The organism is Acetobacter tropicalis, from assembly GCF_001580915.1.
GTDB lineage: Bacteria > Pseudomonadota > Alphaproteobacteria > Acetobacterales > Acetobacteraceae > Acetobacter > Acetobacter tropicalis.
This window is the reverse complement of record NZ_LHZQ01000222.1, coordinates 1-57,671: the sequence shown is the minus strand read 5'-3', so window position 1 is coordinate 57,671 and position 57,671 is coordinate 1. Positions and strand designations below refer to the sequence as shown.

General features: G+C 55.4%; 44 protein-coding genes, 1 tRNA gene and 2 pseudogenes (1 of these 47 running past the window's edge). 32 read left to right on the top strand and 15 right to left on the bottom strand.

Features of this window, described 5'->3' with window-relative positions:
• Positions 1 to 616: the 3' portion of an MBL fold metallo-hydrolase gene (locus tag AD944_RS15100; RefSeq protein WP_201785455.1), read on the top strand. Its footprint begins 275 nt before the window's first position; only the last 616 of its 891 coding nucleotides appear in the window; the start codon falls outside the window, past its left edge; its stop codon occupies positions 614 to 616.
• A gap of 70 nt (positions 617 to 686) precedes the next feature.
• On the opposite strand, the gene AD944_RS15095 is transcribed toward AD944_RS15100, so the two are convergent.
• The gene (locus AD944_RS15095) at positions 687 to 2,087 is read right to left on the bottom strand and encodes a lytic transglycosylase domain-containing protein (RefSeq protein WP_236709260.1); all 1,401 of its coding nucleotides are present in this window, start codon (positions 2,085 to 2,087) and stop codon (positions 687 to 689) included.
• A gap of 212 nt (positions 2,088 to 2,299) precedes the next feature.
• Between AD944_RS15095 and AD944_RS15090 the strand changes: the two genes are divergently transcribed.
• On the top strand, positions 2,300 to 3,898 hold the full coding sequence (locus AD944_RS15090) for an L-lactate permease (RefSeq protein WP_045542950.1): 1,599 nt from the start codon (positions 2,300 to 2,302) through the stop codon (positions 3,896 to 3,898).
• Positions 3,899 to 4,055: 157 nt separating this feature from the next.
• Here the strand turns inward: AD944_RS15090 and AD944_RS15085 are convergent, their stop codons facing one another.
• From AD944_RS15085 to AD944_RS15075, 3 genes are all read right to left on the bottom strand, one after another.
• Positions 4,056 to 4,358 carry a putative quinol monooxygenase gene (locus AD944_RS15085; RefSeq protein WP_035377882.1) on the bottom strand — a complete coding sequence of 101 codons (303 nt, stop codon included), beginning with the start codon at positions 4,356 to 4,358 and terminating at the stop codon, positions 4,056 to 4,058.
• A 135-nt stretch (positions 4,359 to 4,493) separates the two neighbouring features.
• Positions 4,494 to 5,420 (bottom strand): TPM domain-containing protein, encoded by a 927-nt coding sequence (locus AD944_RS15080; RefSeq protein ID WP_145912870.1) that lies wholly within the window; start codon positions 5,418 to 5,420, stop codon positions 4,494 to 4,496.
• A gap of 3 nt (positions 5,421 to 5,423) precedes the next feature.
• Positions 5,424 to 6,017, bottom strand: coding sequence for a LemA family protein (locus AD944_RS15075; RefSeq protein ID WP_035378161.1), 594 nt, complete (start codon positions 6,015 to 6,017; stop codon positions 5,424 to 5,426).
• A 240-nt stretch (positions 6,018 to 6,257) separates the two neighbouring features.
• Here AD944_RS15075 and rfaD point away from each other — a divergent pair, with 240 nt between their 5' ends.
• Genes rfaD through AD944_RS15050 form a run of 5 tightly spaced genes read left to right on the top strand, consistent with a single transcriptional unit; the run spans position 6,258 to position 10,924 of the window.
• Complete coding sequence (rfaD, locus tag AD944_RS15070) at positions 6,258 to 7,238, top strand: ADP-glyceromanno-heptose 6-epimerase (protein WP_061474882.1); 981 nt, start codon at positions 6,258 to 6,260, stop codon at positions 7,236 to 7,238.
• A 41-nt stretch (positions 7,239 to 7,279) separates the two neighbouring features.
• On the top strand, positions 7,280 to 8,125 hold the full coding sequence (lgt, locus tag AD944_RS15065) for a prolipoprotein diacylglyceryl transferase (RefSeq protein WP_035377878.1): 846 nt from the start codon (positions 7,280 to 7,282) through the stop codon (positions 8,123 to 8,125).
• A gap of 11 nt (positions 8,126 to 8,136) precedes the next feature.
• Entirely contained in the window at positions 8,137 to 9,165 is a 1,029-nt protein-coding gene (locus AD944_RS15060) for a class I SAM-dependent methyltransferase (protein ID WP_045542942.1), read from the top strand.
• Positions 9,162 to 9,983 carry a peptidoglycan editing factor PgeF gene (gene pgeF / locus AD944_RS15055; protein WP_045542941.1) on the top strand — a complete coding sequence of 274 codons (822 nt, stop codon included), beginning with the start codon at positions 9,162 to 9,164 and terminating at the stop codon, positions 9,981 to 9,983. Before AD944_RS15060 ends, pgeF begins: the two co-directional genes overlap by 4 nt.
• Positions 9,980 to 10,924, top strand: coding sequence for a hypothetical protein (locus tag AD944_RS15050; RefSeq protein ID WP_045542940.1), 945 nt, complete (start codon positions 9,980 to 9,982; stop codon positions 10,922 to 10,924). The genes pgeF and AD944_RS15050 overlap by 4 nt, the downstream gene beginning before the upstream one ends.
• A gap of 103 nt (positions 10,925 to 11,027) precedes the next feature.
• Here the strand turns inward: AD944_RS15050 and AD944_RS15045 are convergent, their stop codons facing one another.
• On the bottom strand, positions 11,028 to 12,389 hold the full coding sequence (locus AD944_RS15045) for a transglycosylase SLT domain-containing protein (protein WP_052427224.1): 1,362 nt from the start codon (positions 12,387 to 12,389) through the stop codon (positions 11,028 to 11,030).
• Positions 12,390 to 12,638: 249 nt separating this feature from the next.
• On the opposite strand from AD944_RS15045, the gene AD944_RS15035 reads away from it, so the two are divergent.
• Genes AD944_RS15035 through AD944_RS15025 form a run of 3 tightly spaced genes read left to right on the top strand, consistent with a single transcriptional unit; the run spans position 12,639 to position 14,712 of the window.
• The gene (locus AD944_RS15035; protein WP_045542937.1) at positions 12,639 to 13,529 is read left to right on the top strand and encodes an ABC transporter permease; all 891 of its coding nucleotides are present in this window, start codon (positions 12,639 to 12,641) and stop codon (positions 13,527 to 13,529) included.
• Complete coding sequence (locus AD944_RS15030) at positions 13,526 to 14,365, top strand: ABC transporter ATP-binding protein (RefSeq protein ID WP_045542936.1); 840 nt, start codon at positions 13,526 to 13,528, stop codon at positions 14,363 to 14,365. The genes AD944_RS15035 and AD944_RS15030 overlap by 4 nt, the downstream gene beginning before the upstream one ends.
• Before the next feature lie 11 nt (positions 14,366 to 14,376).
• Entirely contained in the window at positions 14,377 to 14,712 is a 336-nt protein-coding gene (locus AD944_RS15025) for a YnfA family protein (RefSeq protein ID WP_045542935.1), read from the top strand.
• A 268-nt stretch (positions 14,713 to 14,980) separates the two neighbouring features.
• Here the strand turns inward: AD944_RS15025 and AD944_RS15020 are convergent, their stop codons facing one another.
• From AD944_RS15020 to AD944_RS15000, 5 genes are all read right to left on the bottom strand, one after another.
• The gene (locus tag AD944_RS15020; protein WP_045542934.1) at positions 14,981 to 16,336 is read right to left on the bottom strand and encodes an inorganic phosphate transporter; all 1,356 of its coding nucleotides are present in this window, start codon (positions 16,334 to 16,336) and stop codon (positions 14,981 to 14,983) included.
• A 325-nt stretch (positions 16,337 to 16,661) separates the two neighbouring features.
• Complete coding sequence (locus tag AD944_RS15015) at positions 16,662 to 17,720, bottom strand: transporter (protein ID WP_045542933.1); 1,059 nt, start codon at positions 17,718 to 17,720, stop codon at positions 16,662 to 16,664.
• A 152-nt stretch (positions 17,721 to 17,872) separates the two neighbouring features.
• Positions 17,873 to 18,142 carry a hypothetical protein gene (locus AD944_RS15010; protein WP_045542932.1) on the bottom strand — a complete coding sequence of 90 codons (270 nt, stop codon included), beginning with the start codon at positions 18,140 to 18,142 and terminating at the stop codon, positions 17,873 to 17,875.
• A gap of 180 nt (positions 18,143 to 18,322) precedes the next feature.
• Positions 18,323 to 19,390, bottom strand: a complete 1,068-nt coding sequence (gene hisC / locus AD944_RS15005; RefSeq protein WP_045542931.1) for a histidinol-phosphate transaminase — start codon at positions 19,388 to 19,390, stop codon at positions 18,323 to 18,325.
• Between the two features lie 362 nt (positions 19,391 to 19,752).
• Entirely contained in the window at positions 19,753 to 20,325 is a 573-nt protein-coding gene (locus tag AD944_RS15000) for an ankyrin repeat domain-containing protein (protein WP_082741277.1), read from the bottom strand.
• Positions 20,326 to 20,904: 579 nt separating this feature from the next.
• On the opposite strand from AD944_RS15000, the gene tkt reads away from it, so the two are divergent.
• From tkt to AD944_RS17520, 8 genes and pseudogenes are all read left to right on the top strand, one after another.
• Complete coding sequence (gene tkt / locus AD944_RS14995) at positions 20,905 to 23,007, top strand: transketolase (protein ID WP_045542930.1); 2,103 nt, start codon at positions 20,905 to 20,907, stop codon at positions 23,005 to 23,007.
• 96 nt (positions 23,008 to 23,103) lie between these two features.
• The gene (locus AD944_RS14990) at positions 23,104 to 25,959 is read left to right on the top strand and encodes a bifunctional transaldolase/phosoglucose isomerase (RefSeq protein WP_045542929.1); all 2,856 of its coding nucleotides are present in this window, start codon (positions 23,104 to 23,106) and stop codon (positions 25,957 to 25,959) included.
• A 23-nt stretch (positions 25,960 to 25,982) separates the two neighbouring features.
• Positions 25,983 to 26,984: a phosphogluconate dehydrogenase (NAD(+)-dependent, decarboxylating) gene (gnd, locus tag AD944_RS14985; protein WP_045542928.1), complete on the top strand. Its 1,002-nt coding sequence runs from the start codon at positions 25,983 to 25,985 to the stop codon at positions 26,982 to 26,984.
• Between the two features lie 100 nt (positions 26,985 to 27,084).
• A complete protein-coding gene (locus AD944_RS14980; protein ID WP_035377851.1) occupies positions 27,085 to 27,990 on the top strand; it encodes a Cof-type HAD-IIB family hydrolase in 906 nt (301 codons plus the stop codon).
• A 4-nt stretch (positions 27,991 to 27,994) separates the two neighbouring features.
• Entirely contained in the window at positions 27,995 to 28,813 is an 819-nt protein-coding gene (locus AD944_RS14975) for a Cof-type HAD-IIB family hydrolase (RefSeq protein ID WP_045542927.1), read from the top strand.
• A 4-nt stretch (positions 28,814 to 28,817) separates the two neighbouring features.
• Positions 28,818 to 29,558 (top strand): 6-phosphogluconolactonase, encoded by a 741-nt coding sequence (pgl, locus tag AD944_RS14970; RefSeq protein WP_045542926.1) that lies wholly within the window; start codon positions 28,818 to 28,820, stop codon positions 29,556 to 29,558.
• Positions 29,559 to 29,590: 32 nt separating this feature from the next.
• Positions 29,591 to 30,292, top strand: a pseudogene (rpiA, locus tag AD944_RS14965) (ribose-5-phosphate isomerase RpiA); the annotation flags it as partial.
• A gap of 105 nt (positions 30,293 to 30,397) precedes the next feature.
• Positions 30,398 to 30,880, top strand: a complete 483-nt coding sequence (locus tag AD944_RS17520) for a gluconokinase (protein ID WP_231873728.1) — start codon at positions 30,398 to 30,400, stop codon at positions 30,878 to 30,880.
• 32 nt (positions 30,881 to 30,912) lie between these two features.
• Here the strand turns inward: AD944_RS17520 and AD944_RS14960 are convergent, their stop codons facing one another.
• Positions 30,913 to 31,194, bottom strand: coding sequence for a hypothetical protein (locus AD944_RS14960; protein WP_236709259.1), 282 nt, complete (start codon positions 31,192 to 31,194; stop codon positions 30,913 to 30,915).
• Between the two features lie 444 nt (positions 31,195 to 31,638).
• On the opposite strand from AD944_RS14960, the gene AD944_RS14950 reads away from it, so the two are divergent.
• The 8 genes from AD944_RS14950 to AD944_RS14915 all read left to right on the top strand — a co-directional run bounded on the left by AD944_RS14950 (position 31,639) and on the right by AD944_RS14915 (position 41,960).
• Positions 31,639 to 32,703, top strand: a complete 1,065-nt coding sequence (locus AD944_RS14950; protein ID WP_052427223.1) for an ABC transporter substrate-binding protein — start codon at positions 31,639 to 31,641, stop codon at positions 32,701 to 32,703.
• Between the two features lie 211 nt (positions 32,704 to 32,914).
• Positions 32,915 to 34,684, top strand: coding sequence for a chloride channel protein (locus tag AD944_RS14945; RefSeq protein ID WP_035377843.1), 1,770 nt, complete (start codon positions 32,915 to 32,917; stop codon positions 34,682 to 34,684).
• 223 nt (positions 34,685 to 34,907) lie between these two features.
• Positions 34,908 to 35,951 (top strand): NAD(P)H-quinone oxidoreductase, encoded by a 1,044-nt coding sequence (locus AD944_RS14940; protein ID WP_236709258.1) that lies wholly within the window; start codon positions 34,908 to 34,910, stop codon positions 35,949 to 35,951.
• 162 nt (positions 35,952 to 36,113) lie between these two features.
• On the top strand, positions 36,114 to 36,797 hold the full coding sequence (locus AD944_RS14935; protein ID WP_045542922.1) for a YggS family pyridoxal phosphate-dependent enzyme: 684 nt from the start codon (positions 36,114 to 36,116) through the stop codon (positions 36,795 to 36,797).
• A gap of 95 nt (positions 36,798 to 36,892) precedes the next feature.
• Positions 36,893 to 38,878 (top strand): potassium transporter Kup, encoded by a 1,986-nt coding sequence (locus AD944_RS14930; RefSeq protein ID WP_045542921.1) that lies wholly within the window; start codon positions 36,893 to 36,895, stop codon positions 38,876 to 38,878.
• Positions 38,875 to 40,035: a radical SAM family heme chaperone HemW gene (hemW, locus tag AD944_RS14925; RefSeq protein ID WP_045542920.1), complete on the top strand. Its 1,161-nt coding sequence runs from the start codon at positions 38,875 to 38,877 to the stop codon at positions 40,033 to 40,035. The genes AD944_RS14930 and hemW overlap by 4 nt, the downstream gene beginning before the upstream one ends.
• Before the next feature lie 282 nt (positions 40,036 to 40,317).
• A complete protein-coding gene (locus AD944_RS14920; protein ID WP_145912869.1) occupies positions 40,318 to 41,430 on the top strand; it encodes a nucleoside hydrolase in 1,113 nt (370 codons plus the stop codon).
• A 104-nt stretch (positions 41,431 to 41,534) separates the two neighbouring features.
• On the top strand, positions 41,535 to 41,960 hold the full coding sequence (locus tag AD944_RS14915; protein ID WP_035377833.1) for a DUF1489 family protein: 426 nt from the start codon (positions 41,535 to 41,537) through the stop codon (positions 41,958 to 41,960).
• Positions 41,961 to 42,050: 90 nt separating this feature from the next.
• Here AD944_RS14915 and AD944_RS14910 read toward each other — a convergent pair whose 3' ends face one another.
• Positions 42,051 to 45,038, bottom strand: coding sequence for a TonB-dependent receptor (locus AD944_RS14910; RefSeq protein ID WP_169794927.1), 2,988 nt, complete (start codon positions 45,036 to 45,038; stop codon positions 42,051 to 42,053).
• A 737-nt stretch (positions 45,039 to 45,775) separates the two neighbouring features.
• Here AD944_RS14910 and AD944_RS14905 point away from each other — a divergent pair.
• The 3 genes from AD944_RS14905 to AD944_RS14890 all read left to right on the top strand — a co-directional run bounded on the left by AD944_RS14905 (position 45,776) and on the right by AD944_RS14890 (position 49,736).
• Positions 45,776 to 47,926, top strand: a complete 2,151-nt coding sequence (locus AD944_RS14905) for a M3 family metallopeptidase (protein WP_045542918.1) — start codon at positions 45,776 to 45,778, stop codon at positions 47,924 to 47,926.
• A gap of 768 nt (positions 47,927 to 48,694) precedes the next feature.
• On the top strand, positions 48,695 to 49,096 hold the full coding sequence (locus AD944_RS14895) for a hypothetical protein (protein WP_086641331.1): 402 nt from the start codon (positions 48,695 to 48,697) through the stop codon (positions 49,094 to 49,096).
• A gap of 34 nt (positions 49,097 to 49,130) precedes the next feature.
• Positions 49,131 to 49,736, top strand: coding sequence for a superoxide dismutase (locus AD944_RS14890; RefSeq protein WP_045542915.1), 606 nt, complete (start codon positions 49,131 to 49,133; stop codon positions 49,734 to 49,736).
• Positions 49,737 to 49,897: 161 nt separating this feature from the next.
• On the opposite strand, the gene AD944_RS14885 is transcribed toward AD944_RS14890, so the two are convergent.
• Both AD944_RS14885 and AD944_RS14880 read right to left on the bottom strand, forming a co-directional pair.
• On the bottom strand, positions 49,898 to 52,261 hold the full coding sequence (locus AD944_RS14885; protein WP_236709257.1) for a TonB-dependent receptor: 2,364 nt from the start codon (positions 52,259 to 52,261) through the stop codon (positions 49,898 to 49,900).
• 45 nt (positions 52,262 to 52,306) lie between these two features.
• Positions 52,307 to 53,680, bottom strand: a complete 1,374-nt coding sequence (locus AD944_RS14880; RefSeq protein ID WP_045542914.1) for an Nramp family divalent metal transporter — start codon at positions 53,678 to 53,680, stop codon at positions 52,307 to 52,309.
• A 213-nt stretch (positions 53,681 to 53,893) separates the two neighbouring features.
• Here AD944_RS14880 and mntR point away from each other — a divergent pair, with 213 nt between their 5' ends.
• Entirely contained in the window at positions 53,894 to 54,367 is a 474-nt protein-coding gene (gene mntR / locus AD944_RS14875) for a manganese-binding transcriptional regulator MntR (protein ID WP_035381226.1), read from the top strand.
• A 73-nt stretch (positions 54,368 to 54,440) separates the two neighbouring features.
• On the opposite strand, the gene AD944_RS14870 is transcribed toward mntR, so the two are convergent.
• Positions 54,441 to 56,726, bottom strand: a complete 2,286-nt coding sequence (locus tag AD944_RS14870) for a TonB-dependent receptor (protein ID WP_045542913.1) — start codon at positions 56,724 to 56,726, stop codon at positions 54,441 to 54,443.
• A 484-nt stretch (positions 56,727 to 57,210) separates the two neighbouring features.
• Between AD944_RS14870 and AD944_RS14865 the strand changes: the two genes are divergently transcribed.
• Positions 57,211 to 57,286: transfer RNA gene (locus tag AD944_RS14865), tRNA-Glu, on the top strand.
• A gap of 102 nt (positions 57,287 to 57,388) precedes the next feature.
• Positions 57,389 to 57,671 (top strand): annotated as a pseudogene (locus AD944_RS14860) (site-specific integrase); the annotation flags it as partial.

Below are 57,671 nucleotides of genomic sequence, written 5' to 3'. Positions count from 1 at the left end.
GCTTCAATCCACTGTGGATGATCTAAGCCACTCAGTATTCAACTGGCGCATATGGCCTAATTTTGCAGATCAAGGTAGCGCCCCGTTTCTGAAAACCTATACCTATCACCCATTGATGCCCGCCCAGCCCCTCCCCCTGCAAAATACCGCCATGGAAGTCACAGCATGGCCACTTAGCCATGGGCCGGTAATCTCCACAGCATTCCTGATAAAATCAGGATCAAACGCGCTCCTATATTTGGGTGATACAGGGCCGGACTCCGTAGAAAACACACATCGGCTCAAAACACTCTGGCATGCTGTGGCGCCGGATATTCAGAACCATCAGTTAAAAGCCATCATTATAGAATCCTCTTATGATAACAGCCGGCCAGACAAGACTCTTTTTGGACATATGACACCCAGATGGGTGTTAAAAAGCCTGCATGATCTGGCTCAGGAAACGGGTAAGGCCACCAGCCTTCAGGGGCTTACGGTGTTGATCAGCCATATCAAATACACCTTGACCACAGGCAAGAAGATACAGGACACTACCAGACGGGAACTGGATGCAGAGAACGATCTGGGGGTGAAGTTCGTGATTGCAGAACAGGGGTTACGCCTGCACGTACAGTAAAAACAGCGGAATTTTCCAACTCTGTATGCAATTTTCTATTTCAAAAATGGTGTTCAGCAGGCGGAATTATTCAGCTTTTTCTAACCGGAATACACGGAACAGACTGGGCTTGCAGGATCTGGCACACTCCAGAGGCTCCCTGCGTATTTTCAGCAACCAATTGTGCCCGGTAAAAGGATTTTCCTGAAACCGAGACAGAGGCTACCTTGGGTGTCGCCCTTAAGGCCCGTGCAGCGAGCACCCGCGTGCCGTGATCTGCAACCCGCCGGGCCTCCGCATAGGAGGAAAATGCTCCCACCTGCACCATTGCCCCGGTTCCCGTTCCTGGCATGCTGGCAACAGAAAAATCAGTTTTCTGTCTTGCAGAAGGCAAAGTCAGCGTATGCACAGGCCGGCCCGCTGCATCCAAGCTGGTTTTTAGGGCAGCCCCGTAAGGTGCTATCGCAACAGCAGGCTGAAGGCGCGCTGCGGCTTCATGCTTTTCAAGAGCCAGAGTAGCAGGCTGCCTACCTGTACCTATATTGCGCGAGGAGGATGTAAGCGATGCCATCTGAACCTGCGCCCTTTCAGCCTGCGTGGGAAAAACAGCCGGATCTGTCACAGTCTCTGAAGCAACCTGCACGGGTGAAACCTCGGGAGTACTCGTATCGGGCACAGGATCAGGATGAGGGATATCCCTGTCCATCAGGCATGGGCCTGTTGGATCATACGCAGCATTAGGATCACGCAGGCATCCGTCGGCAGTGCGTGTCAGGTCAGCGCGGGCATAAAAGGCATCAGGCTCGGTGCTCGTCGCACCTGTTTCAGTTGCCGGTACCGGAGCCCACCGGCCTCTTACTGCCACACCTCCGCCAAGATTAGGCGTAATGGCCGCAACATAGTTCACTGTTTCATCTGGCAACGGACGGCCAGAATTCAGATAAGCATCCACTCTGTCCGGCCCGGCATTATAGGCTGCCAGAAAACCCGGTGCCCCGTATCGGTCATACATCTGGCGGATATAAGCCGCCCCGGCCCGAATATTGTCTCTCGGATCATACGGGTCTGAGCCCAGACCATACTGGCTTTGCAAATCTGCGTAGGTGGCGGGCATGAGCTGCATCAACCCCATAGCCCCCGCACCCGATGTTGTCAGTCCGCCGTTAAGATACTGTTTACCACCCGATTCCTGATGCATGACGGCCCTGATCCATGTCTCTGGAATGGAAAAACGCCGAGCCGACTCCTGAATATACGGCCCCCACGGATCACTGGCCGGACCGGGTGCGCGATATGTTGGGGAGGATGGACGCGCCACAAAGCCTCTGGACGCCCACGCTTGCGAAACCGACTGATACAAACTGTAAGACGCAGCATGTCCGGAAGCAGGTAATATAGAGGCTCCTACGCTCATCAGGGCGAGCAGCGCACACGCACGCCGTCCATCGCTCTGTAGGCGAGCCTGCCGTCTTTGCTTGTTACCCCTGCGCATTGCCGTACACCATTGTCTGCCTCCGCCCCGTGCGGGCCATACACTGTTGCCGCATATCTTTCCGGCAAATTTTCGGCAGCCTGCACAGTTGGCGCACCCCTAAGCTGCAAGCCTCATCACACATAAACGTGACGTTACCTTTAGCGCATACCAGCCATTATACTGTGCGACCTTCCTCTTGCAGGAAGCAACAATGACTTGAAGAGCCGCTCATGTTCACCCAGCCTCTTGCGCCTGTTGGGAACAATCTTGTTCTCTCTTTTCTTCTTGCCGCCTCACCTATTATCATCACCCTTATTCTGATGGGCGTTCTACGCCGTCCGGCATGGCAGGCCACGTTGGGAGGGCTGATTGTTGGCCTCATCATGGCCATTGCTGTGTGGGGAATTCCCTCCTCGCTGGCTTTTGCAAGCGTCAGCAACGGTATGGTATTTTCCATTCTCCCTGTCATGTGGATCGCGCTCAGCGCCCTGTTCCTGTTCAACATCGCTATCCAGACAGGCCGTTTTGACGCCTTCCGAATGTGGATCATCACCCACCTTCCTAATGACAGACGCATCATGCTGGTGGTTCTGGGCTTCTGTTTCAGCGCCGCGCTGGAAGGGGTTGCCGGGTTTGGCACACCGGTTGCCATTACCAGCGCCCTGCTGATCATGCTGGGATTTCCTGCGCTGGAAGCGCTGACCTATGTGCTGATTTTCAATTCCGCGCCGGTCGCTTTTGGCGGATTGGGCATCCCCATTACCGTTCTGGCGTCCATTACCGGTCTGCCCGCCACAACGCTCGGCAGCACAATCGGCCTGCAACTTGCTCCTTTTGCCTGCCTGATTCCGTTCTACGTGATGGTGCTTTACGCAGGCTGGCGCTCCGTCAAGCAGTTGTGGCCTGTTCTGCTGATTGCCGGCAGCAGTTTTGCCATCACCATGGTCGTGGTTTCCACATGGATCACCTACAGCCTCAGCAACGTGCTTTCTTCCAGCATTTCTCTGGTTGTCACCATTCTTTTCCTCAAAGTCTGGCAACCTGCACCGGACCCCGCCTATGCCATTGATGAAACCTTTCTGACGCAGGCTCCTGTTCAGAAGGGAAACTGGAACGGCCCGCACTGGCAGGGCTGGATTCCGTGGATTATCGTTATTCTGGTCGTAATTGTATGGGATTCCCTGCACATCGCCAAAATTGGTGCAACGCCGGTCCATTGGCCGGGGCTGGATCAGCAGGTCTTCATTTCGCTCTACCAGAAGCCTTACGCTGCCGTATGGAATTTTGAACCTCTGGGCACCGGCACCGCAATTCTGGTTTCCGCGTTGCTGACAGCTCTGGTGACCGGCATTTCCCCGCAAAAATTCTGGGCTGCGCTCAAAACAACGGCCAGGCAGGGCTGGCTTGCCGTCATTACCGTAGCGCTCACTATCGGGCTAGCCTTCCTGATGAACTACTCAGGCATGACGTACACACTCGGCTATGCCGTTGCCTCTACAGGTGTGCTGTTCCCGTTTGTGTCTGTTTTTCTGGGATGGATTGCCGTTTTCCTCACGGGCAGCGATACGTCAGGCAATGCTCTGTTCGGCAATTTGCAGGTTGCCGCCGCCCACCAGCTTTCTCTGGACCCCGTGCTGTTTGCATCCGCCAACTCTTCCGGCGGGGTGATGGGCAAAATGATTTCACCCCAGAACATCACCACTGGCGTAGCTGTCACCTCCCTTAAAGGACAGGAAGGGGTGGTGCTGGCCCGCACCTTCAAGCACAGTATTTTCCTTACCCTGCTGATGGGCCTTGTGGTGGTGTTCCAGCAATACGTCCTACGCTAACACTGCCTTGAGCCTTACGGTACGGCGATAAAAACGCACAAAAAAACCGGGTGGGGCCATATGCCCCGCCCGGTTTTTTTCTTATTAGCCTTCAGTCTGCAACCCCATGGCCGGAGGCTCTTGCCTGTCCTGTGGGGCTACCTCCCTTATTTTGTTTTTATTCAGCTACCAAAGGCTGGAGAATACGCACTGAAAGCGGCTCTGCCACCTTGTCCTTCAGGCTTTCAGCCAGCACCTTGAAATGGGGCGTTTCCATATGCGCCTGCAAGGCAGCACGGCTGGCCCATTTTTCAATAAAAATAAAGGTCTGCGGGTCATCCAGATCACGGTTGGGAACGTACTGGATGTTGGTTGCTTCTGCGCGTGACTCTGGAACACAGGCCGCCATGGCATCCGCCACACTTTTTTCCTGCCCCTTCTTGGCCTTTACAACAGCCACCACAGTAATTTCCTCAGACATCCTTTTCCCCTGTTTAGAGAGACTGCGTGAACCATCGTGCAGCAGCCTATTCTGCTGGCTTTTCACACAGCCTCATAGTCAGTTAGCAAGCGCATCCTACGGAAAGGCGGAGCGGATCACCACCGCACTGTGCTCTCACCAGCTATCCCGTGCGCCGCCCCCGCCGGAATCCCCTCCGCCGGGCCGGAATGGATCAGATGGCCCACTGCCTCCTCCACCGCCGCCACGGCGGCCCCCACCGCTTTGCAAAAACGCAGAGAGAAGATTGAGGCCTATATTCAACGCCAGAGACCAACCCGGGCTGGGTTGACGGTTTTCCGGCGGCACATATCCACCCGGATACCGCATGGCCCGCTTTCTGGCGCGGCGCATCATGATGAAGGGCAGCACAACAAACAGGCCAATCACCACAACCAGCCCCACAAGGGCTTCCACCGCATCTGTTGACGGATCAACCTGCGATGCCGCACTCACACTGGCAGGATTGGACGGTTCGGCATGAACCAGAATATCTGCCAGCGCATCCACTATTCCGTTCAGCGCCTGCGCATACTGGCCTGCTTGAAGCGCTGGCCGTGCGGCGCGAAGAATGTCAGAACTCTGAAGATCCGTCAGAACGCCTTCCAGTCCGTATCCCACTTCTATGCGGGACTGACGGTCCGGAATATCCAGAACAATCAGAACACCATTATCTTCCCCCTTGCGGCCCAACCCCGTGGCGTGGAAGGCCTCATTCGCATAGCTGTCAATGTCATCCACATGCCCCGGCAGAGATACGGCAATCTGCGGATGACCGGGAAGTGTCTGGGAGAGAGAAAACAGCTTGTGGGTCAACGCCTCCGCATCCTGCGCGGAGAGCACCTGCTGCGGATCATTCACCCATTGGCTTAATGGAGCGGCGTCCTGCGCCTGTGCTGGCAGCAAGGATAAAACCCCCGCTACCGAGAGAACGCACAGCGCCAGAGCAACGCGGAACACGCCGCATAGAATACGCACAGGCCGGAGCACGACATCACGGGATATGGAAACCTGCAACATGGCCTGCGCCCTACTGAACAGCACGGATCAGTGCTTGGAGAAATCAACCACCGGCGGTGTCTGCGCTGCCGGAGAAGCTTCATAATAAACGCGGGTATGGTAGCCCAGAATGCCAGCCAGCAGATTACCGGGGAAACGCGCTACTGTCTGGTTATAGGCCAGAATGGCCTGCTGCAGCCGCTGGCGTGCAACGGTAATGCGGTTCTGTGAGCCTTCAAGCTGCACCATCAGGCGGGTAAAATCCTGATTGGCCTGCAACTGGGGGGACTGTTCCACCACAGCGTTGATGGCCTTGATTTCCTGTGCGTTCCGGGTCTGTGCCTCCAGAATTTTTTCCTGCAGGGTTTTGTCATCCACAGTGCGCGGATCAATCTTGTTCAGCGCAGTCTCACCCGTGCGGGCCCCCGCATAATCTGTCAGCGTGTCATGCTCATGCGTGGCATAGCCCTTTACCGTATTCACCAGATTGGGAATCAGGTCAGACTGGCGCTGCACTTCGTTCTGCAACTGCCCCATCTGTTCCTGCACGCGCTGATCCGCGCTCATGAACCGGTTATAACTTGTTCCAAATATAAAAATCAGACCGACGATGAGAATCGCGGGAACAAGAAGCTTCTTCATCAAGAAATCCTTTAGAAACGGATGGAGTGCCCCAGATACCAGAGCCATTCAAAACCCTGTGGAGGCCCCATTACGCCCTTCATTAAGACAAACCCGGCTCAAAAGCCCCCAAATTCTGCATTTCCCGCCCTATTGGCGCGTTTTGATGCAGCCACACCACAGAAGCCATAGATAGCAAAAAGCCCTCTATGGCCCTTGTCGGGTTGGAGGCTGAGGCTGAGGCCTTTATACTCTGCTTCCATGATTATCATTACCGGTGGCGCCGGTTTCATTGGCTCCTGTCTTCAAGCTGCCCTTACCAAACGCGGGCTGGATACTCTTGTGGTGGATTGGCTGGGGTCCGACCTGAAATGGCGGAATCTGGCGCGGCATGCTCCTGCCCGACTCATCCCGCCGGAAGAACTTGACGCTTTTCTGGAGACCAACCCCAAAGTGGACGCGGTCTTCCATATGGGAGCGATCAGTGAAACCACCGCGCGGGATGCGGATCTGGTGTGGCGCACCAACATCGCCCTTTCCCGCCGCCTCTGGCACTGGTGTGCGCGCAATAACACCCGCTTCATCTATGCCTCCTCCGCTGCCACCTATGGCGCGGCAGACAGACCGGAACTGTTTTCGGATGACCCCGCCAAGCTGAACACGCTTGAACCGCTGAACCTGTACGGGTGGTCCAAGCATGTCTTTGACCAACACGTCATGAAAGCACTGAAGCAGCGCGCTCCACGGCCTCCGCAATGGGCGGGGCTGAAGTTCTTCAACGTTTATGGCCCTAACGAATACCACAAAGGCAAGATGATCTCTGTGGTGAAGGTAAAGTATGATGAAGTGATGGCCGGAAACCCGGCCCGCCTGTTCCGCTCTGATCGCCCGGACATTGCCAATGGTGCGCAGGCGCGTGATTTCATCTGGGTGGAAGATGTGGTGAAGGTCATGCTCTGGCTGTATGACAACCCCGCCGTTTGCGGCCTGTTCAACTGTGGCAGCGGCACGGCGCGCACCTATCTGGATCTGGCCCACGCTGTGTGTGATGCGGCAGGCGTTGCCCGCAAAGTGGAGTTCATAGACATGCCGGAAAGTTTGCGCGGACAGTATCAGTCCTACACACAGGCGGACCTTACGCGCCTGCGCGCGGCAGGCTATACGGAGGCGTTTACACCCCTTGAAGAGGGAATCCGCCGGTACGTGCAGGACTATCTGGCCACCGGCAATCCGTACCTGTAACGCCTGCCCTTCCTCCTCAGCCCTACTGGATCATCCTCTGCATGCTGCCTGTTCTTCTCTTTCCCCAGTTTGACCCTGTACTGGTGCATCTGGGGCCGCTTACCATCCGCTGGTATGCTCTCTCCTATATTGCAGGCATCGTGCTGGGCATCGCCCTGCTTCGGCGGCTCGTCAGGCTGGCGCCCCGAGCCGGCACAGCAGAACAGGCTGATGATTTTCTAGGGTGGGTCACCCTTGGCGTGCTGTTGGGCGGACGGCTGGGCTATATCCTTTTCTACCAGCCGGGCTATTACCTCACGCATCCTCTCGCCATTCTCAAAGTCTGGCAGGGTGGCATGTCTTTCCATGGTGGGGCGCTTGGCGTGATTATCGCCATGGCGCTGTTTACCTGGTACAATCGCATTAATTTTCTTGCCTTTGCTGACCGCGTTACGGTGGCCGTACCAATTGGGCTGGGGCTGGGCCGGATTGCCAACTTCATCAATGGCGAACTCTGGGGGCGGGAAGCGCCAGCCAGCTTGCCTTGGGCCATGATTTTTCCGGATGCTGGGGGCATTCCCCGCCATCCCTCCGAACTGTATGAAGCGCTGACAGAAGGGCTGCTGCTGTTTCTGGTCATGTTCGCAGCTTCTCGCAAACAGAGCCTGCGTGAACGCCCCGGCTTTCTGGCCGGGCTGTTTCTTGTGGGTTACGGCTGTGCCCGCAGTTTCTGCGAATTTTTCCGTGAGCCAGATTCCTTTCTCGGCTTCCTGCCGGGCGGGCTGACCATGGGGCAATTACTGTGCATTCCCATGATTATCGCTGGTGGTGCGCTGATCCTGCATGCCCGCCGCAGCCCCGTTTATGCAGGTTTGCCGCTTACGGATGCTGAAACCGCTGAATCCTGAGACTGCGAACCATGCCTCCCCTCCCCCCCGAAGCCGAACGGCTGGATGTGTTCATGGCGCGCGCCAATGCCCGCTATTACGCAACGCACCCCTTGCTATCGGACTTCATCACTGCGCCTGAAATCTCGCAGGTCTTCGGGGAACTTCTGGGGGCATGGGCCGCCATGGTCTGGGTTAGCATGGGCCGCCCGAACCGCATCATTCTTGCAGAAGCAGGACCCGGGCGCGGCACCTTGATGGCGGATGCCCTACGGTTGATTTCCAAGCAGGTGCCAGCTTTTGCCCAGTCCCTTGAGGTGCATCTGATTGAAACCTCCCCGCTGATGCGGAAAGCTCAGCAGGCCGCCCTGGCACGCTACACGCACCCCACCTGGCATGACACGCTGGAAAGCCTGCCTGACGGACCGATGATCCTACTAGCCAATGAATTTCTCGATGCCCTCCCCATCCGCCAGTTTGAACACAACCCCAAGAACGGCTGGCAGGAACGCTATGTCCAAGGTGCATTGTTCTGCCTGGCTCCCTGCCCCCCACCAGTTCTGCCAGATGGCCGAACATTGGAAGACAACAGCGTGGTGGAGGTTTGTGAACCTGCCCTCGCTGTGGCCCAGATGCTCGGCCAGCGCTTCTGCCACACACCGGGAGCAGCTCTGTTTCTTGATTACGGCCATTCTTCCAGCCTGACCGGAGACTCCCTGCAGGCATTGCGGCATGCTCGCCCGGCCCACCCTCTTGAAGCCGCGGGGGAAGCCGACCTGACCGCCCATGTTGATTTCACAGCTTTTGCTGCGCAAGCGCAGCAAGCGGGTGCTCAAACTTATGGGGCGGTCACACAAGGGACGTTTTTACGTGCTCTAGGACTGATGGAACGGACCGAACAGCTTGCAACCCATGCCAGCAAGGAAGACGCTGCCATGCTCCACAGTGGTGCACAACGCTTGGCGGCACCGGAAAAAATGGGGCACCTTTTCCGCGTTCTGGCGCTCACCAGCCCCACCCTGCCTGCGCCTCCCGGCTTTATGAAAGGACCGGCTGCATGACCTCCGGCATCCGCCCCAGCACCTCTCAGCCTTCTGGCACTAAGCCTTCCCCTTTAACCAGCCCCTTGCTGTCCGGTACGCGGCACGGGTTTTTTACGCGTGAAGGCGGGGTCTCCACTGGCCCCTATGCCAGCCTCAACTGCTCAACCCGCGCGGGGGATGATCCGGCCAATCTGGCGGAAAACCGCCGCCGTGTTGCGCAGTGGATCGGCGTATCCGCAGACAATCTGCTCGGCGTTACGCAGGTTCACGGCAAGCGCGTTATCACGGTAACTGAGCCCTGGCCGTTTGGAGCGGGAGAAGAAGCTGATGCCATGGTCACCACACGTCCGGATGTCGCGCTAGGCACCATAACCGCAGATTGCGCTCCCGTGCTGTTTGCCTCGGCCGATGGCCGTGTGGTGGGGGCAGCCCATGCCGGATGGCGTGGTGCATTGGCCGGAGTTCTTGAAGCAACCCTGAACGCCATGCAGGATTTGGGCGCAACCCCGGCAGACATACGGGCCGTAGTTGGCCCCTGCATTGCACAGGAAAGCTATGAAACAGGCGAGGACATGCACCACGCCATTGTTTCCGCTGACCCACAGGCAGCCCGTTTTTTTGCGCCGGGCCAACGCCCCAACCATTACCAGTTTGATCTGGCCGGATGGTGTGTGTTCCGGTTGGAACGGGCCGGCGTTGGCCACGCCGTGGCGCTGGGCGTAGATACCATGCGGGATGAGAAACGCTTTTTCAGCCACCGGAGGCGCACTCTGGCAGGAGGAGGCCCCATCGGACACCAGATTTCTGTCATTGCGCCCGGAGCCCAGAACGGATGATGTCTTTCTTCCGCCAGACTGCCCTTCCCCTTTCCGCTCTTCTTCTGCTTGGCGGCTGTCTGGATGTGCCTCATCCTTTTTCCAATCCGGGGAAAGAAGCCCAACAGCTTGCAGCCAACGCGCCCCCCTCCCGGTTGGATATTCCCCCCCCCACGGACTCTCTACTCCCCAATGATGGTGCGCAGGTCTGGGCCAAGGATTTGGCGGCAGAACTCTTGCAGCAGACCATTCCAGCCATGGCCCAGCCTGTACGCAAGGGAGACTGGTGGCTGAAAGTGCGCGCAGAAATGCGGGGCGGTCAGGTTGTGCCTCTCTATGTTGTCATGACCCCCAAGAACGAGATCCGGGCCACACAGGAAGGTGCCCCCGTACCCGCACAGCAATGGTCAACGGCCGATGCGCAGATGCTCAACCTTGTAGCGGCTGATGCTGCCCCGCGCATTGCCTCTGTCCTGACGGGTATTCAGGCGGATGATATGGAAAAGGACCCGCACAGCCTGAAACATCGGGCCGCGCGTGTCTACTTCACGGGTGTAACCGGTGCCCCGGGCGATGGCGACATCTCTCTTTCCCGCGCATTTGCCGCCTCCTTCCGCAATACGCCGGACACCTTGCAGAACTCGCCTGAAAATGCCGATTTCACGGTCAAAAGTCACGTCAAGCTGACACCGGGCCCTGCAGGCACTACCGGCCATCCTCAGGAACACATCGAGATTGTCTGGCAAGTGCTGGATAAAGCGGGGAAGGAAGCAGGAGCCGCCACCCAGCTTCACGATATCGAAGCCCATTCTCTGGACCAGTATTGGGGGGATGTGGCCGTTGTTGCTGCACAGGAAGCTGCGGCGGCAGTGGACCAGATTATTGACCGCTATTCGGGCCGGGAAAACGCACCCCTGCCAGACGCAACGGCGAAATCCAAAAACGCTGATCAGAAGAAGTAATCTTAACGTCGATAGAGGGATTGCGTGGAGCATAAAGATAATCCTCTTGCTCCACGCCCTTGTTCTCTCGGGCCATACCGGCCCGAGATTGGCCTCTTAACGCTTAGGAGCGGGAAGAGGGGGACACAACCACACATCCGCTCAGATGACGGCAGGCTGCTACGGCATCTTCATGCGAGAGATTGGTGAGGCGTGCCCGGTAAAGGCGGCTTTTGTTCACCTGCACCGCAGCCACCTGCACCTTTGCCCCAGAAAGGGACGAGTTGGCACGGGTTCTTGCTTGCCCTGTCGCCTGCTGCGCCATAGACGCAGAACCAAAAGCCCCCACCTGAATAGCCCAGTCGCGCGCCGCAGCAGTCCGTGCCTTACGGGTCAACAACGGTGCGGGTTCAGCCATGGCAGGCGTGACCAGATGAAAATTATGGCCATTCTGCCGGGCTGCCGGAGCAGGGGTGGAAGCCGCCACACGCACAACATGCGCGGGGGTCGCTTCTTCCTGCACCGCAGGGTCAGCAATGGGATTGTCAACAGGTTCGGACGAATCGACCGCTTGCGCAACCTGTACCGGCTCGGAGGTTGCCGCGCCTGCACCAAGCCGTTTGGCCCAAGCAGCACTGACATCATTCCGGCTTGTGGCAGCCACTATGCTGGAGCCTGAATGCGCAACGGGATGCCAGTCTGCCCCATAAGACGGCGTGACGGGTGCATTGCCATCATTGGCGACCTCAGCCACCTGCACGGGCTGCGTATCGGCACTTCCCTCCCGCCTGCGGGCCCAGGCAGTCCGTACCGCACTGGTTTCAGGATTGGTCTGCACAGGCTGGTAGGCAAGAGCCATGGAATCGTGGCTGGCGACCAGAATATCGGCCTGAGACCGATTGGACGGAGAAATTCCGACAATCTTGCGGCCTATGGACGCCACATAATTGCGGGTCTCACGCGGAAGGGTGCGGTTGCGGGTCAAAAAATCTTCAAGCCGACCCGGTCCCGCATTGTAGGCGGCCAGAAAACCGGGAGACCCGTAGATATCATACATCTGCCGCAGATAGGCGGTGCCCGCCATGATATTATCATGCGGTTCATAGGGGTCATCGCCAAGGTTGTAGGCGTAACGCATTTCATCGTAGGTGGGCGGCATAAGCTGCATCAGCCCCATGGCGCCGGGAACCGATGTGACAAACTGACCGTTATGGAACAGGCGGCCTCCGGATTCCTGCTGCATCACGGCCCGGACCCAGGCTTCTGGCACGTCAAAGCGTTTGGCGGCCTCCTGAATATACGGCCCCCACGGATCTTCGGGCGGACCCGGCGGCGCGTAGTAGGACCGGGCATGCGCCCGATACTGCGCGGCTTCCTCTGCTACAGGCATAGTAGGGGCATCCCCTGGCCGCGGCTGGCCCGCGCAGGCGGCCAGCAAGGCCAGAAGACCAAGCGCTGGCGATGTGCCGAAAACACGACGCAGCATTCTGCCACTGCGCCGGCCCAGGAAAGCACCGGAACAGAAAGATGGCCTGGATGTCATGGATTATATCCGCCCTGCCTGAAAGACGAGGAGCACCGGCCGACCCGGAAATCCTCCTGAAAGTATTTGGAAAAAATCTTTTCTGAATGTTTATAACGCCATTCTTTTCCATGCAACACGTCATGCGCAGGAAGCATATGGCGTGAGAGCTGAGAGTTGCAGGCGCAAGCCTGATCGGATAGGCGAGAAAGCATGATGGTCAGTTCCTCCTCCCCCGAGCAGACATTTGCCGCGGATCGTTCTGCGCCCGCTCCCCAGCATTCTGGAGAACCAGAAGAGTGGAGTGCAAAAAAATCCCGCATCCTGCTTGCGTGCCAGGATATTGCAGAGGCCTGCGCTTTGTGGCGCTTGGCAACAACTCTGGGCTGGCTGGATGTGCGGCTGCAATATAGCGGCTCAACCTTCGGGCCTTTCTGGCTCACGCTCACAACGGCGGTAATGGTTGGCGCCATGGGGCTTATCTATTCCCAGCTTTTTCATCTGAACATACACGATTATCTGCCCTACATCTCAATTTCGCTGATTCTGTGGCAGAACGGGCTTTCCACCCTCATTCAGGAAAGCTGCAGCACCTTCACCCGCGCTGCCGGAACCCTCCGCTCGGTCACAATGCCGTACACGGTGCAGGCTTTGCGCACCACAATCCGGTGCGGTATCATGTTCAGCTATACGGTTGTTGTTCCCGTGGCCGTTTTTATCATCATGGGTGTGTGGCCTGGTATAACCATGCTACTTGCCCTCCCTGCCCTTATTCTGTGGCTGCTGGACTGTGTGGCGTTCTGCCTGCTTCTGGGCTCTGTGTGCGCACGTTTTAGGGATATTCCTCCCATTGTTGGCAGTCTTCTGCAGATCCTGTTTTACGTTACCCCTATCATCTGGGAGCCAAAACAGCTTGGCTCCGCTGCATGGTGGCTGTATCTGAACCCGTTTTATTCCATGCTTGAAATTGTGCGCAGGCCCTTTCTTGGCCAACTTCCCAGTGGAATGGCGTGGTTGATCGCTCTTGGCGGTAGCGTGCTCCTCTGTCTGCTGGCGCTGTTTACGTTCTCCCGCTCCCGCAACCGGCTGGCATTCTGGGTATGAGCACCTCTCCTCTTCAGGCTCGGCGTGTGCCCCATGGCACTTCCCGCATCGATATTGATCACCTCTCCCTTGATTTCCCTATTTTTCATGGAGGGGCTCGCTCCCTCAAGAAAATGCTGTTCAAGCGGGGTAAGTCCATTCTCACCAACGCCACTGGCCCTCGTACTGGTGGTCAGGTCCAGCTAAGACCCGGTGAAAGTGGCACCGTATATGTGCAGGCACTAGAGGATGTTTCCCTCCACATCCGCGCGGGCGAACGCGTGGGGCTGATTGGTCATAACGGCGCGGGCAAATCGACTCTTCTGCGCGTTCTGGCCAGCATCTACATGCCCGATGCTCCGAATGTGCATATTCACGGGCAGGTTGCTGCTTTGCTTGATGTCAATTCTGGTATGAATCAGGAACTGACAGGGCGTGAGAACATCACCCTGATGGGCCGCCATAAGGGCATGACTACCGCGCAGATCAAACAGTTGGAGCAGGATGTGGAAGCCTTTGCCCAGCTTGAAACCTTTCTGGATCTGCCTGTGCGCCTCTATTCTACTGGCATGCGTATCCGGCTGGGGTTTGGCATTGCCACCACCATGACGCCTCAGATCCTGTTGATGGATGAATGGTTCATGGCGGGAGATGTGCATTTTCAGGAACGAGCGGAGAAACGCCTCGCCTCTGTAGTGAATGGCACGGATATTCTGGTCATTACCTCCCACGCGCTGGGTGTTCTGGAAAAATGGTGCACACGGCTGGTATGGATGGAAGCAGGCCGTATCCGCATGGATGGCCCGACCAGGGACGTTATGCAGGCTTATCGCGCCTCTGCTGCGTCCTCAGCCTAACAGAAGGCGGCATGCTGTTTCTGAAACCTCTGGTCATTTATCTGCTGGCAGGTTTCGCTGAAATTGCCGGATGCTTCGCCGTTTGGCTCTGGCTGAAAGAAGGACGCTCGGCCTGGTTGCTGGCGCCGGGTGTGCTCAGCCTTCTGTTTTTCGCAATCGTGCTGACCCGCATTGATTCTGACAGCGCAGGCCGGGCCTACGCCGCTTATGGCGGCGTCTATATTACCGCCTCTCTCCTGTGGATGCGCCTAGTGGAAGGGAGAAACCCAGACAGGTGGGAAATACTGGGAGCACTGATCTGTCTGGGAGGAGCCTTGATGATCCTTCTCGCGCCCCGCAGCGCGTGACAGGTGTGACAAACCCGTCTCCTCTGAGACGCTCCGCCTTATGCGTGTATGGCTCGAAAACAGTCCTTTCTGCTGCGTATTTTAGAATAAGCCGCGCTCTTGTAAGCCATATATAGAGGCATCCATCGCTCCCTCCGCCCTGTGCGACGCCAGAATAATACATCGGACATCTGCAAGGCCCCTGCTGTGGTCAAAAAAATCCCTGCCAGCACAAAAGCTTAGGCAGGAATTTCCTTAACGACACAATGCCACTTCAGGCGGCGCGTATTTACATGCTCATCACATAAAACAGCGATGCTGCAATCGCGATGGTAATGGGCAGTGTGAAGATCCAAGCCAGCGCAATTTTGGTCAGCATGGCCGGGTTAATACCGCTTCCTGAACCTATCATGGTGCCAGCAATACCAGCCGTGATGATATGCGTGGTTGATACGGGCAAGCCAGTATAACCAGCCGTGGCGATCAGGCCTGCACCCACCAGTTCTGCCGAAGCGCCCTGTGCCGGTGTAAGATGGGTGTTGCCAATTTTCTCACCCAACGTATGCACAATGCGCTTGTAGCCAATCATCGTGCCCAGACCGAGGCACAGCGCGCTGAGCAGACGCACCCACCAAGGGGCATATTCCACAGTGGGGCGCAGGGTAGCACTGATATCCTTGGCTGTTTTCTTATCAGCAGCAGAGGCATCCGGGTTGTTGCTCACGGCTTTCAGGCCAGCAATAACCTCGTAAATATCAGCCCGCAGCATGGACGGAACAACCTTTTCCGGGTCTGTCTGCTGCAAACGGTTGGCTGAAAGCACAGCTTCATCACGCAGGCCATCATGATCATACTTGTCAATCAACGGAGCAGCGATAACAGCCTGAGGCGCGATCTGGGCAATATGCGGTGCCGCATTGGGACTGAGCGCAAAGGTAGCGGGCAGAATACCGATAATGGTCAACATGATCAGGCCGATACTTTTCTGACCATCATTGCTGCCGTGGGAGAAGCTGACACCCGTGCAGGTCAGGATCAGCAGGCCACGCACAAATTTATGCGGCGGCTTTTCACCCTGCGGCGGCTGATACAGTTCCGGGTCCTTTATCACCAGTTTCATGAGGGTGTAGAGCAGCCCGGCGCCCACCAACCCTAGAATGGGGGAAATTGCCAGCGCCCGCAGCACTTTCCAGATCTGGGACCAATCAACACTATTGCCCAGTCCACGGGCATGCAGAAACGCATCCCCAATCGCCACACCAATCAGAGCACCAATGACGCAGTGCGAACTGGAATTGGGAATACCAAACCACCAGGTAAACAGGTTCCACGCCAGCGCTGTGCCAAACAGGGCGATCAGCATGGGCACGGCGGGGTCACCGTTAGGGGGAGAGAGCACGTCTGCGGGAAGCAGTTCAACAAGGCCGTAAGCCACGCTGATACCGCCAGCCAACACCCCGATGAAGTTCATGAGGCCAGACCAGAGCACGGCCTGCTTGGGCTTGAGGGAATGCGTGTAAATAACCGTGGCAACGGCATTAGCCGTATCATGAAAGCCGTTAACAAATTCAAAAACGCAGACCAGCAGAAAACAGATGGTCAGCGCCAGAAGCGAGAGCACCGAATACGGAGCAAAATGGAGCATGGGAACCACGAGGTGAGTTGCGATACCCCGTATTAAACGCGGAATTTTATGTATTTCACCTGCACAAGGCCGGATTTCATAAAAAATTAACCAAACCATTACCTGACCGGAGAGCGACCATTTCTCTCCTTGAGACGCTCTGACTTGCTCTTTAAAAAGAAAAAACGAATTTTCTTCTTTTGTTAGAAGTCTCTATCAGGCTCCAGGTACCTTTTACACTCAAGCCCCCTACGTCAGACCATGCCTGTAAAACACTGCGGGCAGAAAGGCTCTTACGCCTTTGAACGCGAGCACGCCCTGCAAAATGCCCGGGCCGAGTCCAAAATCAGAGCAGCTTTGTCAGCTTCAGTACAAACCAAGTGCCAAGCATGATAATAAAACACAGACCGCCCGCCTCTACCGTGCCCCAGGAGCCATCCGTCAGGAACATTCCGCCTGTGTTCATACCGAAAAAGCCGGTCACAAAGGTGGCAGGCAACATCAAGGTTGTGCCGACAGACACGATATACAGCCGACGGTTGGTTTCTTCCGCCTGATTGGATGTGAGTTCATCCTGAAGGGACCGGGCACGGTCCTGCAAGGCTAAAAGGTCATCCAGCGCTGCATGAACCTGCCGTTGGGAGCGGTCACGCAGATCGTCCTCAGCCCATTCCGGCAGTTCAAGTTCTTCATCGCGGAAAATACGATCAACAGGAGCCAGCACCCGGCGTAACTCCGTAGAGCGCCGCCGAACAAGGCCCAGAAGCCCACTCATACGGCCCAGATCCGTGTCCCGATCCAGCATGAGCAACACATCTTCTGCCCGATCCAGTTGATCATCAAGCCGCGCAAAATCACGCCGCAGCGTGTCAGCAAATTCCAGCAGGGCACGATCAACCAGATTAGCCGGAGAACGTGGCACCAGACCGCGCTGCAATTCATGAAACACAACCCCCAGCGCCGGAATGGGGTGCCGTCGGGTAGTAATCAGCAAATCGGGCTGAAGTGCAAACCGCCATGTGCTGACATTACGGTCATCATCCGTGGTGGTATCATCAAACGCGGGTAGCGCGCCGAACACCGTTTCCTCTTCATTGTCCAGACGGATGCTACGTTCCAGATTGGTCAGAACCTGCCGCACTTCCTCGGGAAGAGACGGAATGCTCTCAATCTGGGCGCGGGAGAGGGTGTGGACAATATCAAAATGAAACCAGGCCCAGCCTTCCATGGCAGCAATTTCAGGCGGGAAAACGCCCGTCGCCAGCCGGTGGGAGACCACTTCACGGTCCAGTTCCAGAGGTTCCTGCCCGGGGCGGCAGAAAATGGCCCAGATCAGGCCATCACGCAGCAAGGTGCCACCTTCCGAGAGAAGATCAGGCATAGTGGACGAGGTGGTTCCGGCCATCACTCTACTCCCTACTTCCCGAAATGATGACCTTTGCCCCTGAGGCGGCTGAACTGCTTCCTGAAAAGGCATTTCAGCCTGCCATTGCAGAGTCGCCCGCTACATATCACGAGGTGGCGGGGTTACAAAATACGGCTCTCCCAATCTACCCCTTACCGCCCACGCACAGGTCGACGCCCCTGCGGCGCTCTGGCTCCCTGACGCGGTGCAGAGGTTTTCTGGGCGGATTTCAACACCGGAGCCGCACTGATTTCGGCTTCAAGCTGGGCAATACGCTTGCGCACGCTCTCCTTTAAGGCCGGAGACGTATGAGACTTCATACCCGCCAGAGTTTCCTTGAGGTCGCGCAGTTGTTTCTGCTTTTCGGCCAGATTGCGGCGGATGGGCTGGTTATCAGAAAGCTGACCATGAAAGGCACGCATGGGGGTAAAACTCCATCTCTCAAACACGCCCGGATGTGGCACCACACCACAACAGAGCACACATATAACGCACTTCCTCTCCCGCTCTTTCAGCAAAGGGGAGAACAAGCGATCCTGATTATTGATACAGAAAACACGCCTAACCGCCGCAGCCTTGTCGGCACGACGGTGAGAGCCTGTTCAGGTATTGCGGTGCAGGATATCCCGCAAGGCAGAGAGCAGCATAGCGCACTGCTGGTCTGTCCCAACCGTAATACGCAACCACGATGATGTGCGCGGACCACGCAAGTGGCGAACAATTATGGCGCGCTCCCGCAGGGCCGCCGCCAGTTGCACCGCATCACGATCAGCATGGTGAGCATAAACAAAATTGGCTTGTGAAGGCAAGACGTCAAACCCCAGTCCCTGCAAGCCGGAGGTCAAACTGGTGCGGGACGCAATAACCTTCTGAACGGACTGCTCAAACCACGCTTCATCTTCAACGGAAGCCGTTGCACCCGCCTGCGCAATACGGTCAAGCGGGTAGGAATTAAAGCTGTCCTTGACGCGCACCAACGCTTCAATCAGGTCCGGCTGACCGAATGCAAACCCCACGCGCGCACCAGCCAGTGCCCGAGACTTGGAGAACGTCTGCACCACCAGAAGATTGGGATAATCTTTCACCAAGCTGACAGCGCTTTCCGCGCCAAAATCCACATAGGCTTCATCCACCAGCACAACGCGGTCAGGATGCATGGCCAACAAGGCCTTGATATCATCAAGCCCCAGAGCAACCCCGGTAGGCGCGTTGGGGTTGGCCAAGACAACGCCACTGCATGGTCCGGTGTAATCCTGCACCCGAACACGCATGTCTTCCGTCAGCGGCACAAGCCGGTATGGCAGAGAATAGAGACCACAATAAACTTTGTAGAAACTGTAGGTCACATCTGCAAACAGCAGGGGGTCTCCATGTGCGAACAACGCCTGAAACGCGTGCGCCAGCACCTCATCAGACCCGTTCCCGACAAACACATACTCGGGCGGCAACCCGACACGCTTTCCCAGCGCCGTGCGCAGGGCAAGACATTCTGGATCGGGATACAGGCGCATGTTTTCATCCGCCGTGGCGCGCATGGCCTCCAGCGCACGAGGAGAAGGGCCGTAAGGAGATTCGTTGGTGTTCAGCTTGATCAGGTCAGCCAGCTTGGGCTGCTCACCCGGCACATAGGGCGTCAGACTATGGACAAGGGGGCTCCAGAAACGGCTCATGCTGAACTATCCGCAAAAAAAGAGGCGACCCAAAAGTGGCCGCCCTTTTCCCCTACCTGATGCCGTCCCGACTGAAAACCCTGCCAATCAAGAAGCAGATCCCTCCGCCCTATATCCTACGCGGAATGGACTCTGTTACGCCAGCCAGCACTCTGATCACCCAAAGACGCTGCCGAAAAAGCTGCGACACAGCGTGACGAAGGATTTTGCAGAACCTAAAAAAGCAGTTTTAAATATTTCCACGAACCATAGGGACAAAAACCCTCAGTATTCAGCTACGGAGCCCCCGCCAGACCAACCTGACCGCTCTTCCAAACTAACGGACGATTTTTTCAATCCGCGTCTCGACACACCCAGTTCCGTCAGGAGGCTGCGCGTGTTTCCTGTTTCATGAGGCCTGCAAGAACGGTGTTCCCCTGCCTGCGTGCAAGATCTTGCGCGTTCAGCCCTTCTCCATCACGGCGGGTTGGGCTGGCACCGGCTTTCAGCAGCAGCTTGGCCATGTCATCCCGCCCGAACATTACGGCAAACATCAGCGGCGTACGGCCAACACTATTGGGCACATCAACCCCGGCCCCTGCTTCCAGCAGAAGGCGCGCGATCGGCAGGTTGCCTTTGAAGGCAACCCCAGCCAGTGCAGTTGCCCCTTTTTCATCTTGCAGATCAGGCTTGGCTCCGCCTTTCAGCAAGGCTGAAACAGCATCTATATTGCCGTTGTAAGCCGCCAGAATAAGGGGCGTATATCCTTTTTCAGCGCGCAGGTTGGGGTCCATCCCGGCTTCAAGAAAACTTGCCAGAAGTTCTGCATCCCCTTCACGCGCGGCGTTAATGAACAAGGCTTCAATCTGCTGTTGTGTAAACCCACTTGCCGCGGCCTCTGCGCCTGCGGGCATGGAGTCCTGCAAACGGGGGTCCTGAGAAGAAACCTCTGTCATGACCAACCTCCGGTTAAAGTGTTTACGGGTTGCAAAACAAGCGCGCAGTCAGCGACGCACCCCAAGGTAAGCATTGCACCGCGCATAAAACTCTATAACGCAAACGCACCATCCTGTGCAGCGTTTCCTTCCCGCAGAGCTGATTACACTCTCGCGAGTATGATGCGTCGCGCCTCATCAGACCGTCATCACAGGTTTGTGATAACATCCTCCTCTACTCAATCTTCCCTCACCTGATCAGGCTATCCGCCCCAACAAAGGCACCAAGCTCCCATTAAAGAGGGCTCCCCTAGTTTTCTTCCGCGCCCTACCCAGTTTCAGATGCAGAAAAATAATGGCCCCATGCCCTGAGTTCTCATGCAGCCCGCAGGTTTTTCCGGCGTTACATCAGAAGACCATTCCGCATTTTATGTCCCTGCCTCATCAGGATTGCGCCTGCTCTCTTGCCGAGCAACACCTGACCGTGTGAATGTGCGGAGCCTTGAGGAGCCAACAGCCGCTTTTTGTTCTATAAAGCGGTGTACGGGCTCCAGAATATTTTGCGGGCCGGAAGAAGCCCACTCTGGAGGATAGGTTAGCATGCGTGCCTTATTTCCCACCCCTCTCCGCGCACCAGACGGTGCGGAAGCCGGCGGGACGGCCAGTCTCGATAACCTGTGCATCAACACCATCCGCACCCTTTCCATGGATGCTGTGCAGAAAGCCAATTCCGGGCACCCGGGCACAGCCATGGCCTTGGCTCCTGTTGCCTATACCCTGTGGCAGGATGTGCTGAATTACGATCCGGCAGACCCGCTATGGCCGAACCGTGACCGCTTTGTGCTGTCCATCGGCCATGCGTCCATGCTGATCTATTCCCTCATTTATCTGGCCGGTGTTCGGCAGGTCAAACAGGGCAAGGTCACAAACGCCCCTGCCCTGACCGTGGAAGACCTTGAGCAGTTCCGCCAGCTTGATTCCAAAACACCCGGGCATCCAGAATACGGCCACACCACGGGCGTTGAAACCACAACCGGCCCGCTGGGTCAGGGCTGTGGCAATTCAGTGGGGATGGCCATGGCCGAGAAATGGCTGGCCGCCCGCTACAACAAGCCGGGTTTTGAGCTGTTCAACCACCATGTCTATACCCTGTGTGGGGATGGCGACATGATGGAAGGAATCTCCAGCGAGGCCGCCTCAACCGCCGGACATCTGAAACTGGGCAACCTGATCTGGATGTACGATGCCAACCGCATCTCCATTGAAGGGTCCACCGATATCGCCCTGACAGAAAATGTGGGTGAACGGTTTGCCGCCTATGGCTGGCAGGTGCTGGAACTGAAGGACGCGAACGATACCGCAGCCCTGAAAGACCTTCTGGCCAAAGCCAAAGCAGAGACAACCCGCCCCACCTTTATCCTTGTACATTCTGTTATTGCCTGGGGCGCACCGCATAAGGCAGGCACGGCCGCAGCCCATGGCGAGCCGCTGGGTGCGGAAGAAATTCGGGAAACCAAGAAAGCCTACGGCTGGCCGGAAGACAAAAGCTTCTATGTGCCTGACGGCGTTCTGCCCCACATGCAGCAGGGCCTTGGCACACGTGGCGCAACCGCCCGCGCAGCGTGGGAAAAACTGTTCGCGGCTTACCGCAAAGATTACCCGGAACTGGCCGCTGAACTGGATGGTATTTTCAGCGGCACCCTGCCGGAGGGCTGGGATGCAGACATCCCGACCTATGAGGCCAGCGAAAAAGGCATTGCCTCGCGCGCCAGCTCTGGTGAAGTGCTGAACGCCGTGGCGGGTCGCCTGCCGTGGCTGCTGGGCGGCTCTGCTGACCTTGCCCCCTCCACCAAAACCCTTCTCAAAGGCGAGCAAAGCTTCCAGCCCAAGGAATGGAACGGCTCCTATGCAGGGCGGAACCTCCACTTTGGTGTACGTGAACACGCCATGGGGGCCATTGTAAACGGCATGGCCCTCTATGGTCTGCGTCCATTCTGCGCCGGGTTCCTGATTTTCTCTGATTACATGAAGGCACCCATCCGTCTGGCGTCTCTCATGCAGCAGCCGGTCACGTATGTGTTCACCCATGATTCCATCGGGGTGGGTGAAGACGGGCCGACTCATCAGCCAATCGAACAGCTTGTGCAGCTTCGTGCCACACCGGGCATTACCACCATCCGCCCCGGTGATGCAAATGAAGTTGCGGAAGCGTGGCGTTTCCTGATTGCCAAGCAGGATGGCCCGGTCGCTCTGGCACTTAGCCGCCAGAACCTGCCCACGCTGGACCGCAGTCGCTACGCTCCGGCCTCCGGCGTTGCGAAAGGCGCTTATGTGCTGGCAGACAGCAAGGAAACACCCAAGGTGATCTTGATTGCCTCGGGAAGTGAGCTGTCTCTGGCTGTTTCGGCCTATGAAGCCCTGAGCAAAGACGGCATTCCCGCCCGCGTGGTCTCCATGCCAAGTTGGGAACTGTTTGAAGCCCAGCCACAATCCTACCGTGATAGCGTGCTACCGCCTTCCATAACGGGCCGCGTTGCCATTGAAGCCGCCTCACCTATCGGGTGGGACCGCTACACTGGCTTCAGTGGTGAGATCATTGCCATGCACGGATTTGGGGCCTCCGCCCCGGCGGGCAAACTGATGGCAAAGTTCGGCTTCACACCAGAAGCCGTTCTGGATGCCGCACGCCGTCAGGCCCGTTAACGCCGGACGTGGCTCCGCCACGCGCCATACAGATGCACTTGGAATGCACTCCTGCCCTATTCCGGGCAGGAGTGCAGCAGATAAGGGACGTTAAACATGACTGCTTCACACACTCAGGGGGCTAACCCGTTACAGGCTCTGGCAGCGGTTCAACAGTCTCCATGGCTGGACTTCATCCGCCGCTCCTTTGTGGAAGACGGGTCTCTGGCGCGCCTGGTGCAGACTGATGATGTGCGTGGTGTTACTTCCAACCCTGCCATCTTCCAGAAAGCCATGGGAGAAGGCACGGAATATGATGCCCAGATCAAATCTGTTCTGGCGCAGGAGATTGTCTCCCCCGGCACGTTGTATGAAAAACTGGCCGTGCAGGACATCAAGACAGCGGCCCATGTTCTGGCCCCTGTTTACGCGCAGACCAAACGCCGTGATGGCTTTGTCAGCCTTGAAGTCTCCCCCTATCTCGCACGAGACGAAAAAGGCACGGCCCATGAAGCCGCCCGCCTGTGGGCCGATGTGGCCGAACCCAATCTGATGATCAAGATTCCGGCCACCCCGGAAAGCATCCCCGCCATTCGGGAAACCATCGCAGCGGGCATCAATGTCAACGTAACGCTCATTTTTGCGCTTTCCGCCTACAAAGCGGTGGTGGATGCATGGCTCTCCGGGTTGGAAGACCTGCATAAAAAAGGCGGTGATCTCTCCGGCGTGGCGTCTGTCGCCTCTTTCTTTGTGAGCCGAATTGACGGCAAGATTGATGCGGAAATAGACCGCCGCGTGAAAGCTGGTGACAAGAACGCCGATGGCCTGAAGGCCCTGCGTGGCAAGGTGGCCATTGCCAATGCCAAACTGGCCTATGTTTACTGGCAGGAAATTATCCAGACCCCGCGCTGGAAAGCACTGGCGGCAGCAGGCGCGCAACCGCAGCGCCTGCTGTGGGCCTCCACCGGCACCAAGGACAAAGCCTATAGTGATGTCCTGTACGTGGACAACCTGATTGGTCCGCATACGGTCAACACCTTGCCCCCCGCCACCATGGATGCTTTCCGTGACCACGGTACCGTCAAGGAAACACTCGGCACAGGAATTGATGCCGCACGCCACGTTCTGGCAGAAGCGGAACGGTTCGGGCTGAATCTTGAAGGCGTTACAAAAATTCTGGTCGATGAAGGCGTCGCCTCCTTTGAGGAAGCGTTTGACGGCCTTTTGGGCTCTGTCGCCGCAAAGCAGAAAACCCTGCTGGCCGACAAGCTGACCGACATCAAGACCGCCTTGCCCCAAAAACTGGAAAAGGCCGTGCAGGATGGCTTGGACGAGTGGCGCAAGAACGGCACCATCCGCAAGCTATGGAACAAGGATGCCTCCGTCTGGACCGGCGGTGAGGAAGCCAAATGGCTGAAATGGCTGGACACGGTTGATGAACGCCTTGCCCACGTTGCCGAACTGGAAAGCTTTCAGGCTGAAGTCAAAGCCCGTGGTTTCAAACAAGTTCTGCTGATGGGCATGGGCGGCTCAAGCCTTGGTCCGGAAGTGCTGGCGGAAACATTCGGCAAGCATGAAGGCTTTGGCCACCTGTATGTGCTGGACAGCACGGACCCGCAGCAGGTTGCGACCTACGCCAAGAAGATTGATCCGGCCAATACGCTGTTCATCGTTGCCTCCAAATCTGGCGGCACGCTTGAGCCCAACATCATGCTCGCCTATTTCCATGACCTCGCCAAAAAGGCGCTAGGCGAGAAAGTTGGCAGCCATTTTGTCGCGATTACAGACCCCGGCTCCAAGCTGGAAGCCCTCGCCAAGAAAGAAGGTTTCTGGAAAATTTTTGCTGGCGAACCGCAGATTGGCGGCCGGTATTCCGTGCTCTCCAATTTCGGTCTGGTTCCCGCCGCAGCCTCTGGCATTCCGGTCAAACTGTTTCTGGAAGACGCTCTGCGCGGCGTGCGCATGAGCGATGCCAGCGTGCCCCCTGCCCAGAACCCCGGCGTATTGCTCGGCACCATTCTGGGCGTTGCCGCAACGCAGTTCGGGCATGACAAACTGACCGTTATCGCCACACCGCAGATTGCCGATTTTGGCGCCTGGCTGGAACAGCTTGTGGCGGAATCCACAGGCAAGCACGGCAAGGGCATTATCCCCATTGATGAAGAAACACTGGGCGGCCCCAAACGCTATGGCACGGATCGCCTGTTTGTGTACCTGCGTCTGGCACCAGAACACCGGCATGAGCAGGATGAAGCCATTGCCACGTTGATTGACGCCGGGCAGCCGGTAGTGACCATCACGTTGCACAGCAAACGCCAGATTGCGCAGGAATTCTTCCGGTGGGAGCTGGCTACTGCGGTCGCAGGCGCGTTTCTGGGCATTGATCCGTTTGACCAGCCGGATGTGGAAGCCAGCAAGGTTGAAACCCGCAAGCTGACAGATGCCTACAACAAAACCGGCAAACTACCTGCCGAACAGCCTTTTGCGGAACACGGCCCGTTTGCTTTCTTTGCAGACAAGACCAATGCCGCTGCCCTGAAAGGCGATAGCGCAGAAGCCATTCTGAAAGCCCATTTTGATCGCGTGAAAGCCGGGGATTATGTCGCCCTGCTGGCCTATATCGAACGGGACGCCGCAACGCGGGAATGGATTCAGCACACACGCCTGAAAATCCGTGACGCCAAAACCGTAGCAACAGCGGCCGAGTTTGGTCCCCGTTTTCTGCACTCCACCGGGCAGGCCTACAAAGGCGGCCCCAACACCGGCGTTTTCCTGCAAATTACAGCCGATGATGCCCATGACCTGCCGGTTCCTGGCGAGAACTACTCCTTCGGGGTTGTCAAAGCGGCTCAGGCGCGGGGAGATTTTGATGTGCTGGCCGAACGTGGCCGCCGGGCTCTGCGCGTGCATATTCGGGGCAGCCTGAAAGACGGTCTGGCCGAACTGGCCAAAGCCGTGCACCAAGCAGTCTGATAACAGAACAGAAGGAACGCAGCATGCAGATCGGCATCGTCGGGCTTGGTAGAATGGGCGGCAATATTGCCGTCCGCCTGACACGACACGGGCATGACGTGGTGGTGTATGATCGTGACACTTCCGCCGTGGAAAAAATTGTGGCCCGAGCAGAAGCTGGACGCGCCACAGCAGCCAGCAATCTGGCCGATGTGGTGGCCAAGCTGAACGGCCCGAAAAAGATTGTCTGGTCCATGCTGCCTGCTGGCGAGATTACGGAAGAAACCGTGATGTCTCTGTGCGGCCTGCTACAGCGCGGCGATATCGTGATTGATGGGGGCAACACCTATTACAAGGACGATATCCGCCGCGCCAAAGTTCTGGGCGAAAAAGGCATTGATTATATTGATGTCGGCACGTCCGGCGGCGTGTGGGGTCTGGAACGCGGCTATTGCATGATGTATGGCGGCCCCAAGGCCGCAGCCGACTATATTGATCCGATCCTTGCCGCACTGGCACCCGGAATTGGCGATATTCCGCGCACCCCCGGCCGTGACGAAGGGGAAAACCTCGATCCTCGGGCTGAGCAGGGTTATCTGTATTGTGGCCCAGCGGGATCAGGCCATTTTGTCAAAATGGTTCATAACGGCATTGAATACGGCATGATGCAGGCCTTTGCGGAAGGGTTTGATGTCATGTACCGCAAGGATTCTCCACTTCTGGTTGAAGACGAACGTTTCTCTTTGAACATGGCGGATATTGCCGAAGTCTGGCGCCGTGGAAGTGTTGTCTCCTCCTGGCTGCTTGACCTCACGGCGCAGGCCATGACCAAAAATGGTGAACTCTCCGAATTCTCCGGGGAAGTGAATGATTCCGGCGAAGGCCGCTGGACCATTGAAGCCGCTATTGAGGAAGCTGTGCCCGTTCCGGTCATGACAGCAGCCCTCTTTACCCGTTTCCGTTCACGTTCCGGCAATACCTACGCGGAAAAAGTGTTGTCTGCCATGCGCTTCGGCTTTGGTGGCCATGTTGAAACCAAAGACTAACGCGGTATTTTAACCGCATCCTTTACCGGTGCGGCTTTCCTTTCAGCCTGACAGGCAAAGCCGCACCCTATTTTCTGATGTGATCGGGAGTTGAAGCTGCATGATGGTTAACGAAAACGCCCGTCAGGCTGCCCTCCCGCCCCCGGCATCCCGCATCAAACTTGTGGTGTCCGATATGGACGGCACATTGCTCACGCCAGAAAAACAGGTCACGCACCACAGCATTGCAGCGATCAAAGCCTTGAAAGAGGCTGGCGTTCCGGTCTGTCTTGTCAGCAGCCGTCCGCCCAATGGCATGGAAATGTATTTTGAAGTGCTGGGCATTGATACACCCTATGGCGCGCTGAATGGCGGCACCATTTTCAACGCCGACCGCACCATTCGCTCCCAGCTTTCTCTTGACCCGGAAGCCGTGCAGGAAGCGCTGGACATGCTGAAAGTGCATCACATTGATGCGTGGCTGTTCCGCGGCCATGAATGGCTGGTGGAAAACGAAACAGGAGCCTATGTGGAGCCTGAAAAACGCGCCATTCACATGCAGCCGCATATTGTGTCCTCATTCGCCGGTTCCCTGAACGGAATTGGCAAAATCACCGGCTCCAGCGCAGATTATGAGGCCCTTGAACGGCAGGAACTGGAAATTGGCTCCCTGCTGGAAGGCCGCGCCAGCGTTGCCCGGTCCAGTTCATGGTTTCTGGATATAACCCCATCCGACGCCAACAAGGGCCACGCCCTGCGCCAGCTTGCGGCCTTCTACGGTATTTCCCCATCGGAAGTGGCATGCATCGGGGACATGAACAATGATATCCCCATGCTGAAACTGGCCGGTCTGGCCATCGCCATGGGGCAGGCAACGGACCATGTGCGCTCTCACGCGCATTTCGTGACCGACAGCAACGATCACGACGGCTGGGCCAAGGCCATGGAGCAACTGGTTCTGCCGCGCGTGGAAAAACCCACGTCCGACAAAACAGCCCCTGAGGCCACCACTCCCCACGGAGCCTGACATCATGGCCACTCCCCAGCATGATATCCGTCTTGTGCTGGCGGATGTCGATGGCACGCTGGTCACGCGGGAAAAAATCCTGACGCCGCGTGCCATTCGGGCCGTTCATGCACTGCGGGAGAAGAATATCATTTTCGCCATTACCTCCGGCAGACCTCCGCGAGGAATGGAAATGCTGGTGCAGCCCCTAGCACTTTCCGCCCCTTTGGCCGGGTTCAACGGTGGCATGATGGTACATCCGGACCTCAGCCTGATTGAGGCCCTCCGCCTGCCCCGCAGCACTGCGCAAAAAACATTGGACCTGTTGAAAGACCATCAGGTTCCCGCCTGGATTTACACCAGCACGGAATGGCTGGTGCCTGATGCCCATGGCCCGCATGTGGCGCGGGAAGAATGGACCGTGAAGTTCCCCCCGCGTGAAACACAGGATCTTGACGCAGCGCTTGATGATGTCGTGAAAATTACCGGCGTGAGTGATGATGCTGCTCTGATGCAGTCAGTGGCGAGCACATTGCAGCGAGAACTGGGAACAGAAGCCTCCGCCGCGCTTTCTCAGCCCTACTATGTTGACATCACTCACCCGCACGCCAACAAGGGCGGCGTTGTGCATACACTTGAACGGCTGCTGGGCGTTCCGGCCACCGCCATGCTGACAGTGGGTGATCAACCCAATGATGTGCTGATGTTCCGTGCCAGTGGCGTATCCATTGCCATGGGGCAGGCCACAGAAGACGTGAAGGCAAGTGCCACATGGACAACCGCATCCTCTGAGGAGGAAGGGTTTGCCCGAGGCATAGAGCGCTTTGTGCTAGGAGAGGACTAAAACCATGGCAGGACAGGATACTCGGACAGGAAGTGTGAGTGTTTTTGCAGACCGGGAGGAAGCCACACGGCATCTGGCAGACTGGCTGCTGCAACTTGCCACGGAAAAAACCGAAGGCCCTTTCGCCATCGCCCTTTCAGGAGGCAGTACACCACAAAGCCTGTATCGCCTGATGGCGACCGAACCCTATGCCAGCCGTTTTCCATGGGCGCGGATGCAGTTCTTTCTGGGTGATGACCGTTTCCTGCCGCATGACCATGAGGACAGCAATTTCGGCATGATGCAGCGCCTGCTCTTCTCGCGCGTGCCAGTCCCCGCCGAAAATCTGCACCCCATGCCCGGCGTTGGCACGGCCGAAGATGCCGCCCGCTCTTATGAAACGCGACTGAAACAGTTCTATGGGGCAGACACGTTTGAAGCAGATCGTCCGCTCTTTGACGTCAACCTGCTTGGCTTGGGCAGCGATGGTCATACCGCTTCCCTCTTCCCGGGCCAGCCGGTTCTGAAGGAACGGACAGCCTGGGTTGCCACCTGTGTGCCGCCTGCTGCCCCTTATACCCGCCTCACCCTCACCTATCCGGCCATTCATGCAAGCCGCCATGTGGTGTTTCTGGTAGAAGGCGCAGGCAAGAAAGAAGCTGTTGCCAAAGTGCGTGCGCAAGACCCTTCCTGCCCGGCCAGCGCCATTACTGCTATGGGGGACCTACGCTGGGTACTGGACCGCGCCGCAAACCCTGACGCATAACGAGACCAAGAAGAAAAAACTAGGAAAACGCCATGACCGGAACGCAACTTGATCCTGCCGCACAGTTCAAACAGCAGGCTGCCATCAGAGCAGCTTCCCTGGTGCAGGATGGCATGGCCGTAGGCCTGGGCACAGGGTCAACAGCGGTCTTTGTTGTAGCGGAACTTGGCCGCCGTATGCGGGAAGAAGGGTTGCGCATCTGCGCCATTCCAACCTCTGACGCCACTGAAGCGCAGGCCCGCGAGGAAGGGATTCCTCTTACCGATTTTGGCCGACACCCTGATCTGGACATTGCCATTGATGGCGCGGATGAAATCGAACCCGGCACATTAAATCTGGTCAAGGGCCGCGGCGGTGCGTTGCTGCGTGAAAAAATTGTGGCTTCTGCCGCCCGCCAGTTTGTGGTTGTGGCCGACAACAGCAAATATGTGGACCATCTAGGCACACTCTGCCCCGTTCCTGTTGAGGTTGTGCCGTTTGGATGGGAAAGTGCCGCCGCCCGGCTTGCGCGCCTTGGCGCACAGGTGGCACCCCGCAAAAAACGGGATGGCTCCTTCTATCTGACAGATGAAAAAAATCTGATCATGGATTGTGTGTTCGGTCGCATTGAAGACCCCGATACGCTGAGCCAGAACATTTACAATATTGTGGGCGTTATTGAGCACGGCCTGTTTCTTCACATGGCCACCCAGACCATTACAGCAGGGCCAGAAGGCATCCGCATTCTGCATCCCGGCGAGAGATCCGCCGCCCAGTTAAGCAGCGAAATTCTGGGCAGCCAGCAGGTTCTACCCACCCAACCAGCGGCAGAAGGCATCAAGAAACATCTTCTGGTCATCATGGGGGTATCCGGCTGCGGCAAAACCACAGTCGCTGAAGGGCTGCGCAATGAACTGGGCTGGCCGTTTCAGGAAGGAGACGCCCTGCACCCCTCCGCCAATGTTCAGAAAATGGCTGCAGGCATTCCTTTGAATGATGAGGATCGCTGGCCGTGGCTGGAACGTTGCCATGCATGGCTGGCGCAATGTGAGCAGAACGGAACAGGCGGTATTCTGACATGCTCGGCCCTCAAACGCTCCTACCGTGATGTGCTCCGGCGGGAGGGGCTCAATCCGCTGTTTATCTATCTGCATGTTGATCAAGCCGTACTGGCAAAGCGCTTGCAAACCCGCACAGGCCATTACATGCCGGCCAGCCTGCTTCCCAGCCAGTTGCAAACACTGGAACCCCCGGCAGCCGATGAACACGCCATCAGCGTATCCGTGGCCACCCCGCCGCCCCAGACCATTGCGGAAATTCTTTCAAAACTGAAAAGCCTTTAAAACTTTAAAAGAAGTAAGGCTGACTGACAGCCTTACACCATCACTGTTCGGTTACGCCGCCAGGTGTCTTCCAGGGCATCGGCGGGGTCCATATGCTCATCACTCCATGCGCCATCCGTATCCGGCGCATGAGTAAGGGCTCGCCATGCCGCCGTCCCTGTCTGACGCTCCAGCTTGATCACCCATGATGGTGGAATACGGACCAGAAGCCGTTCTATCTTCTGGCCAGATGTCAGCGGTTTTGCGTAATTATGGCCCATGGCGTTGCCTCGGTCTCTGCTCTGTTCCGCTTCTTGTTTCAGAAGCCGTGTCACACCGCAAAAGCGGTCCAAAGAGTATGCCCAGCCCACCGTAGAAGGAAAAGACGGCTCCGTGCATCTCTGGGTCTTGGCGATGGAGCACGCAGCCTATACTTAGCCCAGCTCTGTTGCATGACGCCGCGCAACCGTGTCTTTACAACTAACTGACTTTTTATATGGTTGCCCTGTCAACGAATTGATACGCACATTCCGCGGTCTGCCGGGTGTGGTATCCGGTACCACGTAACAGGCAACCCCCTCCGCCTGACGGGCTTCTGCAAACCGTTTTGCATGAGAAAGCTGCGCCGCCTGATAAAGGACCTTATCTCCCAGCATCACTTTGTGTTGGCGCATGGCTTTCTTTTCTCTTTGCCTCGTTCTCTGAAAGGCCTGTTGCCGCGCATTGCGTCCCGCCTATCCATATTCTATGGTATATACTCAAGTTCCATTGAGGTCCGCATGCGCGCGCTTAAGCTTTCACGCTCCAAAAACCGCCGCTCTTTTCTTCTGGCTGGCCTGTTTGGCACGGCATTGGCTACCGCTCTCCTTTTCCCTTCACTCAGCCTGACAGCACAGGCTCGAACTGTTGTGGATATGAGCGGCACCCCTGTGGAGATCAAGGATACCCCTGCCTTTATTGCTGATCTCTGGTTTGCGCATAATGAGATTCTTGTCATGCTGGGGGCGGCAGACAAAATCCGGGTTACGGCGGAAAAACCCGCTGACCGCCCATGGCTGTTCAAGATCGCCCCTGTGCTCCTGAAAGCGGAAACAGGCGTCCATGCAGAGACAGTCAATCCTGAAGATCTTCTTGCCCGGCATATTGATCTGGTCATTGTGCCCCAGCGGGGGCAGGCGGATGCGCTCCGCAAGCTCGGCCTGCCAACACTGCATGCGCAATACACCACTGTCCCGCAGATGCTTCAGTCAATCGACATGACAGCGGATGCGCTCAGCACATCCCATGCCCATGATGTAGCTCGCGCATATCGGCAGAAAATGGACACTCTCACCAGTCTGCTGCAAAGCCGTGTAAGCCGTCTCCCAGCCTCGGCTCGCCCACGGGTGTTGCACATTGCCGCCCTGAATCCGCTCCAGATAGACGGGCAAAACACCATGATTGATACATGGATCAAAACAGCCGGAGGAGAAAACGCCGCTACTGTCTCCGGTAATCATCGCCCCACCACGTTTGAGCAGATTGCTACATGGAACCCGGATATTATTATTCTGGGGGCCACAGCCGGAGAAGTTGACCCCTCCTCCCCGCTTCGTTTCCTGCCTGCATTCCAGCAGAGGAAATGGGCCCGTAACCCTCAAGGAGTCTTTCCGTGGGATCGCTACGGCTGTGAGGAACTGCTCCAGCTAGAATGGGCCGCCAAACTGTTCCACCCGGCAGAATTTGCAGATCTGGATATGCGGCAGGACGTGCGGACTTTCTATCACTCCTTTTTCCACTATGCCCTGACCGAAGAAGACATCACGCGCATTCTGGCCGCTCAGCCCCCAGCCCGTACCCCCTGAAACAGCACGGCTCCTGCCTCTCAGCCCCTTCGCGCTAAAGAGCGGGAAAGACGAAAAACCAGAATATTTTTAAAATATAACTGAATTTCCCTCCTATCTCGCGCTATCAGGCCAGCATGCGCAAAAAACCTTTGCCCCGCTGGCCCGAAACAGGCACCGTCTGCCACGTGACACAACGGATGGATCTTCTCCAGCCAGTCCTGCCGCAACCATGACGGGCTTTCTGGGCCACATACGCACCCATGCGACCGTGCCCGGTTTTCTGGCAGCGGTCAGGGCTCTTGTACGCACGGATACCCTGTGGCTGGTCGCCCTCGCGGCCATTGTCGGCCTTCTGGCGGGGGCAACCGTCAGCCTCATGACAGCCGCAACCTTTGTGGCACATCATCTGCTGGCACCGGGGTCCGGTCGCCTTTCCGGGCTATCTTCTGTCATGCCTGCCCGTGCGCTTCTGGTGCCAAGTCTGGGCGGCCTGCTGTTGGGGCTGGCAGGATATATATTGGCGCGCAAAACACGGTTCAGGCCCGTTGACCCGGTAGAAGCCAACGCTCTGCACGGAGGCCGCATGTCCTTGCGTGATAGTCTGATTGTGGCCGGACAGACGGTGCTCTCCAATGGCTGCGGGGCCTCTCTGGGGCTGGAGGCCGGGTTCAGTCAGCTTGGGGCCGCCTTCGGGTCCCGCATTGGTCGCCAGTTACGTATGCACCGGGCGGATGTGCGCCTTCTGGTAGGGTGTGGGGCAGCAGGAGCCATTGGCGCAGCGTTTGACGCCCCTCTGGCTGGGGCCTTCTATGCGTTTGAACTGATTATCGGCTCCTACACCTTTACGGCGCTGGCTCCGGTAGCGCTCGCCGCAGTTGTCGCCATTGGTATGGTGCATCTTACCGGCATGGTGCTTCCCCCCATTGTGGTGCAAACGCCGCCAGCGATTCCTCCCTTAGCCTATCTTCCCATTGCTTTACTGGGAGCTGTTAGCGCACTTGTCGCGGTGGCCCTCATGAAGGGTGTCACACTCACAGAGCGGGCAATGCATGCTCTGCCTGCTCCTGTCTGGTTACGGCCCGCAATAGGTGGTCTGCTGGTGGGTCTGCTGGCACTTGTCTCCCCTTCCGTACTGTCCTCTGGTCACATGGCCATGCGGGCCGGGCTGATTGATACCCCGCCCTTCCTCATCGCCCTTAGCCTGCTAGGTCTGAAGGCGCTGGCTTCCGCCATCTCCATCGGTTCGGGGTTTCGGGGCGGCCTCTTTTTTGCTTCGCTCTATCTGGGGGTGCTCACCGGCGCTGTTTTCGCGGGGATCATCTCACCTCTCATGATTCTTCCTGTTTCCGTATGCGCGGTGGTGGGTATGTGCGCACTGGCCGTTGCCGTCATCGGTGGCCCCATGACCATGATTTTTCTGGCACTGGAAACAACCGGCAGCTTGCCACTGACAAGTGCCGTTATGGTCTCGGCCATTGTATCGTCCATTACCGTACGGCGCACGTTTGGATATTCCTTCGCAACATGGCGCTTCCATCTGCGGGGCGAGAACATTCGCTCCGGAGTGGATGTGGGGTGGATGCGTAGCCTGACAGTCGAACGGATGATGCGCACGGAAGCTGTCACATTCCCGGCCACGGAGACCGTCGGCGCCGCCCGACAGGCCTTTCCATCTCACACCCCGCGTTACATCATTCTGCGCGATGAGCAGGAGCATTATAAAGGGCTGGTGGAAAATGTTGCCTTCCATGCCGCCCGCTATACAGCCACCACTCCACTGATGGATCTGGTGCCCCCTGATGATGAAGCACTTCTCCCGGAAACATCGCTTTCTGCAGCGCTGGCCTGTTTTGAACGCACCAGTCGCCCGGCCTGTGCTGTGATCAACACCAGACATCAGGTTCTTGGTCTGCTCAGCGAGCGCTATGTCCTGCGCCGGTATGCGGAAGAACTGGAACGCACCCGCCGCGAACTGGCGGGAGAAAAATATAGGCCCTGAACACCGCTCAGAAGCCGCCTTCCCTCCTTTAACCGGCGGGAAGACTCTGATCTTCCAGACAGATTTTTCCTCATCCACAAAGCAATATCCGCCACTCCGTCCTGATAAGCACCCAGAACATCTCGGCGTCTTTCTACCGGAGACGTGAAGCCGCCTGCTCTTTTGGTTTGAAACAAAATGAGGCTTGATACGCTTCCTGCTCTGATCAACCAGTAGGCATATCATGACCGCTTCAACCAACACGCATCTTTCGGGCACCATGAAAGCCGTCTGTTTTACGGAACCGGGTGCGCCGGATGTCATGCAGATTGAGTCCCTCCCCATCCCGCAGCCGGGACGCGGCGAGGTGCTGGTGCGTGTGATGGCAGCAGGGATAAACCGCCCGGATATCATGCAGCGGAAAGGGCTTTATCCCCCACCACCGGGAGCAAACCCTCGGCTGGGGCTGGAAATTGCTGGAGAAGTGGTCGCCTGTGGCACGGCGCTGGCCGATCAAGACATGCCCGCCATAGGCAGCAAAGTCTGCGCTCTGGCCAATGGCGGGGGTTATGCGGAGTATTGCCTTGTGCCCGCAGGCCAATGCCTGCCATGGCCGGAAGGGCTTACCGCCGTACAGGCGGCTGCCCTTCCTGAAACTTTCTTTACCGTGTGGTCCAACCTCTTCATGCCCACGCCTGTCACCAAAGGAGAGAATGTGCTGATCCATGGTGGCTCCAGCGGAATTGGCACGACGGCCATCCAGCTTGTCAAAGCGTTTGGCGGCATTCCTTACGTGACAGCCGGAACGGCAGAGAAATGCGCCCTGTGTGAAACGCTAGGGGCAACCGCCATTAACTATAAAGAAGAGGATTTTGCCGAGCGCCTGCGGGAGTTAACCAAAGGCAAAGGCGTTAACCTCATTCTGGATATGATTGGCGGAGCCTATCTGGACCGCAATCTCCGCTCTCTTGCCGTGGATGGCAAGCTGGTGATCATCGCCCTGCAGGGGGGAGCCAAAGCGGAAAAAGCGGATCTTGCCCGGATCATGACCCGACGGCTGATTGTAACAGGCAGCACCTTGAGGGCGCGCGACATTACAACCAAAAGCCGCATTGCCCGCCAGCTAGAAGAAAAAGTCTGGCCTTTGCTTGCAGACGGCACCATTCGCCCCATCATCTACGCCACCTTCCCGTTTGCAGACGTGGCGAAGGCCCATCAGGAGATGGAAAATGGGGAGCATTCGGGCAAAATCATTCTCACACTAGAGTCCACGCCCAAACCTCAATAACAGTCTCTCAGGCACACCATCCGAGAGGGAGGGTGCCCTTTCCGGCCATTGTCGGCTAAAGTGGCAACAGGAGGACATGTGCGCCTTATTCCTGCCTGCTTTACAGAGGGCGGGAAAGAAGGTGCATGGCCTCATCCTTGTTGTTTGAGAAGCTTTGTTTTTATGGCCCCATCATCCCCCCTTGCGGACAGGCTTGAACATGTCCGCGCCAGTATTGACGCCGCCGCGCGCAATGCAGGACGAGACCCCGCCTCCGTAACCTTGGTGGCTGTTTCCAAATTTCATCCTGCCAGCAGCATTGAAGACGCCATAGCAGCGGGGCAACGCGTTTTTGGTGAAAACCGGGTGCAGGAAGCTGCTGCCAAGTTTCCGCCATTGAGGCAAACCACCCCGGATCTGCGCCTTCATCTGATTGGGGGCCTGCAAACCAACAAGGCGCGAGATGCCGTACGACTGGCAGATATGATTGAAAGCCTCGATCGCCCCGCCCTCGCTGATGCTCTGGCCCATGCGGCAGAAATCGTGGGCCGCCTGCCTGAGCTTCTGATTGAAGTAAACACGGGCGATGAACCCCAGAAATTCGGCGTCCCGCGTGAGGACGCTGATGCGTTCATCCGCACCTGCCGCCAGCGTTTTGGAAACAAACTGCGGGGATTAATGTGTATTCCCCCGGCGCAGGAAGACCCCACGCCCCATTTCCAACTCCTCCGCAGCATGGCGCAGGAACATGGCTTGCCCATGCTCTCCATGGGCATGTCTGCCGATTATCCACAGGCCATTGCGCAAGGGGCAACAATGGTCCGGGTCGGGACGGCCATCTTCGGCCCACGCCCGGCTTCCACCTGAGGGATATTCAGTGATGACTTGCTTCTTTATGGAAACCCGCCTTATGCAAGCCGCCGGGAGTGAATTCCCACGCGCCACGTGGAGCCAGAACTGACATGACCGATCCAACCAGCACACCCGCCGGGGCCGATCCCGGTAAATCCGCACCGCCCCATACCGGCACACATGCGGCTCCACGGCATATTACCGACTTTGACGCCGACCAACCGCAACATACCGCCGCCCCCGTAGGGTTTGCCGCTCTTCTTGGTGTGCTGGGCGTGGTGTATGGCGATATCGGCACCAGCCCGCTCTACGCCTTCCGCTCCACTGTGGAAGTTATCTCCGGCCATCACTCTGTTGCCCCGTGGGAGATCATGGGCGTCGCCAGTCTGATTTTCTGGACGCTCATCCTCATCGTGACAGTCAAATATGTCCTGCTCATCATGCGGGCCGACCATAATGGAGAGGGCGGTATTCTTGCCATCACCTCTCTGGCACAGCGCGTGGCCACCAGCACCAAGGTCAGAACAGCGTTAGGGCTGGTTGGTATCATCGGGGCCTGTCTGTTCTTTGGGGATGGCATCATTACTCCTGCCATCTCGGTGCTCTCCGCCATTGAAGGGGTGGAAGTCAGTGTTCCGGCGGCGCATGATTTTGTCATACCGCTCGCCATTATCGTCATCATAAGTCTGTTCAGCGTTCAGTGGATTGGCACGGGCAAGGTCGGGACCATATTTGGCCCTGTCATGTTGCTCTGGTTTGGTACACTGGGTGTTCTGGGCCTGCTGGAAATCCTGCATCATCCTGCCGTCCTTATGGCGCTTTCCCCCACCTATGCGCTGGAGTTCGTATTCTACCACGGCAAGCTCTCCTTTCTCGCCTTGGGCTCCGTAGTGCTCTGCGTAACCGGGGCGGAAGCCCTGTATGCCGATATGGGGCATTTTGGCCGTGCGCCCATCCGTTATGCATGGCTGTTTTTTGTGCTGCCCATGCTGGTGCTGAACTATTTCGGGCAGGCGGCGCTGGTCATTTCCGACCCCAAAGCGTTGGTGAACCCGTTCTTCCTGCTGTGCCCGCACTGGATGCAGGCCCCCATGATCGTGCTGTCCACACTGGCAACGGTTATTGCCAGCCAGGCCGGTATTTCTGGCGGGTTCTCCATCTGCCGTCAGCTGATCCAGCTTGGTTATATGCCGCGGCTGCGCATTACCCACACCAATGCGGAAGAAGAAGGCCAGATCTACCTGCCAGACTTCAACCGCTTTCTGGCAGTGGGAGCCGTGCTGCTGGTGGTTGCCTTCCGTAGTTCTGATGCGCTGGCCTCAGCTTACGGCATCGCTGTTACCGGCACCTTCATTTGCACCTCCATTCTGGCCATTGTGGTCTTCCGCCGCCACTTCAACTGGTCACGCTACAAAGTGGCCGCTGTGTTCGGCAGCTTCCTGCTGCTTGACCTCACCTTCTTTTCCGCCAACGCGCTCAAAATTCCAGATGGTGGCTGGGTGCCGGTCCTGCTGGGCTGTGTCCTGACCCTGATGATGACCACATGGAAAAAAGGACGCGGCCTGATTGTCAGCCGTCAACGGCAGGACAGTCTGCCTATGGGCTCCTTTATTGCGCGGCTGCCCCAGTCCCGCATTATCCGCGTGCCCGGCATGGCCGTGTTCATGACAGGCACGCCGGACTTTGTGCCCCCGTGCCTGCTGCACAACCTGCGGCATAACAAGATCCTGCATGACCATGTGCTGTTTGTGACCGTGCAGAACCTTGATCAGCCGGAAGCAGACCGAGGCCACCGTGTTTCTGTTGAAGAACTGGCTCCCAACATCTACCGCGTGATCCTGCGTTACGGGTTTATGGAAATGCCCAATATCCCGCGGGCACTGGAAGATCTGAAGGCCAATGGCGTGGATTTTGACGCCCTCCAGGCCTCCTATTTCACGTCACGCGAACTCATCACCCGGTCTTCCGTGCCGCGCCTGTCCCACTGGCGCATGTCCCTGTTCATGTTCATGGCGCGCAATTCCACATCCAGCATGGAGTTCTTCCGCATCCCGCCTGATCGCGTGGTGCAGTTGGGCGTCAAGGTGGCTATCTGACCCAGTCCACCGAACCCCTTGCGCTCTACATCCACTGGCCATTCTGTCTGGCCAAGTGCCCGTACTGTGATTTCAACTCACACGTACGGGAAAGGATGCCGGAAGCCCGCTTTGCTCAAGCGCTGCGCACAGAACTCGCGCACGATGCCGCACGCCTTGGTCGTCGTAAGCTGGGCTCCATCTTCTTTGGCGGAGGCACGCCATCCCTGATGGCACCGGAGAGCGTGGCGGCCCTGATAGAAGACGCTACCAGCCTGTTTGACCCTCTGCCGGACATGGAAATCACACTGGAGGCCAACCCCACCAGTGTGGAAGCAAGCCGCCTGAGCGCCTTCCGTCAGGCAGGCGTCAACCGGGTTTCTCTGGGCATACAGGCGCTGGATGATGCGTCACTCCAGTTTCTGGGCCGGCAACATTCCGCCCGGCAGGCACTCGCCGCACTGGAAACAGCCCGCACCCTGTTCCCACGCATCACGTTTGATCTGATCTACGCCCGCCCCGGCCAATCGCTGGCAGACTGGAAAGCTGAACTGGATACCGCCCTGCAACTAGTGGCGGACCATGTTTCTCTCTACCAACTGACCATCGAACCCGGCACCAAATTTGAAGCCCTGTACCGCACCGGTGCCTTTACCCTGCCAGATGAAGATCAGGCTGCCGCCTTATATGAGGAAACCGCAACCGTCACTGGCCGCCATGGGCTCGCCGGGTATGAGGTCTCCAATTATGCAAAGCCAGGCAGTGAAAGCCGCCATAACCTGACATACTGGCGCTACGGAGACTATCTGGGGCTTGGCCCCGGCGCACACGGGCGCGTCACGCAAGGCACGGACCTGTTCGCCACCCGCCGCCACCGGGCCCCGGAACCATGGGCTGATCTGGTAGAACGCACAGGCACCGGCCAGACCTCTCAGGAAGCCCTCGTGCCATTGGAACGTGCGCGTGAAATGCTGCTGATGGGCCTACGTGTAAGCGAGGGCCTGACCCTTCCCCGCTTTGAAGCGCGCACAGGCCTGACACTGGAACAGGCCACAGACCCAACCATTCTGGCCGCCGCCATTGAAGAAGGGTATCTGCAACGCAGCGCCACAACCCTACGCGCTACGCCGGAAGGCCGCCTGCGACTAGAAGCCCTTCTGCACGCGCTGGTGCTGTAAAAAGTTCCAAGGGCTCAAGAAAACCACCACACATCTTTTTACAAACCCGGATGCACGCCGCGCCTCCTGCCCTCAGGCACAGCTATGACCAGCTTCTTCCTGAACACGCTTTCCTGAACCCAGATCAGCCTCTATCCCCACTCACGTTATGATGCGAGCCGGGCCTCCGCGCTTTTTTGCCGCCTTTCTCGTGATACTCTTTTGATGCCCCTCCACATCTCTCTATAGTGCGTCTCGGTTCTCTCCGGAGGGCTGCCATTCTTCTCAAAACCGAGGCTCCGCATGCGTTCGCCCTCTTTCTTTCGTCGTTCAGCTCTGCGGTTGACAACCGCCCTTGCAACCGCACTGGCTCTGCTCTCCACAGCGCAGCCCCATGCCCACGCCGAGGGAACGCAGGAGCCCGCCCTTGTCATTGAAGATAATGATTTTCTGGGACCGGGTGGGTCAGATATCCAGTCTGTCATCCCCCTGTTGGCTAACCCGCATATCAAGGTGCTGGGTTTTACTGTCAGCACAGGAGATGACTGGGAAAACGCAGAGTCCGCACATCTGCGGCGCTTTCTGGAAATTGCCAACAAAAGCGAGATTCCGGTCGCGGATGGCGCAGTCTATCCCCTGATCAACAGCGTTCCGCTCATGAAACTGCGTGAACAGCAGTTCGGCCGTATTCCGTGGAAAGGCGCGTGGGGCGGCCTGGGTTCCATGGACAAAGTGCCTGATACACAGCCGGATCTCCCAAAACTGGCCGAAGGCGCACCCAAAACGCCTGCCGCGGCAGAAAGCGCCGCCCTGTTCATGATTCGCATGGTGCATGAACATCCGCATCAGGTCACCATTCTGGAGGCCGGGCCCATGACCAATCTGGCGCTTGCCATTCGGCTTGATCCCTCTTTTACTGCCACCGCCAAACAGCTTGTTTTTATGGGTGGGCTGCTGGACACCAACATGATGTCCATTACCGGCAACGCGGATTTCGCTTCTGATTTCAATATGATTTTTGACCCGGAAGCAGCCCATATTACCCTGACCGCGCCGTGGGCTTCCATCACCGTGGTGGGCAATATCTCGAACGATGTGATGATGACCAAGGATTACATGGCCAAAATTACCAAAAAGGCGACACCTGTTACCGGCTACCTGAGCAAATACTACTCCCCCTTGCCCATGTGGGATGAAATGGCAGCCGCGATTACCGCAGACCCTTCTCTGGTGCAGCAGTCCGTCAAAGCCTACATGGATATTGATATCAGCAAGGGTATCCACTATGGCCACGCCCATGTCTGGCCCAAAGATCTCGCTCCACGCACCATGCATGTGCGCGAAGTAACCATTGTGCAGAAAATTGATGCAGAGCGCTTCCTGACCAGCTTTGTGCAACAGGCGCAATCTCTCTAATACACCCGACACACTCCTCTCCCCGCTGCCTTGATAAAAAGACAGCGGAGCATGACTGCAAAATCGGAATGTTCCTTGGTCCCGGTTTGTTCTAGACTAAGACCATGCTCAACCTGATCAAACTTGTTGTAGGTGTCAGTTCTCTGGAAGAATTGATGGAGCGGCAGAAAATGCCGCTCAACAGCCGCCTCCATCAGGAGCACGGCGCTCTGCCAGTCGTTCATACCCGCTCTTACCCTCGCCGGGCGGCTGACATTCTTGAAGGTGGATCACTATACAGGGTTATCAGCGGCCTGATCCAATGCCGCCAACGCGTGCTGGATATTCAGACCGAAACACGGCCCGACGGCACTCAGGGCACGATCTTCCTGCTCTCTCCAGAAATCATTCGCGTAGAGCCCCGCGCTCTACGCCCCTTTCAGGGGTGGCGGTATCTGGAAACCAAAGACGCCCCTAAAGACCTCACCACCACCCAGATATCAACCCTCCCCCCACATCTGCAAAAAGAGCTGACACTGCTCGGGCTTTAAAAAACTCCCACAAAAAAAGGCCATCCCCAAAAGGATGGCCTTTCTGCACTCCGCAGGTTTCAGGATGCCAATGCATCCTGACCTGTTTTCTTAGAACTCCACGCCAGCCTGAACCTGGAAGTTCCGGCCAATAATGGCATCCCAATAACGGTTGGTGCTGCCCTGGTACGGATACTGGGGTTTAGCATCAAACACGTTGTTCATCACAAAGCTCACGTTGTAATGCTTGGCAAATGTGTAGCCAATGGTCGTGTTGAACATGAAATACTGCTTCATGGTGTTGTTCGGATAGACGCCATCAGCAACCTGAAGCATATATTTCGCTTTCCCGTAGTACATCATCTGCCACTGAACGAACAACGGGCCACGCATATAGTTGAAGTTGGCCGTAAAGTTGTCACGCAGATCGCTTGACGTACCCAGATAGTCGTACTGACTGGTCAGAATGGAACCATTATGAATGAAGCCATGCTTATAGTTTACGGTTGTCTGTAAAGCGCCATCATCTTCAGAAAGACCCAGCCTGCTCAAAGGCAAATAATAAGACAGATGCGCCTGTAATCCCCGGTAGTGCTCGGTTCCGATGTTATAATACCCGGTATGGAACCCCTCACTAAGCTGGCTATTTGAATCGCGGGAAAAGGAATGGCAATACTGGTTATTGGGATAAGAGGCAGAATCATAACATGCGGCAAGAATATCATCCATACCCAAGGATGCGACCTCGTTTTTCACCCGCACATCGTAGAAATCTGCGCCAATGGTCAGCCCGCGTACCCACCGTGGTTGAAAAGACGCCCCTCCGGTAAACTGGGTTGATTCTTCATTCTGAAGGTTCTTATTACCACCATTCAGACCTTTAATTGTAAATTTGTTATAATTAGACTGGAAATTTGCAGGAACACCCGCTTTACGACAATTGGCCAACCGAATATCAGGATGCGGGCCAGAATTGATGGCCGTCATGTCACAAGGATCAGTCCCTTGATTAAAAACGGTCGCTTCAGGAGAATAAAGCTCAGTAATGGCAGGTGCACGGAAAGATGTTGTATAATTACCGTGGAATACAATATCCCGTACCGGCGCATAACTACCACCACCTGAATAAGCCCAGAAACCGCCCGTCGCACTGTTGTTCACATAACGGCCAGAACCTGTTGCAGTTAGCGCATACACACCCGGAATATTCATTTGCGGAGATACAAGCGGAATCATGGTTTCGCCATAGACTTCGTTTGTATGGTACGCACCACCCACATTTGTCAGCGGCAGGGTATTACCGTATTGCTGATATGAACCGTCAGACATCAACTCTCCACGGTAGAAATTACCGGGATTAAAATTCATACCTTCATAACGGTGCTCATACCCAATATCATATGTCCATTGCCCAGCAGGAAGCTTCACCACCGTGCTTCGAACATCCGCGTTGAAATCCCATTGCTGGTTGATGGATTTGGTACGTGCATCTGTCTGAATATAATCAGCACCAGCTTTATTGGACTGGTTCACACCAAAAGGATTAATAGGCGAACACGTTGAATTAAGAGAAGGATACGCGGCACTGGTATAGCCAGAAGCGCACACAATATTCCCCGCCCCATCTGGTACCGCATTAATAGCATTTATATAATTCTGGGTCAGAATTTCCCGCTGTTCCGTGCTGGAACGGTACTGCCCATATTCAGCACTTCCTTTCCATTCGAACTTGCGGCCAGCAAAATGGAAATCCCCCTGTAAACCACCAACAAACCGGAACAGGTTTGTGTTGGTTGTATATTTACCAGTGTAATAATCCGTGTTTGCACGCGCAAGGTAGAACTGATCCGTAGGAAGACCCGCTGCTTGCAGATTATTGATAATAGTCGCCCGTTCAGCGGATGTCAGATAAGGATTGTTGGTACTGAGAGGCAATGCACCATTGCCATTATACCTATCGGTCATGGCATCGCCGAACATCTGCGTGTTATAATAAGGCTGGTTCGCCATATTAGACGCTGAAGACCGAACATACCACCCTTCAAAAGAAGCGCGAAGATGATCGGTAATATCGTAGTGCCCCAACAGGGTCAGGTTAAGACGCTGCTGGTTGGTAATCAGATTATTGTAATTGCTGATCGGGAAACCATTGTTATTTGCTTTTTTGCCAGTTGCGGTCAGGCCATCGCCAGTAGGTTTTCCATAACTCAATGGCACCAGAGACTTACCATCCTGGCTAAACACCAGCGGCTGCCCCGCTGCATTGGTGATAGCCGTTCCCGCGTTCTGCCCATATTCATTAGGCAGATCATAATAAGCGCCAGACATAGACGGCACACCTGCCGTGGTGAATGGTAGATAATACCGCCCACCATGCGACAGTTCATAACCGCTGCCAGCCTCGTTACGCACGTACTGCCGACGATCATCGCCTGCACCGACCCAGTTGGCGCGGTCAGCATTGGTCATACCAAATACCTGATTGTATTCCGTATCGAATACAATGGTGCCACGGTCATGATCAAAATGGCGACCAACCTTGCCAGCCAGCCGATAATTGATGGCATCCTGCCGCTGACTGAAGCCAGTCTGACCATCGAACTTTACGCCCTGATAGTCGTCATCCAGAACAAAGTTCTGCACACCGGCAATAGCATCAGAGCCATAAACCGGGCCGCCGGAACCCACAACCGTTTCTACTTTTTTAATCAGGAGAGTCGGGATATTGCCAATATCCACAGGCGAGCCAGCAACAACCCCAAAGATAGAAGAGGTAGCAGAAGATACGAAACGACGCCCATTAACCAGTGTTAGGGTACGTTGAGCACCGAGCCCCAACAGATCGCCATAGGTCTGACCTGCACCAAAATCCCCCTGCTGAGCTCCGATCGGGCTGTTGTCTGGCACAGAATAGTTTGGATTTTCCCGCATCAGCGCTAAGCCGATGTTGGTATAACCCCGCTTCTGGATCTGCTCTGCATCCAGATCCATGGTTGCCATCGTGTTGGTCAGACGGTTCTGCAACAGACGCGAACCCGTAACCGTCACGTTTTCTGTATTCGATTCCGTTCCGGCACTGGAATCAGAAGCCTGCTTCATAACTTTTGACGCTACGGAATCCTGGTCCGTGGAAGTCGCCTGGCTCTGCGTTGCAGATGCAGCAGGCGTCACAGTAGCGGATGTAGTGGTAGAAGCGGCCGTGGCAGGCTGAGATACTGCCTTTGTAGCAGTTTTAGCGTGAGCTTTCTTCGCCTTGCTTGTTTTAGCAGATGCTTTGGGAGCAACTTCTGCGTTTGTTTGAGCTTTTGCAACGCTTATCAAAGCCGGAGTGCTAATCGCCAGAACAGGCAAGACGTAGAGCAAAGAGAAGGAAAGTGAGGTCCCCTTCTTCCTACGATGTCCTTGTATCATTCAAAATAGTCCCGAAACCAAGGTTAAATGCTTTTTTAAAAAAGCGGTGCCTTTATTAAGAGCCTATTTTTCGATTGGTCGATCCCAAAATTCCGGGTGTGCAATATTTTGCTCAAGAAATGCTGCATTTTTGACACAGTTTCTGGCAGAAAAACGCATAACTATAGGGAATTCATGCGCTCAATTCATACCTCATTAGGAAACCGAAATATGAATATAGACTGCGCGAAGCGTCTTTATTCAGTTTTTGTGCCTTTTGCGAGCAGAAAAAGCACTCTGCCTGTTTGTCTTTTCCATCTGTATCATAAAAGACACAGGCTTGCCTTGACACCCCGGTTTCTGCCCCATAACCGGAAGGAACCATAACCTTGGAATGACAAAGTTATACCGGATTACCAAGGGTCCGGACCTCTAGGAGATTCAGAATGATCCGCCGTCCCTGGCTGCTCGCCATGACAGCCGCCACCTGCCTTACCGGGTGGGCTTTTACCGCGACCGCCGCCCCCCTGCCAGACTCCAATCCGTTCGCTGCGGAAAGCACGCTGCCCTACCATGCCCCCCCCTTTAATCTGATCAAGGATTCAGATTACCAGCCTGCATTTGAACAGGGCATGGCTGAACAGGCGGACGAAATAAACCGCATTGCCAGCAACCCGGAAGCCGCAAGCTTTGACAACACCATTGTGGCCATGGAACGCTCCGGCCGTCTGCTGGATCGGGTGAACGAAGCCTTCAGTGGGGTGTACTCCGCCAACACGAATCCAACTCTGGACAAAGTGCAGGAGATTATCGGCCCCAAACTCTCCGCGCATGAGGACAGCATCTATCTGAACCCCAAACTGTTCGCACGTGTGCAGTATCTGCACGCACGTCAGGACGCCCTAAGCCTGAATGCCGAGCAGAAGCAGGTGCTGGATGTCTATTATCAGGCCTTCATCCACGCAGGCGCGCAGCTTTCCGATGCAGACAAAGCGACGCTCCGTGATCTGAACACCCGGCTTTCCAAGCTGGAAACACTGTTTCAGCAAAAGCTTCTGGCAGCCACCAAAGCTGCGGCTCTGGTGGTTCCTGACAAAAACAAGCTTGCCGGGCTTGATGATGCTGCCATCACCAATGCTCTAAACGCCGCCAAAGACCGCAAGCTGACGGACAAATGGCTTCTGCCCTTGCAGAACACCACCCAGCAGCCGCAACTGGCAGCCCTGACGGACCGGGAAACACGCCAGGCACTGTTTGAACAGTCCTGGACCCGCGCGGAAAAAGGCGGCGAGAACGATACCCGCGAGACCATTGCCACACTGGCGCAATTACGGGCGCAAAAGGCGGCTCTGTTCGGTTATAAGAACTACGCCAGCTATGTCCTTTTTGACCAAATGGCCAAAACACCAGAAGCTGTTCACAGCTTCATTTCTCAAATTGTTCCCGCTCTCGCGGCAGAGCAGAAACGGGAAGTGAGTGACCTGCAAAACCTGATCAACAGAAGCACAAAAAACGGCGCTTCCTCCTTCCAGCTCAAGCCTTGGGATTGGTCTTACTATGCAGACCAGCTTCGCAAGGAAAAATTCAACTTTGATGAAAATCAGGTTAAACCGTATTTTGAGCTGAATACTGTTCTGCAGGATGGTGTTTTCTTTGCTGCCAACCGCCTATACGGCATAACGTTCAAACGCCGCACAGATATTCCAGTCTATAACCCTGATGTGATGGTTTTTGAAGTTTTTGACAAAGATGGTTCGGCACTCGGGCTAATCTATTTTGATTACTTCCAGCGTGACAATAAAAACGGTGGCGCCTGGATGTCCAATTTTGTGGGGCAATCCACTCTTCTGGGTACAAAGCCTGTTGTCTATAACGTCGCCAACTTTGCAAAACCCGCTGCAGGCCAACCGGCCCTTATCTCGTTTGATGATGTCACAACCATGTTCCATGAATTCGGGCATGCGCTGCATGGGCTGTTTGCCAACCAGACCTACCCGATTGTATCCGGTACATCCGTCGCACGAGACTTTGTGGAATTCCCCTCCCAGTTCAATGAACACTGGGCACTTGATGCCACTGTGCTGAACCACTACGCCCGCCACTACAAGACGGGGGCTGCCATGCCTGCCACTCTGGTGGCGCAGTTGAAAAAAGCGGCAACTTTCAACCAAGGTTACAAGTTTGGTGAAGTTGTAACTGCCGCTGAACTGGACATGGACTGGCATAGCCTGACAGCCACAGCCCCCAAGCAGGATGTGGATACGTTTGAAAAAACAGCGCTTGCCAAAATGGGGCTGGATACGGAAAACGTTCCTCCACGCTACCGCTCCAGCTACTTCCTGCATATCTGGGCTAACGGTTATTCCGCAGGCTACTATGCGTATCTCTGGACAGAAATGCTGGATGACGACACCTTCGCATGGTTTGAAAAGCACGGTGGCCTGACCCGCCAAAACGGTCAACGCTTCCGTGACATGATCCTCTCTCGTGGCCATACGCAGGACTACGGCCCCATGTTCCGGGCATTCTACGGCAAAGATCCAGACATCGGCCCCATGCTGGCTTCCCGTGGTCTGGCGGAAGATACCAGCAAATAATAGTCCCTCGCTCCCTCCCCTTGGCTAGAGGGAGCAGAAAGAACAAAAGGCGGTTACTGTGGTTCAGGCTGCAGAACCGCCTTTCCTGTATACGGACCATGGCAAAACCGTATCTGGCCGAGAGTAATGTCACACTGTTCGTAAAAACCCAGATCCGTTTTTACCAGAGCACGGCCCGTATAGGGGCCCTGACAGACCGAAACACGTCCAATCGTGATAGAACAAAGGCGTAATGAGCCGGACTGTTTGACCACCGCCATCCCGGAATAAGGGACCTGACAAAAATCGAGATGCCCTACAGAAAACTGGCAGACTCTTACAAATGTGTCCTTAGGTCCCGCTTGTGCACCGAACGGAGCAAGCAAAACGCCGAACAGACACCACCAGATCCCACCATAAAATCTCTGCTTACGCGCTTTGGGAATCCCCCGCTTCCCCTGTCCTCCGTTCATAGTTTCATCCCCGATCCCGGCTTAGAAGAGACAGGAAACACCCCTTTAAACCTTGATTGAGGCATCCCCTTTAGCCAACATCCTACCACCATACCCCTACGGGCCCATGCCATGATGCATGGAATTATAGCATATTGTATATTTTAGTGTTTATGCTATTTTATGCAGATCATCCTATTTTGCGGAGTGTTTGAAGATGCAGCAGGTTAGCCAGCCGCCTCACTCTGAAGCCCTATGGCGAATGCTCACCCAGCAAGCGAACGCCGCATACGCTCAGCAGCACACTCTGAGCGCACACGCAAAATATACGGAGGCCATGACCAAGGCAGAGGAGATGCTTCAGATTTTTCAGGAAACTGGTGCTCCCCTTTCTGCGCCACTGGCCTTTGTCATCTCCTGTCATAATCTGGCTGACTGCTTGGAGACCCAAAAACAGACGGACCAAGCAGCGCATTTTCTGCGTTATGCGTGCACCAAGTTGACCCACCTTGCCCAACGGCCAGAACTCCCCCTGCAAGCACGGCTGGCGTGCGTTGAGCAACTCCGCCCCGCCGTCAATGTGTTGAGCGAACAGTCAATACCCTCATTGTCACATCAACAGGACATTCAGAACCTTATAGCGCAGGCTCGTACAGCGGCGCTCACGGTTTATCAGGTTGCCAGCTACGCGGTGCAAACCCGGCTGGAAGACGCTCCGGTAACGGAACGCCCCTCATAAAATGAGGGTTAATAAAAAAGGGATTAGGGAAAACATGTTTAAATTACCTGAGCTGCCATACGCTCTGGATGCGCTTGCTCCTTACATGTCTGCCGAAACACTTGAGTATCATCACGGCAAACATCACAAAGCCTATGTTGACAAGCTGAATGAACTGACCGCCAGCGGTGCCTTTGATGGTCTGGATCTGGAAGAAATTATCCGCAAATCAGCGCAGGACCCAAGCCAGAAAGTTTTATTCAACCAGGCTGGCCAGCATTGGAACCACTCCTTTTTCTGGCTGAGCATGAAAGCCAAAGGTGGCGGTGCCATTCCAGGGGCACTTGAAAAACAGTTGATTGCAGATTTTGGCTCGCTAGACGCATTTAAAGCCGAATTCAAAGCGGCCTGTGTGTCTCAGTTTGGCAGCGGCTGGGGCTGGCTGGTTCATGATGGCGAAAAGCTGACCATTACAAAAACAGCCAACGCAGACACACCGCTTGCACACGGCCACACGGCCCTGTTGACATGCGATGTGTGGGAACATGCCTATTATATTGATTATCGCAACATGCGCCCAAAATACGTTGAAGCTTTCCTGAGCGATCTGGTGGACTGGGAACGTGTCGCGGCTCTCTATGAACAGACTTCGTCCCGGTAAAGTTTTAAAACTTTAGGCTGAAGCCTTTTGTTAAGCAGGGGATGGGGCATTCCATTGCCCATCCCCTATTTTTGGCTGCCCTGAGCAGCCCTGCTGGGTCACTGGGAGCCGACACCCCAGTCTTCCGCGCCGCCCCCATATACATCATCAAAAAGCGATTATCAGAACTCTGAAACCACCGAGAAATAGGTGCCGCGACGCTGCCCATACTGTGCCTGATAGATCCCCACCCCGCTTCCGTCTCGTAGCTGATAGCGCTTGTCAAACAGATTGACCACATCAGCACGAATCTGGATATCATGGCCAAAGGGAACTTTTGTAAAGGTGTGTTGATAGCCAATATTGAACACATCATATTCCGGCTGTTTTTCAAGGTTCGCAAACCCACTCCGCAAACCGTAGCCGTAAACAAAATCGACATAGGCCATATCGTGCTTGGTGCTCCACGAGACCCCAGCCGTTGCCGTATATTCCCCTTGATGATCAAGCTGAATAGCGTGGTTTTTAATGTAAGCCAGTTCAGCCAGATCAAACTGATACTGCGCAGAATTGATGTCACGCGCGGAAGTTTTTACATACGAAAAATTACCAAAGACAGACCACGGACCATGCCGCCATGAACTACCGAATTCTGCCCCATAAACCCGGCCACGTTTATAACTGAACGGAGCAAGAATAACGGCTCGGCCAAACTGCCCCAGATCGGTCAGATCATGAGCCCATTTGGCATAGGCATCCAGCGTAATCTGGAATTCAGGTGTAATGCGCTGAAGAATCCCGCCATCCACATAATTCGATTTCTCAACCTTGGTCGCGTTATTTATCAGATTGGCTGCCGCATTTGTGGTGCCAACAAATTTCGCCAATGTGGAAGGATAGACATATTGCGGAGAAGGCGGCGCAAAATAGCGGGAATAACCAATGTGCAACGTTGTCGTACGCGTGGGTTTCCACACCATATTTGCGCGCGGGCTCAATTGTCCTTCATTTCCAAAAGAGGATGCAAATCGGTCATAACGAATACCATAGTTAAATGTCAGGTTATTGGTAATCTTATATTCATCCTGAATATAAGCGCCAGCCTCAACAGACCAGTTCCCCGTATTATCAATAATACGGCCTGCCACATTTGAAGTCTGGTTTCCATTTTCATCGACCGGAAAAGCCAGTGTATTCGTATCCAGCCGCTCGGACGTATATTGCCCCAGAATACCCGCACGTAATGTATGATGCCGCGCAATTTCATAAGACAGATCAAACTGCACACCGCCAGTGGTAAAATCATTCACCTCGTGTTCAGAAACACCTTGATAAATCAGGTCCCGATCCCGATCCGGCGTGTAATCAATGCGCCCATATCGGAAATAAGGTGAGACCTGAAAATTCAGCTTGTCCGCACTCCGCTGGTAGGACAGCACAGCGTAATAATTCTGTTCCGTCTGACTGTCATCCAGATTTGACCAATGCATGGACGGGTCATGTGCATTCACCCCCGCAACATCATAGATGGTCGTATAATCCGGGCTATTGACGTCAAACGTCTTGAATGAATTAGGAATTTCAAAATCTGCATAGGACGCACTTGTCAGCAGGGAAATCCTGCTCACGTCATCAATATGATAGGAAAGATAGGAAAATGCCTTTTCCTGCTCAGTCACATCATGGATTGGCCGAAAGGTGTCACTGGGGTTTTCAATCCCGATATTATTACGCGTAAAGGACACTGTGGTGAAATAATCCAGTTTCCCCTTTTGCCCTCCCAACTGGATGGAGGGCACAAAAGTGTTGTAGCTCCCTCCGTAGAGCGAAACCTGATTATGTTTCAGACTATCCCCTGTCTTGGTATTGACGTCCACCACTCCGGCGGTTCGGAAACCAAACTGCGCGGGCAGCGTGCCGGTCAACAGATCCACTGACTGAATGATACGGGTATCCAGTTCCTGCCCAAAACCATTCAACCCTTCCGGCAACAACACACCATTAACCCGGTATGTCAGACCTCCATGTTCCCCACGAACATGTACTTCTCCATAGCTGTCCATCACCACCCCGGGAACACGAAGAAGGATCTGATTAAAGGCCGCATTCTGACCCTGAGGGGTGGACGCAATCTGGCGCTGGTCAATATTGTAATCAACGGCCCCCAGCCCCGGAAAAATACGAGCTCGCTGACGGTTGAGATGCCCCACCACGTTAATCTGCTCACCAGACGCAGCCTCTTTCCGCGTAGGTATCTCTGCGTCCTTCTGAGCCTTTGACTGCTCGACTTTCTGTTTTTTGCCAACTGCCGATGCCGGTGCAGACTGCCCGCCCTGCGCACGTTTTTCGGTTATCTGCGCCTTTTCTGCCCCTGTATCCGTATCCGCACAGGCAATGGGGCCACTGAAGCAGCCCAACCCAACCGCCACACATGAGCACAGTAATGCCCGCGCGCCCGCACCAGATCTAGTGCAGCGACCTGCATGATTTTCAAGGAAACGCACCTGCTTATAAAGATAGCTTTTGCTATATCGTGTGGTGAACATGGAGACGTACTTCTTCAGCAAAGAAAGCCCGAAGGCGGGTTAAACCTAGAAAATGGTGTCGTAGAGCAGTTTGAAGTTAAGGATCAGGATAACCGCCGCCACAACCCAGGAGAGAACAGCACTTGTGCGGGAGATAACAAACTCCCCCATTTTCCTGCGGTCAGACACAAACAGAACCAGCGGAATAACGGCAAAAGGCAACTGCATGGAAAGGATAACCTGGCTGAGCAACAGTAATTCGCCCACGCCTTTGCTGCCGTAAAGAGCGGTCACCACAATCACCGGAATAATTGCCAGCCCCCGCGTTAGCAAACGGCGCGCCCAATGGGGAATGCGCAGCCGCAGAAATCCTTCCATAATAATCTGGCCCGCCAGAGTGCCGGTTATAGTGGAATTAGTCCCCGCAGCCAGCAGAGCCACAGCAAAGAGAGTGGAGGCAATACCAAGCCCAAGAATGGGGGATAGAAGTCTGTAAGCGTCCTCAATCTCCGCAACATCCTGATGCCCGGTCGTATGAAAGGCCGCCGCCGCAACAATCAAAATGGCTGCGTTGATAAACAAGGCGAGCATCAGCGCGATGGTACTATCCCACGTTGCCCACCGAATAGCCTCCCGCCGCCCCTCGGAGGAGTGTTCAAACGCACGCGTCTGCACAATGGAAGAATGCAGATAAAGATTATGCGGCATAACGGTCGCCCCAATAATGCCTATGGCAATATAGAGCATCTGACTATTGGTCACGATCTCAGGGGAAGGCAGAAACCCCTTTATGATCCCCGCCAATGGGGGAGCAGCCGCCACAACCTGCACAGCAAAACAGAGAGCGATGATGCTCAAAAGCCCGATAATGAAGGCCTCCAGATACCGGAAGCCCTTGTTCATCAAAAACAGAACAATAAAGGCATCCAGCACTGAAATGGCAGCGCCCCCAAGCAGGGGGATACCAAACAGCAATTGCAGGGCCACCGCCGTGCCAATCACCTCTGCCAGATCACATGCAATAATCGCCAGCTCACACGCCAGCCAAAGCAGGATGTTGACGGCTGGCGGGAAATGATCCCGGCAGGCCTGCGCAAGATCCCGGCCTGTCGCAATTCCCAAGCGGGCAGAAAGCGCCTGAAGCAGAATAGCCATCAGGTTGGACAACATGATGACAGATAGCAGCGTGTAACCAAACTGCGCGCCACCCTGCAGATCCGTCGCCCAGTTTCCGGGGTCCATATACCCCACGGAAACCATATAACCCGGCCCGACAAAAGCCAGAAACCGCCGGAACCAAGACGCATTTTCCCCTGGCAGACGAACGCTGGCAAAAACTTCGGGCAGACTGCTGCTGCCAGCCTCGGTCGGCTTGGCAAAACGCCAGCCAGCCTTGGCGGAATCAGGAGCAGAACAACTATGGTGAGAGGAGTCAGGCATAGTTACAGACTAGAGCCTACCGTGCCATGATATGCAACATGCTATATTAAAAAGTAGTGGCAAAACTTACTCTAAAAATCACTTTTCCTGCTCTTCAGTCATGACATTCCAAGCGTAATAAAGTATTCTTAACAGAATAATGATAGGCGCCCACGGTCTTTCGCTGGCATCTATCCGCATCTACATGTCCCTAACCAGCAGGCTGCCCACCTTATGACGTCATTCGACATTCTCCCTGATGCTGAAACACATTCGGAAGGATTTCGCGCCAACCGCGCGGCAAGGCAGAATGTTCTGGTTGAAGATTACGTGGAACTCATTGCCGATCTTCTGGATGAAGGCCAAGAAGCACGGCAGGTGGATCTGGCCGAACGTCTGGGCGTTTCCCAGCCCACTGTGGCCAAAATGCTGACCCGCCTGACAGATGAAGGATTTGTGGCGCGAAAACCTTACCGTGGCATCTTTCTCACCCAGACAGGCCGAAAACTGGCGGAAGAAGTACGCTCACGCCACCGGATTGTTGAAGCCTTTCTTCTGGCCCTAGGCGTCAGTCCGGAAAATGCGCGCATTGATGCCGAAGGGCTGGAACATTATGTGGGAACAGAGACACTCGCCGCCTTTCAAACTGCCATCAATGCAGGTTTGAGTGACTTCATGGCGAACGCCCGCAACACTCAGCCCTCATAAATTTTGAGAAAAGCCCCTTTTGCGTCCGAGAAAAATTTTCCACGAAAGCAAAAGGGGAAATGATCCGTTCAGATTAGAAGGTTAACCCAACATTCCCGATAAATGTCCTGCCAGCCGAAGGTACTGTCCGGCCAGAGAATGCTGAACCATAATTTAAACGGTTGGTAATATTGTTGGCGTTAAACGAAACACGATAATGCTTCATCTCCCAAGACAACATTCCGTTCAGATTAAACATATAGGGCATCCGATAAAGCTGTGCTGTCGCAGGCCCTGCCCAATAGCCTGAGGCATACTGCGCGCCACCAGCCACCTTCAACTGCCCCCAACCCGGATTAAGCAACGCACGAGAAAGATCATAAGATGTCCACAACGAGAAGTTGTTGTGAGAAATCTGAGGTGCCTGCTTTCCGTTATCGCCCGTGGTACTATGCGTCACCTTACCATCAAGGTAAGAATAGGAACCGTAGATGTTCCAGTCTTTTGTAATCTTTCCCGTCAGGCTGAGTTCAACACCTTGAATCCGCCGCCCACTACCGGCATCACCCTGTCCCACCGCAATGTCGCCATTCGTGTCATAATAATATGTATTGGTCTCATTGATGCGGAAGAATGATAACGTTGCGCCCAAGCGTTTATGCAGAAAATCTGCCTTGCTGCCAAACTCGAACAGATCACTCCGCTGCGGCTTGAAATCCTTGGTGTCGCTGGCCACATCTGCGGAATTAACGTTGTTCGTCACAGTCCCCGCCACATCCGTTCCAATCGGTTTATAAGACCGGGCAAACGTGAAATAGAAGGAGACTGTTTCCAAAGGATTCACCATGATGCTGCCCGAGGGGCTCCAGCGATCCGCTCTCTGACTTTGCAAACCGGAAGCTACAGACGCTGAATTATAAGTCGATACAAATGAGTCCCACCGCCCTGTTCCAAACAGGGAAACATATTTTCCAACTTTTATGCGATCAGATAAAAACAGCCCCACATCCCGCGAAGAAGCGACACGCTGCCCCGTATCAGGAAAAGTCAGGCGCGTGTTAGGATAAGAATAATCCGGGTCACGAAGAGTCTGGATATTGGAACGATTGACCCATGTCCCGTAATGTCGGTTGTCATAAGCATATTCAACATCAACACCAGCTTTGATTTCTTGAGACACAATCCCGGTTTTGACCTTGGCAGTGCCCATAAGAATATTCTGAGCCGCCCATCCATCCTGACGATACCCGACCCCGCCGCCAGCACCATAAGGAAACGTAGGGTTCCCGCCTGCAAAGAAAGAAGGTGCGCATCCATTGGCAAAGCTACAGGCTGCCGGTGTTGTGGCCGCATACTCACGGTCATATTTTGTCAGACGCGTATCATTACTAATTGTAAACCAGCGGGTTACTTCGGATTTCAACAAGGATGTCAGCGTATGTACATTGTTCTTGTCACGGTCAAAACTGCGCGCATAACTGGTGTCCCGCGCCAGACCATGGCTGGTTATCGGTCTGTAAACACCATCCGCCATCTGTACAAAAGGCACGCCATAATCAGGCACGCTGTCTGAATTGAACCACTGCCAATTCAAATGCCAGGATGTCTTACTGTGTAACCCCACACCAAGATCAACAGCAGTCCCGTAACGGTTGGACGTGGTGCGCTTCCGGTCCACGACACCTTGGCGGTTATACATTCCATTGATCCGCAAGGCGATATCATCATTGATCTGATAATTAACATCACCCGCACCGCGATACATCGAGGCGCTACCAAAAGCCTGATCGTAATTATAGTCTGTTCCAGCATGGGCATGTTTCAGGGACTGATTGATAACCCCTCCAACATTACCAGCGCCAAAATATTCTCCCGTCGGTCCCTTGATAACCTGCACATCCTCCGTGTTGAAAATATCACGTGTGTAGGTTCCAAAATCCCGAAGGCCATCCGTATACATATCCTGACGCGCCTGTAGCCCACGAATACGGAACTGGTCACCATTCATGCCGCCATTGCCTTCACCAGTGGAAAGCGTAATGCCCGGAACGTTTGCCAGCGCCTGATCCAGCGTGAACACCCGCTCTTCCTTAATGATCTCATGAGGAACAACCGTAATGGTCTGAGGCGTATCACGGACTGAAGCAGGCATACGGGAGATATTCAGCGTAGAACTGTTCGTATTTCCGGCTGCAACTCCTGCATCGCCCTCACCGCGCACCCGCACCGCAGGCAGTTTGATGGAGCTGTCCGTTTCATTGGTTGATGGCGTTGTGTCTTGGGCAAACGCTTCTCCAGCCCCAAAACTGGTTGTCATACCGAGCGCCACAGCAAGGCTGACTTTCTGTTTCTGAAAAGCAAAACGGCCTGATTGGCTCATTCCTGTAATCCCTGTTCTATAACAAACCCAGCCCCGCATGCGTCTTGCACGCCAGCCGTGATCCACCGCAACTTAGTCGGGAATGATTCGCATTATAAACATAAAAATTTTTGGGCGATAGAAATTTTCAACATGAAACGTTCGGAAAATAAAAAAGAGAAGATTAGCGCTCTTCCTCCCATGCAATCACTCCGTATGCGTAATGCCCAATAAAATACCACCGAAAAATTCAATCGCCATAATGTATTTTATATTTACTAACTCATAAAAATACATTTAAAATAGATTACAATATATAATGAAATATAATTTTTTGTTTTTATTTTAAATATTATAAAATGTATTCTTATTTTTATTAATTTTACGCGATAAATACGCTCTAACCATTAAGGAACATACATACTCATGTTTCTTCCAAAAACTGCACAAGACGACTTGACGGCAGTTTCAAACACCTCTAGATCAAAGCCCAACGCAGCCTCAAGTCCCGTTCGTCTAGAGGCCTAGGACACCGCCCTTTCACGGCGGCAACACGGGTTCGAATCCCGTACGGGACGCCAATCTTTTCAATGACTTAGAGTTTTGGTCACGGAATGATTGACTCCTTTTGGGCCCACCTTGGGCCCATGAAAAGGCTATGCTGGGCCCAAGCGAGGCTCACCATGAAAGATCGAATCACTTCTGCCAAAATTGATCCGGCGACAGGCCGTCCCCTTCCGGCAGGCGTGGAATATTGTGGCAAAGGCCAATATCGAGCCCGCAAGCGCATTGCAGGCGGAGAGCGGATCCATCAAACCTTCTCCTCGGCCAAACTCGCCCGGCGCTGGCTGGACACGACGTCCGCCAAGCTGGAACTCGGACAGTTTGAGGACACGCGCCCACTGGAACGTCAGACCGTTCGCGACTTGGTCGACCGTTATGTGTGCGAGGAGATGCAGACCCGGG

What these genes read in the sequence shown, in the direction of transcription:
- AD944_RS15095 (WP_236709260.1), bottom strand. Translation starts at nt 2,087, where the DNA reads ATGCGCAGGGGTAACAAGCAAAGACGGCAGGCTCGCCTACAGAGCGAT.
- AD944_RS15090 (WP_045542950.1), top strand. Translation starts at nt 2,300, where the DNA reads ATGTTCACCCAGCCTCTTGCGCCTGTTGGGAACAATCTTGTTCTCTCT.
- AD944_RS15085 (WP_035377882.1), bottom strand. Translation starts at nt 4,358, where the DNA reads ATGTCTGAGGAAATTACTGTGGTGGCTGTTGTAAAGGCCAAGAAGGGG.
- AD944_RS15075 (WP_035378161.1), bottom strand. Translation starts at nt 6,017, where the DNA reads ATGAAGAAGCTTCTTGTTCCCGCGATTCTCATCGTCGGTCTGATTTTT.
- rfaD (WP_061474882.1), top strand. Translation starts at nt 6,258, where the DNA reads ATGATTATCATTACCGGTGGCGCCGGTTTCATTGGCTCCTGTCTTCAA.
- lgt (WP_035377878.1), top strand. Translation starts at nt 7,280, where the DNA reads ATGCTGCCTGTTCTTCTCTTTCCCCAGTTTGACCCTGTACTGGTGCAT.
- AD944_RS15060 (WP_045542942.1), top strand. Translation starts at nt 8,137, where the DNA reads ATGCCTCCCCTCCCCCCCGAAGCCGAACGGCTGGATGTGTTCATGGCG.
- pgeF (WP_045542941.1), top strand. Translation starts at nt 9,162, where the DNA reads ATGACCTCCGGCATCCGCCCCAGCACCTCTCAGCCTTCTGGCACTAAG.
- AD944_RS15050 (WP_045542940.1), top strand. Translation starts at nt 9,980, where the DNA reads ATGATGTCTTTCTTCCGCCAGACTGCCCTTCCCCTTTCCGCTCTTCTT.
- AD944_RS15045 (WP_052427224.1), bottom strand. Translation starts at nt 12,389, where the DNA reads ATGCTGCGTCGTGTTTTCGGCACATCGCCAGCGCTTGGTCTTCTGGCC.
- AD944_RS15035 (WP_045542937.1), top strand. Translation starts at nt 12,639, where the DNA reads ATGATGGTCAGTTCCTCCTCCCCCGAGCAGACATTTGCCGCGGATCGT.
- AD944_RS15030 (WP_045542936.1), top strand. Translation starts at nt 13,526, where the DNA reads ATGAGCACCTCTCCTCTTCAGGCTCGGCGTGTGCCCCATGGCACTTCC.
- AD944_RS15025 (WP_045542935.1), top strand. Translation starts at nt 14,377, where the DNA reads ATGCTGTTTCTGAAACCTCTGGTCATTTATCTGCTGGCAGGTTTCGCT.
- AD944_RS15020 (WP_045542934.1), bottom strand. Translation starts at nt 16,336, where the DNA reads ATGCTCCATTTTGCTCCGTATTCGGTGCTCTCGCTTCTGGCGCTGACC.
- AD944_RS15015 (WP_045542933.1), bottom strand. Translation starts at nt 17,720, where the DNA reads ATGGCCGGAACCACCTCGTCCACTATGCCTGATCTTCTCTCGGAAGGT.
- AD944_RS15010 (WP_045542932.1), bottom strand. Translation starts at nt 18,142, where the DNA reads ATGCGTGCCTTTCATGGTCAGCTTTCTGATAACCAGCCCATCCGCCGC.
- hisC (WP_045542931.1), bottom strand. Translation starts at nt 19,390, where the DNA reads ATGAGCCGTTTCTGGAGCCCCCTTGTCCATAGTCTGACGCCCTATGTG.
- AD944_RS15000 (WP_082741277.1), bottom strand. Translation starts at nt 20,325, where the DNA reads ATGACAGAGGTTTCTTCTCAGGACCCCCGTTTGCAGGACTCCATGCCC.
- tkt (WP_045542930.1), top strand. Translation starts at nt 20,905, where the DNA reads ATGCGTGCCTTATTTCCCACCCCTCTCCGCGCACCAGACGGTGCGGAA.
- AD944_RS14990 (WP_045542929.1), top strand. Translation starts at nt 23,104, where the DNA reads ATGACTGCTTCACACACTCAGGGGGCTAACCCGTTACAGGCTCTGGCA.
- gnd (WP_045542928.1), top strand. Translation starts at nt 25,983, where the DNA reads ATGCAGATCGGCATCGTCGGGCTTGGTAGAATGGGCGGCAATATTGCC.
- AD944_RS14980 (WP_035377851.1), top strand. Translation starts at nt 27,085, where the DNA reads ATGATGGTTAACGAAAACGCCCGTCAGGCTGCCCTCCCGCCCCCGGCA.
- AD944_RS14975 (WP_045542927.1), top strand. Translation starts at nt 27,995, where the DNA reads ATGGCCACTCCCCAGCATGATATCCGTCTTGTGCTGGCGGATGTCGAT.
- pgl (WP_045542926.1), top strand. Translation starts at nt 28,818, where the DNA reads ATGGCAGGACAGGATACTCGGACAGGAAGTGTGAGTGTTTTTGCAGAC.
- AD944_RS17520 (WP_231873728.1), top strand. Translation starts at nt 30,398, where the DNA reads ATGGGGGTATCCGGCTGCGGCAAAACCACAGTCGCTGAAGGGCTGCGC.
- AD944_RS14950 (WP_052427223.1), top strand. Translation starts at nt 31,639, where the DNA reads ATGCGCGCGCTTAAGCTTTCACGCTCCAAAAACCGCCGCTCTTTTCTT.
- AD944_RS14945 (WP_035377843.1), top strand. Translation starts at nt 32,915, where the DNA reads ATGACGGGCTTTCTGGGCCACATACGCACCCATGCGACCGTGCCCGGT.
- AD944_RS14940 (WP_236709258.1), top strand. Translation starts at nt 34,908, where the DNA reads ATGACCGCTTCAACCAACACGCATCTTTCGGGCACCATGAAAGCCGTC.
- AD944_RS14935 (WP_045542922.1), top strand. Translation starts at nt 36,114, where the DNA reads ATGGCCCCATCATCCCCCCTTGCGGACAGGCTTGAACATGTCCGCGCC.
- AD944_RS14930 (WP_045542921.1), top strand. Translation starts at nt 36,893, where the DNA reads ATGACCGATCCAACCAGCACACCCGCCGGGGCCGATCCCGGTAAATCC.
- AD944_RS14920 (WP_145912869.1), top strand. Translation starts at nt 40,318, where the DNA reads ATGCGTTCGCCCTCTTTCTTTCGTCGTTCAGCTCTGCGGTTGACAACC.
- AD944_RS14915 (WP_035377833.1), top strand. Translation starts at nt 41,535, where the DNA reads ATGCTCAACCTGATCAAACTTGTTGTAGGTGTCAGTTCTCTGGAAGAA.
- AD944_RS14910 (WP_169794927.1), bottom strand. Translation starts at nt 45,038, where the DNA reads ATGAAGCAGGCTTCTGATTCCAGTGCCGGAACGGAATCGAATACAGAA.
- AD944_RS14905 (WP_045542918.1), top strand. Translation starts at nt 45,776, where the DNA reads ATGATCCGCCGTCCCTGGCTGCTCGCCATGACAGCCGCCACCTGCCTT.
- AD944_RS14895 (WP_086641331.1), top strand. Translation starts at nt 48,695, where the DNA reads ATGACCAAGGCAGAGGAGATGCTTCAGATTTTTCAGGAAACTGGTGCT.
- AD944_RS14890 (WP_045542915.1), top strand. Translation starts at nt 49,131, where the DNA reads ATGTTTAAATTACCTGAGCTGCCATACGCTCTGGATGCGCTTGCTCCT.
- AD944_RS14885 (WP_236709257.1), bottom strand. Translation starts at nt 52,261, where the DNA reads ATGTTCACCACACGATATAGCAAAAGCTATCTTTATAAGCAGGTGCGT.
- AD944_RS14880 (WP_045542914.1), bottom strand. Translation starts at nt 53,680, where the DNA reads ATGCCTGACTCCTCTCACCATAGTTGTTCTGCTCCTGATTCCGCCAAG.
- mntR (WP_035381226.1), top strand. Translation starts at nt 53,894, where the DNA reads ATGACGTCATTCGACATTCTCCCTGATGCTGAAACACATTCGGAAGGA.
- AD944_RS14870 (WP_045542913.1), bottom strand. Translation starts at nt 56,726, where the DNA reads ATGAGCCAATCAGGCCGTTTTGCTTTTCAGAAACAGAAAGTCAGCCTT.